Source organism: Halomicrococcus pelagicus (genome assembly GCF_050954125.1).
Genome location: NZ_JBPBWC010000026.1, coordinates 1 through 57,671, shown reverse-complemented (window position 1 = coordinate 57,671; position 57,671 = coordinate 1). Strand labels below are relative to the sequence as shown.

42 protein-coding genes and 3 pseudogenes (1 of these 45 running past the window's edge) are annotated in these 57,671 nt (G+C 61.0%); 18 read left to right on the top strand and 27 right to left on the bottom strand.

Annotated features, from left to right (window positions below; translation table 11 throughout):
- The 4 genes in view from ACRYA2_RS25060 to ACRYA2_RS25045 are tightly spaced (each overlapping or abutting the next) and all read left to right on the top strand, a layout consistent with a single transcriptional unit that may run on beyond the window.
- On the top strand, positions 1 to 354 hold the 3' end of the coding sequence (locus tag ACRYA2_RS25060; RefSeq protein ID WP_433634247.1) for an ABC transporter permease. The gene continues 663 nt to the left of window position 1, outside the view; the window shows 354 of its 1,017 coding nt (coding positions 664-1,017); its start codon lies off the left edge, out of view; its stop codon occupies positions 352 to 354.
- Positions 351 to 1,274, top strand: coding sequence for an ABC transporter permease (locus tag ACRYA2_RS25055; RefSeq protein WP_433634245.1), 924 nt, complete (start codon positions 351 to 353; stop codon positions 1,272 to 1,274). Before ACRYA2_RS25060 ends, ACRYA2_RS25055 begins: the two co-directional genes overlap by 4 nt.
- Positions 1,274 to 2,452: an ABC transporter ATP-binding protein gene (locus ACRYA2_RS25050; protein WP_433634242.1), complete on the top strand. Its 1,179-nt coding sequence runs from the start codon at positions 1,274 to 1,276 to the stop codon at positions 2,450 to 2,452. Before ACRYA2_RS25055 ends, ACRYA2_RS25050 begins: the two co-directional genes overlap by 1 nt.
- Positions 2,449 to 3,543: an ABC transporter ATP-binding protein gene (locus ACRYA2_RS25045; RefSeq protein ID WP_433634240.1), complete on the top strand. Its 1,095-nt coding sequence runs from the start codon at positions 2,449 to 2,451 to the stop codon at positions 3,541 to 3,543. The genes ACRYA2_RS25050 and ACRYA2_RS25045 overlap by 4 nt, the downstream gene beginning before the upstream one ends.
- 197 nt (positions 3,544 to 3,740) lie before the next feature.
- Here ACRYA2_RS25045 and ACRYA2_RS25040 read toward each other — a convergent pair whose 3' ends face one another.
- The 5 genes and pseudogenes from ACRYA2_RS25040 to ACRYA2_RS25020 form a co-directional block, all read right to left on the bottom strand.
- Positions 3,741 to 5,240 (bottom strand): tripartite tricarboxylate transporter permease, encoded by a 1,500-nt coding sequence (locus tag ACRYA2_RS25040; RefSeq protein WP_433634238.1) that lies wholly within the window; start codon positions 5,238 to 5,240, stop codon positions 3,741 to 3,743.
- On the bottom strand, positions 5,241 to 5,714 hold the full coding sequence (locus ACRYA2_RS25035; protein WP_433634236.1) for a tripartite tricarboxylate transporter TctB family protein: 474 nt from the start codon (positions 5,712 to 5,714) through the stop codon (positions 5,241 to 5,243).
- Positions 5,715 to 5,774: 60 nt separating this feature from the next.
- A complete protein-coding gene (locus tag ACRYA2_RS25030; protein ID WP_433634234.1) occupies positions 5,775 to 6,815 on the bottom strand; it encodes a Bug family tripartite tricarboxylate transporter substrate binding protein in 1,041 nt (346 codons plus the stop codon).
- 221 nt (positions 6,816 to 7,036) lie between these two features.
- Positions 7,037 to 7,453: a hypothetical protein gene (locus tag ACRYA2_RS25025; protein WP_433634232.1), complete on the bottom strand. Its 417-nt coding sequence runs from the start codon at positions 7,451 to 7,453 to the stop codon at positions 7,037 to 7,039.
- A gap of 69 nt (positions 7,454 to 7,522) precedes the next feature.
- Positions 7,523 to 8,233, bottom strand: a pseudogene (locus ACRYA2_RS25020) (RNA-guided endonuclease InsQ/TnpB family protein); the annotation flags it as partial.
- Between the two features lie 345 nt (positions 8,234 to 8,578).
- On the opposite strand from ACRYA2_RS25020, the gene ACRYA2_RS25015 reads away from it, so the two are divergent.
- The 5 genes from ACRYA2_RS25015 (at position 8,579) to ACRYA2_RS24995 (ending at position 13,461) form a co-directional block, all read left to right on the top strand.
- Complete coding sequence (locus ACRYA2_RS25015) at positions 8,579 to 9,592, top strand: thiamine pyrophosphate-dependent dehydrogenase E1 component subunit alpha (protein WP_433634270.1); 1,014 nt, start codon at positions 8,579 to 8,581, stop codon at positions 9,590 to 9,592.
- The gene (locus ACRYA2_RS25010; RefSeq protein ID WP_433634230.1) at positions 9,592 to 10,623 is read left to right on the top strand and encodes an alpha-ketoacid dehydrogenase subunit beta; all 1,032 of its coding nucleotides are present in this window, start codon (positions 9,592 to 9,594) and stop codon (positions 10,621 to 10,623) included. The genes ACRYA2_RS25015 and ACRYA2_RS25010 overlap by 1 nt, the downstream gene beginning before the upstream one ends.
- Positions 10,620 to 10,883: a lipoyl domain-containing protein gene (locus tag ACRYA2_RS25005; protein WP_433634227.1), complete on the top strand. Its 264-nt coding sequence runs from the start codon at positions 10,620 to 10,622 to the stop codon at positions 10,881 to 10,883. Before ACRYA2_RS25010 ends, ACRYA2_RS25005 begins: the two co-directional genes overlap by 4 nt.
- A gap of 69 nt (positions 10,884 to 10,952) precedes the next feature.
- Positions 10,953 to 11,702: a 2-oxo acid dehydrogenase subunit E2 gene (locus ACRYA2_RS25000; protein ID WP_433634225.1), complete on the top strand. Its 750-nt coding sequence runs from the start codon at positions 10,953 to 10,955 to the stop codon at positions 11,700 to 11,702.
- A 364-nt stretch (positions 11,703 to 12,066) separates the two neighbouring features.
- Positions 12,067 to 13,461 carry an orc1/cdc6 family replication initiation protein gene (locus tag ACRYA2_RS24995; protein ID WP_433634223.1) on the top strand — a complete coding sequence of 465 codons (1,395 nt, stop codon included), beginning with the start codon at positions 12,067 to 12,069 and terminating at the stop codon, positions 13,459 to 13,461.
- 1,463 nt (positions 13,462 to 14,924) lie between these two features.
- On the opposite strand, the gene fdhF is transcribed toward ACRYA2_RS24995, so the two are convergent.
- The 4 genes and pseudogenes from fdhF to ACRYA2_RS24975 form a co-directional block, all read right to left on the bottom strand.
- Positions 14,925 to 18,251 carry a formate dehydrogenase subunit alpha gene (gene fdhF, locus ACRYA2_RS24990; RefSeq protein WP_433634220.1) on the bottom strand — a complete coding sequence of 1,109 codons (3,327 nt, stop codon included), beginning with the start codon at positions 18,249 to 18,251 and terminating at the stop codon, positions 14,925 to 14,927.
- Complete coding sequence (locus ACRYA2_RS24985; RefSeq protein WP_433634217.1) at positions 18,248 to 19,771, bottom strand: NADH-ubiquinone oxidoreductase-F iron-sulfur binding region domain-containing protein; 1,524 nt, start codon at positions 19,769 to 19,771, stop codon at positions 18,248 to 18,250. The genes fdhF and ACRYA2_RS24985 overlap by 4 nt, the downstream gene beginning before the upstream one ends.
- 234 nt (positions 19,772 to 20,005) lie before the next feature.
- Positions 20,006 to 21,235 (bottom strand): annotated as a pseudogene (locus tag ACRYA2_RS24980) (RNA-guided endonuclease InsQ/TnpB family protein).
- Between the two features lie 3 nt (positions 21,236 to 21,238).
- Complete coding sequence (locus ACRYA2_RS24975; RefSeq protein WP_007543159.1) at positions 21,239 to 21,385, bottom strand: DUF2080 family transposase-associated protein; 147 nt, start codon at positions 21,383 to 21,385, stop codon at positions 21,239 to 21,241.
- A gap of 216 nt (positions 21,386 to 21,601) precedes the next feature.
- Between ACRYA2_RS24975 and ACRYA2_RS24970 the strand changes: the two genes are divergently transcribed.
- Positions 21,602 to 22,891 carry an L-lactate MFS transporter gene (locus ACRYA2_RS24970; RefSeq protein ID WP_433634213.1) on the top strand — a complete coding sequence of 430 codons (1,290 nt, stop codon included), beginning with the start codon at positions 21,602 to 21,604 and terminating at the stop codon, positions 22,889 to 22,891.
- 123 nt (positions 22,892 to 23,014) lie between these two features.
- Entirely contained in the window at positions 23,015 to 23,437 is a 423-nt protein-coding gene (locus ACRYA2_RS24965; protein WP_433634211.1) for a GlcG/HbpS family heme-binding protein, read from the top strand.
- Positions 23,438 to 23,580: 143 nt separating this feature from the next.
- Here the strand turns inward: ACRYA2_RS24965 and ACRYA2_RS24960 are convergent, their stop codons facing one another.
- From ACRYA2_RS24960 to ACRYA2_RS24950, 3 genes are all read right to left on the bottom strand, one after another.
- Positions 23,581 to 24,699, bottom strand: a complete 1,119-nt coding sequence (locus ACRYA2_RS24960; protein ID WP_433634209.1) for a CobW family GTP-binding protein — start codon at positions 24,697 to 24,699, stop codon at positions 23,581 to 23,583.
- Positions 24,700 to 24,791: 92 nt separating this feature from the next.
- A complete protein-coding gene (locus ACRYA2_RS24955; protein ID WP_433634207.1) occupies positions 24,792 to 25,085 on the bottom strand; it encodes a HalOD1 output domain-containing protein in 294 nt (97 codons plus the stop codon).
- A 286-nt stretch (positions 25,086 to 25,371) separates the two neighbouring features.
- On the bottom strand, positions 25,372 to 26,025 hold the full coding sequence (locus tag ACRYA2_RS24950; RefSeq protein WP_433634205.1) for a helix-turn-helix domain-containing protein: 654 nt from the start codon (positions 26,023 to 26,025) through the stop codon (positions 25,372 to 25,374).
- 358 nt (positions 26,026 to 26,383) lie between these two features.
- Between ACRYA2_RS24950 and rdfA the strand changes: the two genes are divergently transcribed.
- Both rdfA and ACRYA2_RS24940 read left to right on the top strand, forming a co-directional pair.
- A complete protein-coding gene (gene rdfA / locus ACRYA2_RS24945; RefSeq protein WP_433634204.1) occupies positions 26,384 to 26,989 on the top strand; it encodes a rod-determining factor RdfA in 606 nt (201 codons plus the stop codon).
- A 293-nt stretch (positions 26,990 to 27,282) separates the two neighbouring features.
- On the top strand, positions 27,283 to 29,241 hold the full coding sequence (locus ACRYA2_RS24940) for an archaea-specific SMC-related protein (protein WP_433634203.1): 1,959 nt from the start codon (positions 27,283 to 27,285) through the stop codon (positions 29,239 to 29,241).
- Between the two features lie 78 nt (positions 29,242 to 29,319).
- On the opposite strand, the gene folP is transcribed toward ACRYA2_RS24940, so the two are convergent.
- Positions 29,320 to 31,731 (bottom strand): dihydropteroate synthase, encoded by a 2,412-nt coding sequence (folP, locus tag ACRYA2_RS24935; RefSeq protein WP_433634201.1) that lies wholly within the window; start codon positions 31,729 to 31,731, stop codon positions 29,320 to 29,322.
- A 255-nt stretch (positions 31,732 to 31,986) separates the two neighbouring features.
- On the opposite strand from folP, the gene ACRYA2_RS24930 reads away from it, so the two are divergent.
- Positions 31,987 to 33,186, top strand: a complete 1,200-nt coding sequence (locus ACRYA2_RS24930) for an alanyl-tRNA editing protein (RefSeq protein ID WP_433634199.1) — start codon at positions 31,987 to 31,989, stop codon at positions 33,184 to 33,186.
- 327 nt (positions 33,187 to 33,513) lie between these two features.
- The gene (locus ACRYA2_RS24925; protein WP_433634197.1) at positions 33,514 to 34,488 is read left to right on the top strand and encodes a formyltetrahydrofolate deformylase; all 975 of its coding nucleotides are present in this window, start codon (positions 33,514 to 33,516) and stop codon (positions 34,486 to 34,488) included.
- Positions 34,489 to 34,929: 441 nt separating this feature from the next.
- Here ACRYA2_RS24925 and ACRYA2_RS24920 read toward each other — a convergent pair whose 3' ends face one another.
- Positions 34,930 to 35,310 carry a Rid family detoxifying hydrolase gene (locus tag ACRYA2_RS24920; protein ID WP_433634194.1) on the bottom strand — a complete coding sequence of 127 codons (381 nt, stop codon included), beginning with the start codon at positions 35,308 to 35,310 and terminating at the stop codon, positions 34,930 to 34,932.
- 137 nt (positions 35,311 to 35,447) lie between these two features.
- On the opposite strand from ACRYA2_RS24920, the gene ACRYA2_RS24915 reads away from it, so the two are divergent.
- Positions 35,448 to 36,698, top strand: coding sequence for a serine hydroxymethyltransferase (locus tag ACRYA2_RS24915; protein ID WP_433634192.1), 1,251 nt, complete (start codon positions 35,448 to 35,450; stop codon positions 36,696 to 36,698).
- Positions 36,699 to 36,748: 50 nt separating this feature from the next.
- On the opposite strand, the pseudogene ACRYA2_RS24910 reads toward ACRYA2_RS24915, so the two are convergent.
- From ACRYA2_RS24910 to pabB, 8 genes and pseudogenes are all read right to left on the bottom strand, one after another.
- Positions 36,749 to 36,917: pseudogene (locus tag ACRYA2_RS24910) on the bottom strand (RNA-guided endonuclease TnpB family protein); the annotation flags it as partial.
- A 161-nt stretch (positions 36,918 to 37,078) separates the two neighbouring features.
- On the bottom strand, positions 37,079 to 38,704 hold the full coding sequence (locus ACRYA2_RS24905) for a BCCT family transporter (protein ID WP_433634189.1): 1,626 nt from the start codon (positions 38,702 to 38,704) through the stop codon (positions 37,079 to 37,081).
- Between the two features lie 248 nt (positions 38,705 to 38,952).
- The gene (gene ilvA, locus ACRYA2_RS24900) at positions 38,953 to 40,212 is read right to left on the bottom strand and encodes a threonine ammonia-lyase (RefSeq protein WP_433634187.1); all 1,260 of its coding nucleotides are present in this window, start codon (positions 40,210 to 40,212) and stop codon (positions 38,953 to 38,955) included.
- A 30-nt stretch (positions 40,213 to 40,242) separates the two neighbouring features.
- Positions 40,243 to 42,795: a GcvT family protein gene (locus ACRYA2_RS24895; protein ID WP_433634185.1), complete on the bottom strand. Its 2,553-nt coding sequence runs from the start codon at positions 42,793 to 42,795 to the stop codon at positions 40,243 to 40,245.
- 231 nt (positions 42,796 to 43,026) lie between these two features.
- Positions 43,027 to 43,920: a tetrahydrofolate dehydrogenase/cyclohydrolase catalytic domain-containing protein gene (locus ACRYA2_RS24890; protein ID WP_433634183.1), complete on the bottom strand. Its 894-nt coding sequence runs from the start codon at positions 43,918 to 43,920 to the stop codon at positions 43,027 to 43,029.
- 341 nt (positions 43,921 to 44,261) lie between these two features.
- Positions 44,262 to 46,835, bottom strand: a complete 2,574-nt coding sequence (locus ACRYA2_RS24885) for a GcvT family protein (RefSeq protein WP_433634181.1) — start codon at positions 46,833 to 46,835, stop codon at positions 44,262 to 44,264.
- 217 nt (positions 46,836 to 47,052) lie between these two features.
- The gene (locus ACRYA2_RS24880; protein ID WP_433634179.1) at positions 47,053 to 47,622 is read right to left on the bottom strand and encodes an anthranilate synthase component II; all 570 of its coding nucleotides are present in this window, start codon (positions 47,620 to 47,622) and stop codon (positions 47,053 to 47,055) included.
- Entirely contained in the window at positions 47,619 to 49,136 is a 1,518-nt protein-coding gene (pabB, locus tag ACRYA2_RS24875) for an aminodeoxychorismate synthase, component I (RefSeq protein WP_433634177.1), read from the bottom strand. Before pabB ends, ACRYA2_RS24880 begins: the two co-directional genes overlap by 4 nt.
- Positions 49,137 to 49,349: 213 nt before the next feature.
- Between pabB and ACRYA2_RS24870 the strand changes: the two genes are divergently transcribed.
- On the top strand, positions 49,350 to 50,531 hold the full coding sequence (locus tag ACRYA2_RS24870; protein ID WP_433634175.1) for a DUF8073 domain-containing protein: 1,182 nt from the start codon (positions 49,350 to 49,352) through the stop codon (positions 50,529 to 50,531).
- A 248-nt stretch (positions 50,532 to 50,779) separates the two neighbouring features.
- On the opposite strand, the gene ACRYA2_RS24865 is transcribed toward ACRYA2_RS24870, so the two are convergent.
- The 3 genes from ACRYA2_RS24865 to ACRYA2_RS24855 form a co-directional block, all read right to left on the bottom strand.
- A complete protein-coding gene (locus ACRYA2_RS24865; RefSeq protein WP_433634173.1) occupies positions 50,780 to 51,139 on the bottom strand; it encodes a hypothetical protein in 360 nt (119 codons plus the stop codon).
- Positions 51,140 to 51,210: 71 nt separating this feature from the next.
- A complete protein-coding gene (locus ACRYA2_RS24860; RefSeq protein WP_433634171.1) occupies positions 51,211 to 52,344 on the bottom strand; it encodes an aromatic ring-hydroxylating oxygenase subunit alpha in 1,134 nt (377 codons plus the stop codon).
- An 82-nt stretch (positions 52,345 to 52,426) separates the two neighbouring features.
- A complete protein-coding gene (locus tag ACRYA2_RS24855; RefSeq protein ID WP_433634169.1) occupies positions 52,427 to 53,215 on the bottom strand; it encodes a hypothetical protein in 789 nt (262 codons plus the stop codon).
- Between the two features lie 237 nt (positions 53,216 to 53,452).
- Between ACRYA2_RS24855 and ACRYA2_RS24850 the strand changes: the two genes are divergently transcribed.
- The gene (locus ACRYA2_RS24850) at positions 53,453 to 55,057 is read left to right on the top strand and encodes a BCCT family transporter (protein WP_433634167.1); all 1,605 of its coding nucleotides are present in this window, start codon (positions 53,453 to 53,455) and stop codon (positions 55,055 to 55,057) included.
- 472 nt (positions 55,058 to 55,529) lie between these two features.
- On the opposite strand, the gene ACRYA2_RS24845 is transcribed toward ACRYA2_RS24850, so the two are convergent.
- Positions 55,530 to 56,687 (bottom strand): glutathione-independent formaldehyde dehydrogenase, encoded by a 1,158-nt coding sequence (locus tag ACRYA2_RS24845; protein WP_433634268.1) that lies wholly within the window; start codon positions 56,685 to 56,687, stop codon positions 55,530 to 55,532.
- A 157-nt stretch (positions 56,688 to 56,844) separates the two neighbouring features.
- Positions 56,845 to 57,270 carry an EamA family transporter gene (locus ACRYA2_RS24840; RefSeq protein ID WP_433634165.1) on the bottom strand — a complete coding sequence of 142 codons (426 nt, stop codon included), beginning with the start codon at positions 57,268 to 57,270 and terminating at the stop codon, positions 56,845 to 56,847.
- Positions 57,271 to 57,671: the final 401 nt, after the last annotated feature.

Here is a 57,671-nt window from a genome sequence, read left to right as displayed (position 1 = left end):
CGCTCAAGCTTCCTCGAGGAGTTCAACAAAGATTACATCGAGGGATTGCGGGTCCACAGCATTCCCAAGAAGTTCATCGCGTACAAGTACATCCTGAAACGGTCGTTCACGTCCACGCTGACCATTATCGGACTCGATTACGGGTTCCTCATCGGGGGGGCGTTCCTCGTCGAGATCGTCTTCGGCTGGCCAGGAATGTCGGCCTATGGCGTCAGAGCGATCCTGCAAAAGGACATCAACGCCATCGTGGGGGTGACGCTGGTCATCGGGGTCGCATTCCTCCTCGCGAACTTCCTCGTGGACGTCCTGTACGGATATCTGGACCCGCGCGTCCGCTTCAGTGAGGAACTATGACACGCACAGGCATCGATCTTCTATCGGCAGCAACGACACGCATCGAACGACTCCGAGACCGATTCGACAAGGCGGACCGTGTCGTGTACCGCTTCCGCCAGAACCCGATGTCGATCCTCGGGCTCGCGGTGATCTTCGCGTTCGTCGCCCTCGCCGTGTTCGCGCCGTACATCGCCCCGTATCCCGCGGACGCGGGCTATCAGGGGCAACCGGCCGTCCACTTCTCCCAGTCGTTCCAGCCGCCGAGTCTCGACCATCCGATGGGCACCGACCAGGTCGGCCGGGACATCCTGTCCCGCGTCATCTTCGGGACGCGCATCTCGCTGACCCTCGGCCTCGTCGTCCTCTCGATCGCGATCGCCATCGGCGTCCCTATCGGGTTGTTCGCGGGCTACCTCGGGGGACGAACTGGCCTCGTGTTGATGCGCGTAACGGATGTCTTCCTCTCGATTCCACCGCTCGTGCTGGCGCTGGCCGTCAGCGTGGCACTCCAGCCGACCTTGACGAACGCGATGATCGCGATCGCGGTCGTCTGGTGGCCGTGGTACGCACGGCTGGTGTACGGTGAGGTACTGTCGGTCCGCGAAGAGACGTTCGTCGAAGCGAGCCGCGGAATCGGCGCGAGCACCCCGCGAATCCTCTCCCGGGACATCCTCCCGAACATCCTCGCGCCGGTCACCGTGAAGTTCAGCCTCGACATGGGGTACGCGATTCTCGTCGGGTCGGCGCTGGGATTCCTCGGACTGGGTGCGCAGCCACCGACGCCGGAGTGGGGGACGATGACCGCCCAAGGTCGGGAGTTCCTCCCCGCTTACTGGTGGTACTCCACGTTCCCGGGACTGGCGATATTCCTCGCGGTCCTCGGGTTCAACTTCCTCGGCGACGGCCTCCGGGACATGTTCGACGTGGAGGTGGAATGATGGCGGACGACGCACCGTTGCTGGACGTCTCCGATCTCACCGTCCACTTCGAGACGTACGAGGGCCGCCAGCGAGTGCTCGACGCGGTCGACTTAACAGTCCACGACGGCGAGACGGTGGCGCTCGTCGGGGAAACCGGCTGCGGGAAGAGCGTCACCGCAGAGACGATCATGGGAATGTTGCCACAGCCACCCGGCGAAATCGTCGACGGGTCGGTTCGCTACGCGGGAACCGAACTCCTGAGAGACCCGGACCGCCACAATCGCGTTCGAGCCGACGAGATGAGCATGGTGTTTCAGGACCCGATGACGCACCTCAGTCCCGTGTTCACCGTCGGCTCGATGATGGCGGACGTAATCACCTATCACGGCCGGGAGGACGTCAGCTGGTGGACGCTACTCAAGGAGTATCTCGGCCGTGGGCCCGGGGCCGACGACGACGAGATTCGAGACCGCTGCGTGCAGATGCTCGAACGGCTCCAGATACCGGACGCAGAGGGAATCCTCGACAGATACCCGGTCGAACTCTCCGGCGGCATGCGCCAGCGCGTCCTGATCGCGATGGCGTTGCTCAACGACCCGCAGTTTATCATCGCCGACGAACCGACGACCGCACTCGACGTCACGGTCCAAGAGCAAATCCTAGAGTTGCTCTCCGAACGCGTCGCAAAACAAAACCTCTCGATGCTGTACATCACGCACAACCTGGGCGTCGCTCGCAAACTGGCCGACCGCATCTACGTCATGTATGCGGGGACCATCGCCGAGGCTGGCCGGACCGAAGAGCTGTTCGACGCCCCTCTGCATCCGTACACGACCGGGCTCATCGACAGCATCCCGAAGCTCACGACCTTCGACAGCGCCGGAATCCCCGGCCAGATTCCGGACTACACGGAGCCGCCGTCCGGCTGTCGGTTCCATCCGCGGTGTCCCGCGTACATGGCCGGAACGTGCGACGTCGATCCGCCCGATCGCTTCACCGTCGGGGAGAACGACCACGACGTCGCCTGCTACCTCTACGAGGACGGGATGAGCCTCGACACGGCGCTGTCGATCAGCGACACGGAGGTCGAATACGGTCGCCCGACCGAATCGGACCGCGACGACCGTCCCAACACGGACGCCGAGCCGACCGACGTCTCGCCCGAAGCGTACAGCCAGGAGGACCGGTCACGATGACTGCGAATGAGACGGCGACTGCCGGTTTTGACGAGCGCCGTGACCCGACTGACGCGCTCCTGCAGGTCCGAGCATTGAAGAAGTACTTTCACGTATCATCGGGGTGGTTCGGCGGGTCCCAGCAGCGAGTCCGGGCGGTCGACGGCGTCAGTTTCGACTTGCGGGCGGGCGAGACGTTCGCCGTCGTCGGTGAGAGCGGTTGTGGCAAGACGACGCTCGCGAAGACCGTCGCCCGGTTGTTGAATCCGACGGACGGCCGGATCGTCTTCGACGGCCGGGACATCTCCACGCTCTCCAACCGAGACCTCAAACCCGTCCGCCGAAACCTCCAGGTCGTCTATCAGGATCCGACATCGTCACTGAATCCTCGCCGACGAGTCGGCGCCATCGTCGCCGACCCGCTCAAAGTCCACGGAATCGGGTCCAAGCAGGAACGACTGGAGCGCGTCAACGATGCACTCGTCCAGGTCGATCTCCCGATCGAGTTCAAACGACGGTATCCCGGTGGCTTGTCGGGCGGTCAAAAGCAGCGCGTCGCAATCGCCCGGGCGCTCGTCCTCAATCCGAAGCTCGTGGTCCTCGACGAGCCGACGAGCGCACTCGACGTGAGCGTACAAGCGAAGGTCATCTCGCTCCTCGAAGACCTTCAGGACGAACTCGACCTGACGTACCTCGTTATCAGTCACGATCTGAGTCTCGTGAAGAACATCGCCGACCGAATCGGCGTGATGTACCTCGGCAAGTTCATGGAAATTGCCGAGAGCCAAACGTTGTTCGAGAACCCATTGAATCCCTATACGGAGCAACTTCTATCGGCGATTCCCGTCGTCGAATCCGACGAACAAGCACTCAAGCCGCGCGAGATCGACATCGAAGGCGAACCACCCGATCCCGCGAATCCGCCGAGCGGCTGTCCGTTCAACCCGCGCTGCCACAAGCGATTCGACGCCTGCGATAAGGTTCATCCCGACCTCGTGGAGGTCGCGCCGGGACACTCGGTGCGGTGTCTCCTCTATCCGGGAGACCAGCAACCGGCCGTCGACGAGTACAGCACGAAAGCCGAACGGAAGCGACTCCGAACTGATCAGTGACGATCAGTCCGATTGGGGCACTCGAACGAATTGGCTCGTAGTCCCCGAATTCTTCACCACCCCGAACCATCCCCCGGTATTGAGTGATAGCACAATTGCAAGTGTTGTTCTTATCCACGCTAGTTCATCAGCCGACGGCGTCTCGTCATCACGAGAGAGCGAAGCTCTCTCGAACGACCCCGAGGTACTCGCCCTACTCAGCCTGTAGATTCTACGCTTCGTTGCCGCCATGCCTGCACGAACGGGAAGAGCAGCGACACGACCGCGAGAATCAGTATCACGAGCGTGAGCGGTTCTGAGTAGAAGATGTCGAGCGACCCGCCTGAGAGTTTGAGGGAGCGACGCAGGTTCACCTCGGCTATCGGGCCGAGAATGAGGCCGAGCACCATGGGGGCGAGCGGGTAGTCTTCGATTCGCATCACGTAACCCAGAACGCCCGCACCGAGGGCCACCCACATGTCGAGCAAGTTCCCGCGGAGCGCGAGCGCCCCGATTAGCGAAAGCACGAGTATCGCAGGCCAGAGGTATTTCGCGGGGAAGTCGATGAGCCGTGCCCAGTAGCGCGCGCCGACGAGACCGAGGACGAGGATGACGACGTAGACTGTGAAGAACCCGACGAAGATGGCGTAGACCAGCGCGGGTTCGTCCTGAAACAGGCCCGGACCGGGACGGATTCCGTGGACCATCAGCGCGCCGATGAGGATAGCGGTCACGGAGTCGCCGGGAATACCCAGCGTCAGCGTCGGAATCAGCGCGCCGCCCGTGCTGGCGTTGTTCCCCGACTCGGCCGCCGCGACCCCGCGGATGTCGCCGTCGCCGAACGACGACTTCGCATCACCGAGCCACCGCTTCGCCTCGTTGTACGTCACGAACGAGGCGATGTCGCCGCCGGCGCCCGGAATCGCACCGATGAACGCGCCCGCGACGCTGGATCCGATGGTGACATTCCGGATGGCTGTGAGGTCCTCCCGGTCGGGAATCACGTTCGTCAACTCCTGTGAGACCTCTTCACTACCGATACCGCGCTGGTATCGGAGCAGACCCTCGCCGATACCGAACAGACCAATCATCACCGCGATGAACTGGATTCCCGAGACCAGCGGCTCGAACCCGAACGAGAACCGGGGGTACGCGAGGACCGGGTCGAGTCCGACGGTCGCCAGGAGCATCCCGATCAGGCCCGATATGAGACCCTTGACGAGCGAATCGCCGCTGACGCTGGCGATGATGGTTAGCCCGAACACTGCCAGCGCGAAGAACTCGGCGGAACCGAACTGGATTGCGACCGAGGCAATCTGGGGGGCCAGCAGGGTCAGCAGGACGACGCTGACCACGCCCCCGACGAACGACGCGACGGTGGCGACGGCTATGGCACGGCCCGCGAACCCGCGTTCGGCCAGCGGGAAGCCGTCGAAGACGGTGGCGGCTGCGCTCGGCGTGCCCGGCGTCCGGATGAGGATGGCGGGTATCGAACCCGCGTAGAGCGCCCCGCCGTAGATGCCCAGCAGGAGCATCATTCCCTCGGCCGGTTCCATCCCGAACGTGAACGAGACCAACACCGCTACGGTCATCGTCGCGGTCATGCCAGGAAGCGACCCCATCGTCATCCCGATGAGAACGCCGGCAACGATGAGGGTCAGCGCGAACGGTTGGAAGACGAGCGAGGCACCTTGAAGCAGATTTCCGACGAGGCTCATCTACACGACCCCCGATAGCGGGAGCGATGGGAGCCATCTGGCTACCGACACGAGACTTCCCTCTGGGAGCGGGATGTGTAGGAACTCACCGAATGCGTAGTGGAGCGCGAGACTGAGGCCGACGGCGAGTGCTCCCGACCGCCAGTAGCTCTCGACTCCGGAGTAGAGCGTCAACACGACCAGGAACGCCACCGTGTCGATGATGAATCCGAGAATCGGCATCAGCGCGACGTACACCACGAGGAGCACGACCGGAACCGCGAACCGTCCCGCGTCGGTCGCGGAAACGTCGTACGTTCGGTTCTCGCTCGACACGACACTCCAGACGAAGAGGACGCCTGCAAGGAGCGCGATTATCGAGACGATGAGCCGCGGGAAGAACGCCGCTCCGGGTGAGTTGCCGAATCCGCTCGGGAAGTCCCGACTGGCGACGAAGACCCCGACCGCGAGGCCGACTAACAGTACCGCTGCCACCTTGTCTGTGTGTCGTATCTGAAGAGACATTGTGAGTGGTTCGCCCCGCCGACGGGCGAGTTACGACGTAGTCGTCGTTGTCGTCGCGCCGTCCCCGCCAGACCCGAGGCCGAGCTGGTTGACGATGCCAGCGAACCGGTCGAGTTCGCTCTGCATGAACTCGCCGTACTCCTGCGGATCGCGGTATACCAACCCGAACCCGTTCTGGTTCATGAAGTTCTGGAACTCGTCGGACTCGTAGACCGACCTGTACGCGTCGTGGAGTGCCTGCACCCGCTCGTCTGGCGTTCCAGCGGGGACGCCCAGACCGCGCCACGCGCCGATGGTCACGTCGATGTCCCGCTCCTGAAGCGTCGGCACGTCGGGGAACAGGTCGCTTCGCTCCTCGCCGAAGACCGCTAGCATGTTGAGCGGGCCGTCCTGAACCTGCGGGGCGACCTCCGCCGGACTGGCAGTCGTCGCCTCGACCTCGCCGTTGACGACCGCCTGCGTCGCTGGCGCGCCGCCGTCGTAGCCGATGTGTTCGACCTCGATGCCAACCTCCTGTGCGAGCTGGGCGGCCGAGAGGTGCCAGATTGCTCCGATACCCGAGTTGGAGATGCGGATCTCGCCCGGGTTCTCCTCGGCGTAGGAGACGAATTCATCGATGGTGCTGTACGGCGCGTTCTGATGGACGGTCAGCGACGCCGGGTCGAAGTTGTACTGCATGACCGGGGCGAACGCATCGGGCGTGAGGTCGGCGATACCGAGGTGCGAGATGGTGCATATCTCGACCGTCAGCACCCCGACGGTGTGGCCGTCCGGTTCGGCGTTCGCCGCCCGCCTGAAGCCAGCACTCCCGCTTCCGCCGGTCACGTTCGAGACGAAGAACGAGGTATCCATGTGGTTCTCGGCCAGTGACGCGAGTCGCCGGCCGGTCCGGTCGGTGCCACCGCCTGCGGCCCACGGAACTATCATCTCGATGTCGCTGCTCGGGAAGTCCTGCTGTCTCGCCCCGACGTAGCCAGGTATTCCGGCGAGGCCCGCTGCGGACCCTGTACCGACTGCCTTCAAAAGAGTTCTCCGCTCTATCGTGCTCGTGTCTTTCTCTCCCCCCACCATGGCAATTGATAACTATACACAAATCAAGGTAAGACCTTTTCGTATATATACAGCTAGATTGAGGATGAATGAAAATCTATATTCATCAACCTCATCTGTCGACTAAGATTGTTAATTTCGGAAGACTGATCTACTGAATCCACTCTGTATTCAGCACGCGGTTTCAATTACTTATGGGGTGGAACAGAGTTATCGTGGGAAACAGCGGACCTCCAGCCACATCAAGGTCGTGATGGCAACCGCAGTTTGTCATCGACTTCGTAGAGATAGCCCTTCAACAGCAGCTGCTCGATATGCGCTTGCGCGTCGGCACGCGCGACGCCCTGGTCGATAAGGTGAGCAACGGCGTCCTCTCGTGTGAGGGTCTCGTCATCATCTGCTGCGTCGAGGTACTGCTCGAGGTGATCGAGCACAGCTTCCTCGCCGGAGTTGATTGGCGTCCGCGAATTCTCCATTACATAGAGCATGGGTGTCTCCGGATTTGACGATTGGGGTGCCTGACTCTGCAGCCTCCGACGGGACGACGCCGTCAGGGCAGCGGCGATGGGTACGCCGGTGACGAGCGGGATTCCGACCATGGTGGCAGTCACATCCGTCGCCCAGCGGACGTAGTCCGCACGAGTGTAGGCCGCGTTCACGTACGGGCAGATGACTCCTTGACATCCTCCCCGCGCTCAAGCGCGAGGATTCCTCCGTTGGGGGTTTGGCTACCGACCCACGGAGGCAACTTGCGGGTTTGTGCGCACTTCTTTGGGACTTTCTTGAGGGTGTGGTTTCCCCGACCAGTCATGGTCGTCCCACTCGAGTCGCACGGGCCGTGCCATCGGCCTGATTTCGCAATCGCTGTGTTCTCGAAGGAACGTCTCTGACGCCGTGAGGTCGGCGTGTCCCTCGAATCCACACGGACACGTCAGCGTATCCTCGTGGCGAATCGTCGCGTCGTGGTCGCCACACTCGGGGCACGTTTGACTCGTCCACACTTCCGACTCGGCTTCGAGATAGATGCCGTACTCCTCACAGACACACGCGAGACGATGGATGAACTTCTTGAACGCCCAGAAGTTGTGCGTCTTCTCGTTCGCCCTGACCGACCAGTGCGTTTCCAGCACGTCGGTCAAATCGCCCACGTACACCGTCGCCACACCCTCGTCGTACAGCCGTTCAACGAGGTCGCGTACCAGCGCGTTCTGTGCGTGGTCACGGCGCTTCGTCCGCTGTCGATACAGCCGTCGAATCCGTTTCGAGGAGTAGCGCCCCTCACGGAGTTTCGACTGTATGCGGGCGATTTCGTCTGTCGTCTCGCGGAACCGTCCGAACAACTCCCGACCGTCGTAGAGGTACTGGTTCCCAGTAGTCGTGGAACAGGCGACGAGATTGTTCGCGCCAACGTCGAGGGGGGCTTCTTCGGAAGCCAGTGGTAACCTGCCAGCGAGGGATGGACAGTCTTCCCTTGCGACTCGCTTGGTGACTCCACCAGCAGTTCTACGCAGCTTCTTATCCTGATTTTGTCATTATGTAGTCCAGTTCAATCAGATTGGACGGCTCCGAGTCACTCTCCGCGATGAACGTGCGCCCTCTATTCAGCACGACTCCTGAAACCCATCACCGCTTGAGGATTTCAACAAGGCCGCACTGTCCCGTGAAGGTCCGGTGCCGGAACCGAGCTACTGTTTTGGCCACCGCTCTCAGTGCCCCTAGCTATTTCTTTGTCCGTCGCGTCACTTGAACGAGCACCCATGCCATCCGGTAACGTATTACAATCGATGTACGAGGACATGGTGACGGCCCGCCGGTACGAAGAACGCCTGCAGGAAGAGTATCTCGAAGGCAAACAACCCGCGTTCGATATTTCGGCGGGACCGATTCCCGGCGAACTCCATCTCGCCGCTGGCCAGGAAGCGGCCGCCGTCGGCGTCTGCCAGCATCTGCGCGACGACGACACCGTCACGGCGCCGCATCGCCCACACCACATTGCGATTGCGAAAGGCGTCGACCTGAAACGAATGACCGCGGAGATTTTCGGCCGTGAAACAGGCCTCAGCAAGGGAAAAGGCGGCCACATGCATCTGTTCGATCCGGACGCCGGCTTTGCGTGTAGCGGCATCATCGCGGAAGGCTGCCCGCCCGCAGTCGGCGCCGGAATCGCGGCGAAGAAACGGAACACGGACAGCGTCGCCGTCGCGTTCCTCGGCGAGGGCGCGATCAGCCAGGGAGCGTTCCTCGAATCTCTCAACTTGGCGAGCGTCCACGACCTACCGGTCGTGTTCGTCATCGAAGACAACGACTGGGCGATCAGCATGCCGAAAGACCGCGTCACCGACGTTGCGAACGGCTCCCAGCGCGCCGATGGATTCGACCTGCCGGGCGTTCGCGTCGACGTCGACGATGCGGTGGCCATCCACGACGCTGCTGAAGCGGCCGTCGGTCGTGCGCGCGACCAGAACGGGCCGACACTCATGGAGGTGCAGGTACATCGCCGCATGGGCCACTTCATGGGTGACCCTGAAACCTATCGGAGCGACACGGACAAAACCGCCGCCCAGCAGCGCGATTCGATCGAGCGACTCGCCGACAGACTCCGTAGCCACGACGTCAGCGACGACACAATCGACGAGATTCGGGAGCGTGCCTACGACCGTGTCGAGGAGGCCATCGAGTGGGCGAAAGATCAGCCCGAGCCAGAGCCGGCGGACGCACATGAGGACGTGTTCTCGAATCCACCGTCGGGAGTCACGGATAGTGAACCGTCGGTCGCGGAGACGGGAGGTGACGACTGATGGCTGAACAGGAACCCATACAAACCGAGCGAACGCTGACGATGAGTCGCGCGATGGTCGAGGCGATTGCCCACGAGATGCGGGCCGACGACGATGTGTTCTACATGGGTGAGGACGTCGCCGACTACGGCGGTATCTTCGACAGTACCGACGGCCTCCTCGACGAATTCGGGTACGACCGAATAATGGACGTTCCGATCAGCGAGACGGCGTACATCGGCGCCGCCGTTGGCGCTGCCCAGGAGGGCATGCGGCCGATTGCGGAGCTCATGTTCGTCGACTTCTTCGGCGTCGGCATGGACCAAATCTACAACCAGATGGCCAAGAACACGTACATGAGCGGCGGGAGTGTGAGCGTGCCGATGGTGCTGACAACGGCCGTCGGCGGCACGTACAACGACGCCGCCCAGCACTCCCAGACGCTCTACGGCACCTTCGCTCATCTGCCCGGCATGAAGGTCGTGGTGCCGTCGACGGCATACGACGCGAAGGGTCTGATGCACAACGCCATCCGGGACGACGACCCCGTCGTCTACATGTTCCACAAGCGCTTGATGGGAATCGGCTGGATGCCAGCCCCCGACGGCCCGAAAACTCCCGTCCCCGACACCGACTACACGATCCCGTTCGGCAGCGCCGACACGAAACGCGAGGGCGCGGACGTCACTGTCGTCACGCTCGGCCTCCACGTCCATCGAGCGCTCGAGGCCGCCGAATCACTCGCCGACGACGATATCGATGTGGAGGTCATCGACCTCCGAACGCTCGTCCCGCTCGACACCGATACCGTCCGTGAGTCGGTGGCCAAGACCGGCCGGCTGGTCGTCGTCGACGAGGACTACCAGTCGTTCGGCGTGACCGGCGAAATCATCGCGAGCGTCACCGAGGAATCGCTGGACAATCTCGAGGCGGTCGAGCGTGTCGCCGTCCCGGACGTCCCACTACCCTACGCTCGACCACTCGAGAACGAAGTGATTCCGGGTGTCGAGGACATCGAAACGGCCGTCCAATCCGTGACTTCTGACTCATGAGTGCGGAGTCTGACCGGGTCGAAGTCAACACCGAGGACGTGTGGCCTGACGATGCCGAGGCAAACGAAGGCGTGGTCGTCAACTGGTTCGTGAGCGAAGGCGGCCACGTCGACGCAGGCGACGACCTCTGTGAATACCAGGTCGAGAAGGTGAGCGTCGACGTGCCAGCACCAGCGAGCGGCACCGTCGACGAGATTGTGCTCGGAGAAGACGACGAATTCGAACGCGGGGAAACACTCGCCTGGATACAGCCCGACTAACACCGCCACTCACACCGCTGTATCGCTCGTTCGCGAGACTACTGCCAGACCCACACCACACTACACCAGATGCCCCCTACGGATGCAGACACTGACGAATCGACGCCGACTAGTTCCGGTGAGGCGACGCGAACCGTCCGCGAGGAGCGGTCACTCGGCCCGATGCGACAGACTATCGCCGACCGACTACAGGAGAGCTATCAGGATGCGGTCCACGTCACGGTGAGTCGCGAGGTCGACGCCGAAGCGCTCATGCGTGCGACCGAGACGGCAGCAGACCGACTTGACGTCGACGTCTCCGTGCTCGACATCATTCTGTGTACGCTCTCCGAAACGCTCGCCGACCATCCAGGATTCAACGCGACGTTCGATGACGGCATCCACCGTCTCTACGAGGAACAGAACATCGGCGTGGCTGTCGATATCGATGCCGGACTGGTGACGCCCGTCCTCGCCGATGTCGGCGCGAAATCGCTTGCCGACCTCGCCACCGAACGTCGACAGATTACTGAGGCCGTCGAGAACGGCGAGTACACGATGCGTGATCTTCGCGGTGGCACGTTCACCATCACGAACCTCGGCGTACTCGACGTCGACTCGTTCACGCCCATCATCAACCCGCCCGAAATCGCGATTCTCGGCGTGAACCGGATACGCAAGCGCGCACGGCCAGGAAAGAATGGGGTTGAATTCCGGCGACAGCTGAACTTTGATCTCAGCTTCGACCATCGCGTCGTTGACGGCGCTGACGCCGCCCGATTCCTCGCGACTCTCGCCGACCACGTCACGGACGCCGACGCGTTCACTCCCGAGGGATAGTTACAAGACTCGTTAACAGCATTGTAAGCTACACCTCCGCGTCGTGGGCGCATCCACCCCTACCAGGTCGGGATTAGCGAGCGAGATCTCGATGTGTTTACCGCCGATGCCCATCACGTTCCGTGAGAGCGTCCGCACCTCCTTGTTAGGATTTGTCTCTTCTCGCTAGAGTTGATTCATCCCAGCGTGTACTTTGTTCGGACGGGAGTCGATTCCGTTAGTTTTGACATCCCCAGGTTGTACTTCGGATGCGGTTTCTCCCCTCTCTCTTTCATTCGCGATTAGAGATGGTTTCGGCCAGTTTTTCGGATGGATAGACTTCGACATAGGTAGTTTTTTATCCTTTGTTTTGGTTGGTATGTACATGCCAGGCGATGACACAGCGCCTCCCGACGATGCTCTCTCTGATATCCCGGAGGACACCGCAGCAGATTCGCCAGTAGACGATGACTCCGGACAACAAACCATTCGTGAACTCCTCGAAGAAGACTCTGGAGGCTCCGTCTTCGTAAACCGGAATCTTGTCGAACCCGACACCATCATCAACGAAGAGCGCATCGTCGGCCGGGACGACCAGCTGCAGGCCGTCGTCGCCTATCTCAAACCTGCCCTTCGCGACGAACGCCCGCCCAACATGCTCCTCTACGGGCCAGCCGGAACGGGGAAATCGCTCATCATCAAAGCCGTCTGCGAGCAAATCGTCGAACTCTGTGAATCCCAGAATATCAACTTCGGCGTCGTCAGTCTCAACTGCCAGCCGATTACGACGCTCGACCGTGCAGTCTACAAACTCGTGGAGAACATCGCGAAAGACGTCGGCGTCGACACCGGCGTTCCAGCGACAGGGGTTTCGACCGAGCAAAAGTACGACCGGCTCTACGAACTCGTCAACACGCATTACGATTCGGTCATCTTCATCCTCGACGAGATCGACCTCCTCGTCGGTCGCGAAGACGAGCCCGCGTACTCGAAGCTGCTCTATCAGCTGTCGCGGGCGGGGAAAACGGACACCATCGAGGGGACTGTGTCCGTCGCTGCCCTGACGAACGATCCCAAGTTCATGGAGAACGTCGACGGCCGGTCGGAGAGTTCGTTCAACCCCGAAGACATCCCGTTCTCCGACTATGACGCGAACCAACTCCGTGAAATCCTCGAACATCGCCGTGACGCCTTCCGCGATGGCGCTCTCAGTGACGACGTCATCCCTCTCGTCGCAGCTTTCGCTGCCCAGAGCCACGGCGACGCTCGCAAAGGCATCGATCTCTTCCGGAAAGCTGGCGATCTCGCTGACCGACAAAACGACGACGTCGTCACGGAATCACACGTCCGAGATTCGCAGGACGAAGTCGATAAAGACCGGATGCTGACCCAGATAGAAGGACTCTCCACGCAAAAGAAAATCTCACTGTACGCAACGGCGGCCGTCGCTGTCCACACCGATCATGCCACCACGTCCGTCCCCAGTCCCGTTGGATATCAGGTCTACAAGTGGATCACCGAACTGCTGGATGCCGACCAGATGACGCGTGAAACCTACATCAAGTATGTCAAGGAACTCAACACGTACGGCATCGTGGACGCTGAGCGGAAAAGCCGCGGGCGGGGACAAGGGATGTACATGGAGTTCTCTTTCTCCGACAACCCTCGTCCGATTCTCGATTTGCTCGCAGAGGACTCCCGTCTGTCGGCAATCGCCAGCGAAACGGACCACCTGAAAACAATTGCAAAAACGAAGATGCAGCAATTCAAGGGGTCGTAATCGCCCGAGTGCGAGCCCCTGATACCCCTGCATCGAAGTGTAACCGACAAACTCTGCCAGCGCCAGCATCGGTTCTCTTATCGGTACTCACCCCAGTGTCGAAGTGTATCTGCTGTCGAGCAAGCGTGGTGGCGAAAATCAGGTTCGCTACTCACACGCTCCAGTAGAGCGTTTTCTCCGGCTTTCCAACCCCTCCATCGAAGTGTAACCAAGGGCGAAGCGACCCCTGCATCGAAGTGTACATTCACCAAGTCCGTTCGGTAAGATAGTGTGCCTACGAGCCGACCCCTGTATCGAAGTGTATATGCTCTCCTCACCCCTTACAAGGAGGGAGCATTCGATGGAACGTGGCTCGACGGTCAGGAGGATCTAGGAGGAATTACTCTCCAGCTATTCGGCTACCGAAGATGATGTGCAACCCCGTCATCGAAGTGTAAATTAGGGCGCACCGCGATGCCTGCATGCACTTTTTGACCACACCATCCCCGTCATCGAAGTGTAACTAGGTACTCGTCCAGTAGTTGTAATACGTTCTGTTCTTGCTTTCAATAGCCATCGTGGGGATATGCCACACCAAATCACCCCTCACCCCGTCATCGAAGTGTAACACCTCTCGTTCAACCTCGAACACAGCTTCCACACAGCTGAACGCCTAAGACCCTCACACTCCGGAATGATTACTCTAGCTGCAATAGAGGTAGCTTCGCGAAAGCCGTGGTCGGCCTCGACTTGCGAGCACAGAGTCAAACATTCTGTGAGAATACGGCGTGCTGACTCGTTGTTTGACGCCGGCAGACCGTATCTTTCGTCTCTCTTTTCCCGCGGGCGTCCTCATTCATCTCGTTTTCCTTTTGCTCGATCTGTCGATCGTAGCCGGAGAGAGGGACAAATCCGCCTCTCGTTATGCTGTAACAACGTCGGCCATTGGTCCGCTCCCCTCCCCCCATCATCGAAGTGTAACTCTCCCCTGGAAGGCCGAGAGCACCAACGCGCCGATATCTCTCCCACTACTCCCCTCTAATTCCATCGGATAACTTAGTTTGCGGATATTGTTTTAGAGTTATGGACTTATAGGTTTCGGTTATAAAGTTAATCGTGTAGTAAACAGCTTCTGATCGCTTGTACCTCATCGTCGGTTACTGCCTCCTCACCTCCAATCAGACCGAGATTTCGTGGCACGTCCGTTTGTGGTGTTACACTTCGAAGATGGGGGGAGAGGGTGGAAGAAAGATGAGTTCGTGATTTGTTCTGGCAGATACCTACCGCTCACACCCACTCCTAAAGGGGTGGGCTTTCGCTAGGTCTGTATCACACGGTGATTCTCTAGCGAGGGTGAACCGCCTCGGGGTCACGTGGTTCAAGACGCCGACGGCGTCTCGTCATCACGAGAGAGCTTCGCTCTCTCGAACGACCCCAAGGCAATCGGCCTGCTCCGCGTGTAGACTACCGTGGTACTACCCGCGTTATCGCTGTCGATGACCGTCGTTGCTACCTCCGACGTCGGGCGTTTTGAGCACGGTGGCGTTGGTTTCAGGACCGAGTGACTCGACGCGGACACTGGAGACCTTGAATTCGGGGATACCGGCCTGCGGGTCGAATGTTTCCTGCGTGAGTTTGTTGACGGCGCCGGCGGCGAAGTGCATCGGGATGAACAGCGTCCCCTCGCCGACGCGGTCGGTCACCTGTGCTTTGACGACGATGTCGCCCCGGCGGGATTCGACACGGACGTACTCGTCATCGGAAACGCTGAGCCGGTCAGCCGTTCGAGGATGTATCTCGACGAAGCTCTCGCCGACGTGGCCCATGAGTCCTTCGACGCGACGTGTGAGCTGTCCAGTGTGCCAGTGGTAGAGGACGCGTCCGGAGGTGAGCGTGAGCGGGTACTCCTCGTCGGGAACTTCGCCGGGACGGCCGCCGTCCGCCGGGATGAAGCGAGCGAGGCCGTCGTCGAAGTTGAAGTTCCCGTCCTCATAGTCGTAGAGATACGGCGTACCGGGGTGGTCTTCGTCCCAGCAGGGCCACTGGAGGCCGTGCTCCTCGCCTTCTTCGAGCCGGTCGTAGCTCACGCCGCCGTAGATCGGGGCGAGATCGCTGATCTCGTCCATGACCTCCCGCGGGTGGTCGTAGCCCCAGTCGTACCCGAGGCGACTCGCCAGCTCCTGGGTTATCTGCCAGTCTTGACGTGCGCTTCCCGGCGGGTCGGCGGTCGGTCGAACGCGCTGAACGCGGCGTTCCGTGTTGGTGAACGTGCCGTGTTTCTCCGGCGAGGTCGCTGCGGGAAGTATCACGTCGGCGTGTTCCGCCGTCTCGGTCATGAAGATGTCCTGGACGACGAGGAAATCCAATGTCCGCAGGGCTTCCCCGGCGTGCTGGACGTCAGGCTCGGAGAGCGCAGGGTTCTCGCCGACGATGTACATCCCTCGGAGGTTGCCTTCGTGGACCTCGCTGAACATCTCCGGCACCTTGAGACCGGGTTCTTCGGGCGGGCGTTCGCCCCACGCGTCCGCGAACTTCTTCTGGACGTCTTCGTCGGACGGGTCCTGGTAGCCGGGCAGACTTCCGGGGAGCGTTCCCATGTCGCCGCCACCGCCCTGGACGTTGTTCTGCCCGCGGAATGGGGAGAGACCGGCGCCCGGCTTACCGACTTGGCCCAGCGTGAGCGCGAGATTCGCGAGCGCGAGAATGTTCTGGGTGCCGTGGCTGGACTGGGTCATTCCCATCGCCCAGCCAAAGACGACGTTCTCCGCCTCGGCCAGCGTCTCTGCAGCAGCGCGGAGTTCGTCCGCCGGTACGCCGGCCAGCTCTTGGACCTTTTCCGGCGTGTATGGCTGGACCTTCTCTTTGAGCGCCTCGAAACGCTTGGTGTTGCGCTCGATGAACGCCTCGTCGTGGAGGTCGTGTTCGATGACGTATCGAATCAGGCCGTTGATCCAGGCGACGTCGTAACCTGGCTCGGTCCGGGTGTACTGGTCGGCGTGTTCGGCGATACCGACCTTGCGCGGGTCGAACACCACCAGATCGGCGCCGTCGCGGACGTTTTGTTTGATACGTGTCGCCAGCACTGGATGCGATTCGGTCGTGTTCGACCCGGTGATGAGGTAGGCATCGGCCTCCCCGATGTCTTCGTTGATGCGGTTGGTCATGGCGCCGTAGCCCAGCGTCTGCTGGAGTGCGGCCACCGTCGAAGAGTGACACAGGCGAGCGCAGTTGTCGACGTTCTTCGTCCCCAGCACCTGGCGGGCGAACTTCTGGACGAGGTAGGCTTCTTCGTTGCTCCCCTTCGATGAGGCGAGGCAACTGACTGCGTCGACACCGTGTTCGTCCTGGATTCGGTCCAGGTTCTCGGCGACGTAGTCGAGGGCCGTGTCCCAACTCACCGTCTCGAACTCGCCGTCGTCGTTGCGAACGAGCGGCTGCGTGAGACGTTCGTCGCTGTTGGAGAATTCGTGACCGAACTTGCCCTTCACACAGGTCGAGAAGTTGTTGGCGGGTGCCGTGTCGGGGTCGGCGACCGGTTGGACGCCGAGCGCGTCGCCGTCCTTGCCCCACATCTCGAAGCGACAGCCGACCGCGCAGAACCCGCAGGTGGTCTCTTCGGTGTCGACGTTGTCGAGTCGATGGCTGCTGACGGCGTCGGCGACGTCGAAGAGGCGTCCTTCGGACAGCGTTTTCGTCGCGACGTTCTCGGCGGTGTGCTCGCCGAACAGCATCGCCTTCCGGCCGTACTCGCTAGCGAGGTCCGCTGCGCGCTTTTTCGCTCCGGTCATGAACCGAGCGACGCCTGCCACGTCGCCCGAATCGGCGGTCGTGTCCGCGTCGACACCGACGGTGCCACCAGGGTCGGGCGAGCGGTTCGGGGCGGCCGTGTCGTCCAGCGTCTCCGCGTCGTCGCTCTCGATGACCGTGCCGACGGAATTCCGTTGAGAGAAGCCAGGTAGCGGAAGCGTCCCGGCGCCGCCGATACCTTTCTCGGTGAGTGCACCGGTCGGGCAGACGGTAGCACAGTGCCCACAGGAGACGCATTCCGAGTCGGCCATGGTCTCGGCGTCGGACTGGAATCCGATGCGGGTGTCCTCGCCGTGCCCCTCCATGCGGAGGACGCCCTCGACCTGGACGTCGTTGCAGCTCTCGACGCACCGGTTGCAGAGGATACACTTGTTGCGATCTATCTGGATGAACGACGAGGTATCGTCGATGGGTTCGTACTCGTCGCGGTCGTCGAACACGCCGTAGCGCGGGTGGTCGACACCTTCGCTGATCGCTGTGTCTTGAAGTTCACAGCGACCATTGCCGTTACATGTCGTACACCGGAGGTTGTGGTTCGAGAGCACGAGGTCGAGGTTGACGCTGCGACTCTCCTCGGCGTCGGGTGTGTCGGTCTCGACCGTCAGTCCGTCCTCGGCCGGGAACGAACAGGACGGAACCAGACCGTGTCGTTCCGTCTCGACCATACAGGTACGGCACTCGCTGCGCGGTCCGATTTCGTCGCTCCCGTCCCCGTCTCGGTCGTAGTAACACAATGCGGGAACGTCAGCGTCTTTCTCGACGCCATCGGCGCCCGGTTCGACGGTCACCGTGGCGTCGTCGACGGCCTGCATCGCGTCGATGATGGTCGACCCCGGCGGTACCGAGACCGGCGTTCCGTTGACGGTCAGCGTCGTTGGCGTCTCGCTGTCCGTTCCCGCCTCGGAATCGTTCGCTGTACCGGTCTCGAACTCCGCCGTGACCGACGTCTGGTGCTGTGGATCGTCGAGATCTGGAACTCCTGGAAGTGGGTCGTCAGTACTCATAGGTTTTCGGAACAGGTGCCACTTGGACAGCGGCTATCGACGTGTGCTTGGAACTCCGGTTCGAACTCCTCTATCGCGGTCAGCGCCGGACGCGGTGCATGCGCTCCGATTCGGCAATTACTCGAACGTCGCATCACCCGACCGAGTTCGCGAATCTTGTCTGTCTCGAACGAGCCCTGGTAGATATCGCGCAACAGATCGGTGAGCTGTCGAGTCCCCTCTCGGCCGGGGACACATCGGCCGCTGTTCTCCGTCGACGCGAAGTGGGCTCGCTCGCCTACGGTCGAAACCGCACAACGCTCGTCGTTCAACAGTTCGACGACGCCCTCCGTCCCGAGCGTTGCCGCGTCGAGGGACCCGGCGGTCGCCGTGATGTCCAAACTGCGGGTGATTCCGCCGAGAACGCCGCCGACGCACGCCATCTTGAAATCCCCGTCCATATCGACGGCGTCCCGAGCAACGGCGAGACTGTCGCTGGATGCTAGCTCGATGGTCGCGGGAGCGGCCACGTCGCCGGTTACGGTCACGAGTCGGGTGCCGGGATCGGCAGCGTCTGAGTCGTACGCGTCTGGGTCGCGGAGCGCGTACTGTACCTGGGCGACCGTCCGCGGCGTGTGGACGACCGTCGGGCGTCCGTAGAGTCCGTACGTCGCAGGTGTCGGTGGCTGACGGCGCGGTTCGATTCGGTCTGCTCCTTCCATCGATTCGAGTGCGGCCGTCGGCGCACCGGCGCGATACTCGTCGGGGCCGACGACGAGCTGGGGGACGACCGGCAGTTTCCCTTCGGCTGCCTCGACGGCGCGGCGGACGCGCCGCTGGAGTCCGGTGTCGGTCTCGTTCAGGTAGATAACCGCGTCCGTGGCACCGATGTACTCGGCGATAGCTGCCATCCCGTCGAGGACGGACATCGGCGCGCCGGCGAGCAACGTCCGGTCCGTCCGCGATGGGTCGTCGGCGTCGTTGGCGTTGACGACGACGACGGGTTCACCGTCTGTCTGGCGCGCTTGCTTCCACGCGTCGGCGGCGGGTTCGTCGGCGGTGGCGTCACCTCTCCCGCGGCCGAGTAGTCCGAGGTCCGCGATGTCGCCGGCGTCTCGTTCGGGCGAGACAAGCGCGTACTCGTTCGGGTCGAGCGGGTCGACCCATCCGCAGGGACCGAGAACGCGGCGTCGACCGACCGCCAACGGACCGTCCGGTGGAACCGGCAGCGATGTCACCCCTGGAGCGTGTTCGACGATAGCATCCGCGCGGTCGGTCGGAAGCCCGTTCGCTTCTACGTCGGCTGCGAGGTCACGAACCGTCGACGGGCGAGGGGATGCAAAGAAGGCGGTCTCGCCCCCGTCAGTCGCGATGACGAGCGGTTCGAGTTCTCCGATTCCAGTCGTTCCTGTCCGTACGACGGGAATCGAATCGGTGGCATCGCGAGCAGCGTCGAGTACCCTGTTTCCCCGGTCAGCTGTCACGTCCACCGTGACGCGGATGACCGGCGAACGGCCGACGGTTCCCCTGTCGTTTGACATCGGCACACACCACGTAGTCGGATGGTAAAAAACCACTCCAAACATCGAACTGTAAAATTAAATAACAAACTAAAAATATTGCATAGCCAATCGGTAATCGATCGTACGGTTATCGGACGGCTTGACGGACAGGGGGTCCTCGGCCGTGCCCAGAGTGACGACTATCCCACAGTTTGTTCTATTGCTGACATACGATACGAGCCGGATCGTTTAGAACTGGTGAGCTACCCCACCCTACTTCCTCACGGCTGTCGCCGTTCGCTCGTTGAGGGTGGGGCTTCCTGTTTCCACGACGCGCTTTGCAGATACAGGTGTATCCACAGGGAGCGCAGTCTCCACAGGCGTTGATTCGGAGTATCCCACTCCTACGTCTTCGAGACCGCGAGAAAGGATGTTCCACGCCGCATTCGCATCTCTATCCGCTTCAAATCCACACGACGGACACGAGTGTTCACGAATCCACAACGGCTTGTCCGTCTTGACACCGCAGGATGCACATTCCTTCGTCGTGTCCTTCGGGTCAACCGCGACGAAGTGTGTTCCCTCACGCTCGCACTTGTATTCGAGCATTCTGAGGAACGTCCCCCACGCCGAACCTGCGCGATTTCGTGAGTTACCGGGGAGTTCGACCAATCTTTTCGCGTCTAAGTCCTCGACGGCCACCAAGTCGTACTCGCGGGCGTAGTAGTTCGATAACTTGTGGAGGAAGTCTCGCCGCTTTCGCTTCAGATCTGCGTAGCGTTCGGCCACGACCTTCCGCTGCTTCTCCCAATTTTCGGAACCGTGTTTCTTCCGTGAGAGGTCGCGTTGAGCGCGTTCGAGCCGGTCACGTTCTTCGCCGAAGTCGGGACTCCCGATGGCATATCCATCGGTGTCGTGTGCGTACTTGAGAATCCCCACGTCGATGCCAACGACCTGCTCCGGCGTCTCAGGTTTCTCGGGAGTGTCTTTGTCCACGTCGATGCCGAACGTGGCGTACCACTCGCCCGTTGGTTCCCGTTTGACCGTGACCTGTTTGATACTCGCGTCCTCGGGGATGGCTCGGTGAAGGTGAATCGGAATCTCACCGATTTTGCTCAACGACAAGGCAGGCCGACCACTCGTATTCTTGAGTTTGAAGCCGGACTGGTTGTAGGTGAGCGACCGATAATCCCGAGGTCATTTCCATTTGAGCATACCCACGGCACGTCCGTTCTCCTTCTGTGCTTTGAGCGTGGAGAGATTGTCGTAGACACGCTTGACCACCATCTGGAGGACTTTCGAGTGAATGTCTCCGAGGTCGTCCCACCACGTTTTGAGGTCGGGTAGTTGTCCCTGCACCTCGTAGCGGGCAGGGATGTCGTCAGACTCGTTGAGCAGGTAGAGGACGTGGTTGTACAGTTGCCTACAAGTATCGACGTGGTGGCGGAGTTCCTCGCGGAGGGCCTCCGGTGGGTTGAGTCGATACTTGTAGTTGTACTGCATGGTCTACTCGTCTGAATCGGGTTCGGAAACGCGTACGACTTTCACATCGGCTCCGCGCCAGCGTTTGGGAACGATGACGTGGGCGCTATTGCCTGACGGTTTTGCAGTCCCGTCAAGGACTTCCTCGCCTTCGATTTCAAACCTATCCATCACTGATGGATAGACATAAAGGAAGCGATGGGCCTGTGGGTCGGGTGTCGTAGGTGTTTGAGAAATATGCGGCGCTGTATCTCCTCCCTATTGCGCTACTCGGTTGCTTCGCTCCCTGCGTTGCTCCTTGAGGAAGGGGACTTAGCGCCTAAGTCCAGTTAAAATTCTCTACCACTGGTCAAAATTTTTAACTTGGCAGTTTCCATTTGATAGACTGTGACGAACACCCAGACGGAGAAAAATCGATGGCTAATAGCACTGTCGGCGGTACTAATCCACCTGTCGATCGGATCTGTGTACGCGTACAGCGTGTACCAGAACCCGCTGCGTGACTCATTGGGGTGGGAAATCTCGGACGTGACGATGGCGTTCACCGTCGCGATAGTCTTCCTCGCCATCTCTGCCGCATTCCTCGGACGGTACGTCGAGAAGCACGGACCGCGGTTGTCCGGACTCGCGGCGGCCGCGCTGTTCGGTCTCGGTACCGTCGGTGCCGGCATGGCCGTCGAGGTGGGCAGCTATCCCATGTTCATCGGTACGTACGGCGTCCTCAGCGGCATCGGAATCGGTCTCGGATACATCGCTCCCATCTCGACCCTCGTCGAGTGGTTCCCCGACCGGCGAGGAATGGCCACCGGACTCGCCGTGATGGGCTTCGGCGCCGGCGCGCTGATAACCGGCCCCGTCGCGAATACAATCATGCAGTACGCCGGCATCTCGACGGCGTTTTTCGCCTTGGGCGTCGGGTATACGCTCCTGATGGTCGCTGGCGCGAGCTATCTGAAGAAGCCTCCGGAAGGCTGGGTACCCGAGGGGATGGACGAGAGCGAGATCGACGACGCCACCAAGGGCGTGACCGTCAGCACCGACCTCGAACAGCTCACCGCCAGGGAGGCGCTCAAGACGCCGCGGTACTATCTGGTGTGGCTGATGTTGTTCATCAACATCTCGGCCGGCATCATGCTGCTGTCGGTGGCGTCACCGATGACTCAGGCTATCACCGGCGCTAACGCGGCCACCGCCGCCTCCATTGTCGGCGTCATCGGCGTGTTCAACGGCGGCGGTCGCATCGCCTGGGCCAGCGCCTCCGACTACCTCGGGCGAACGACCACCTACGGCGTGTTCTTCGCCATCCAGATCGCCGCGTTCCTCCTCATGCCCCGCATAACCAACGTCTTGCTGTTCGCGTCCCTCCTGTTCCTCATCATCACCTGTTACGGGGGCGGCTTCGCCTGCCTGCCGGCGTACCTCGGAGACCTGTTCGGAACGAAAGAGCTCGGCGCGATTCACGGCTACACGTTGACCGCGTGGGGGCTCGCTGGCGTCGCCGGCCCGATGCTGGTCGCACGAATCGTCGAGGCGACCGGAAGCTACGAGACGTCGTTCTACATCGTCAGCGTCGCACTCGTCGTCGGACTGCTCTGTACGGTGCTCTTGCGCCGTCGGATCAACAGCGTCAAACAGTCCCAGGGGAGCACACATACGTCGCCGACCACGTCCGACTAAAGTCGGAGTGCCGACCACTCGGTGGCATCGTCTCTCGACGAACGCCGGTCGCTCGTCAAGTATAAATGCCTTGTATATATTTGGCCGGACGTTTTCCCCCGTCGTGGTCTTGCTGAAAGATGGATGGTTCAGACGATTTCGCTCGAGACTGCGAAGGATGTTATCGACGCGGCTGAACGGAAAGCACAGGAGATAGAGAACCCGATGGTGATAACGGTTGCCAACTCGGAGGGGAACCTCATCGCCCAGCATCGCATGGACGACGCCTGGCTCGCATCGGTCAACATCTCCCGGAACAAGGCCTACACCTCGGCGGCCCTGGAGATGGCGACCGACGAACTGGCAGGGCCGTCGCAACCAGGCGAGTCGCTGTACGGACTGCAGACCACTGACGACGACCGCATCGTGGTCTTCGGCGGCGGATATCCGCTGACGAGGGACGGCGAAGTCGTCGGCGCGATCGGCGTCAGCGGAGGGCAGGTCGATCAGGACATGGAGGTCGCCCAGGCCGGCGTTGAGGCGTTCGAGGAAACCGCTGCCCAATAGCTAGCCGACCCCGGTCGCTTTTTTCGGACCGTGAGAGAACGGCAGGAGCGATCCTGCTTATTCACCGTACTCTGTTCGCGTTGATGGAGAAGCGGACGTCCCAAGCACCTGTACAGCGGGCCGACCCGCATCGACGAACTCCTCTACCGTGGGAAGGGGTCGTCATGCCACGTCTTCTGGCGTTCTTCGTCCGCTACCAGACAGTCGTCCAACTCGGCCGCCAGCCGGTCCGGGTCGAGGGACCGACCGATGAGCACGAGACGAGTCGCCGGTTCGTCGTCCCCCCATTCGCCGATGGGGCCGGCCTGGACCGACGGACCGGCTTGGTTGACCCCGAGGACTTCGTCGGGGCGGCTCGCCACCCACGTGAATCCCTTGGCGCGGATCAGGTCTCCGTCCCAGTCGTCAAGCCAAGCGTCGAACCGTCCGGGATGGAACGGCCGGTCGCGCTCGTAGACCGTTGACTCGACACCGTGAACTTCGGCTGCCGAAGCACCATCGTGGTCGTGGTCGTCGCCTTCGCTCCCGTCCGCGAGCGCGCGCTTCCAGCCCGGCGCACGCTTGGTGTCTTCGAAATCGAACCGGTCCGTGTCGAGGACGACTTCGGAATCGACCTCGGCGTAGGTCGTCCGGTGGATGGTCGCTCTGGGTTGGAGTTCCCGGAGCACGGTCTCGATCCTTTCTACGTCGTCGTCGGGCACCATATCGCACTTGTTGAGCAGGAGGACGTCACAGAACTCGATCTGGTCGATCATGACGTCAGTCAGGGGTCGTTCGGGATCTGGTACGGCATCTGGGAGCCCTTCGTCGGGGTCGAACGCTTTCCAGAATCCGTAGGCGTCGACGACCGAGACCATCGTGTCCAAATCGTACTGGTCCGACGAACTGGCGCTCTCCTGGGTCAGGGCTCGGGCTACCGGAAGGGGTTCTGAGATTCCGGACGTTTCGACCACGAGATGGTCGAATTCTCGCTCGCGGGCCAATCGACCCGATTCCTCGACGAGGTCGTCTTGTAGCTGACAGCAGATACATCCGTTCGAGAGGTCGATCACTCCTTCGTCGGTCCTCCGTTCGATGAGCGATGCGTCGACGTTCACCTCGCCCATATCGTTGACGATGACGGCGATCCGCCGCCCCCCGGGGTTTCGGAGCAATCGATTGACGAGTGTCGTCTTGCCGGCTCCGAGAGGGCCGCTCACGACGGTGATCGGAGTTGGCTGCGAGGGCGATACTGACTCGGTCGTCTTCGCGTTCTGTGACATAGGGAGGACGTCTATCAAGCAGCTCAGTTAGATATTTCCAGTTCGGAATCGGCTCTGCGGATACGCGTTCGAAGCGAGTGGTACTCCTTCGATTACTTTCTCTTGAGTAATATCTGTCCGCTACTCTGGACGAGCACCGTGTAGCCGTAGTAGGAGAACGTTACGCACCCTGCCATCGTCGCGTCGTCGTCAGTCCCCTCGAACAATGTATCTAATGCAGCCGGATTGATACTGTCGCTCAGGGGCGGAAGCTCGTCCTGGTCCTCGTTTTCGTACGCCGCGACTGCTTCGACAATTTGGTCGCTCATCCATCCTTCGTCGTTCCATTCGTGGTGGAGGTGATGGGTCGACTGTTTGGCGGTGGCACCCGTGGTACTACTACTCATATACCGTTAATCGAGATTTAGCTGCATGACCATTAATGTGGAATATGACCGGTGTTTAAGTACGCGGACGTAACTTGAGTCGTAATCGAGGCGATGTCTTCGCGTTTCGACTTTCGATATCGGTGAGCCGGTCGCGGAGGGCCGAGATTTCGGATGACAATTATTCGCAAATTGCCAGGCTCTTCAGGAATGGTCGCCGGGTATTTCCCCCGGCTCCGGAGAATCTTCGCCTCAAACAGGTCGTCAGAACTCAATCTCCCGCCGAACGTGAGTAACGGGAAACACGTCACTCCTCGTCGTTGATCAGCGTGGCCGAAACTAAGTTCCGCATCCCTCGCCGCAGACGACCGCCCATTGCCGTAGAGGAGACGTCGATCTCTTCGGCAATATCGCTGAGGGACTTCTCGCGCGGTTCGCTGAAGTAACCGCTCTTGTACGCTACCTTGAGCGCTTCCTGTTGTTCGTCAGTCAATCCGAACGAGATGTCGGTTCCTTCGCTTCTTTTTTCGTGTATCTCTATCAAGCTACAGTCGATTCCCCTTTCTTCCGCAAACTCCCAGACGGAGTGGAGCTCTTCTCGGCTCGGCAACTGTATCTGGACGAGCCATCCCCTGTCTTTGGTCTTTGCGTCCAGCATAAAACCGTTGACACTGGTCAGAGCGGGACTCAGTAACAGCGTATCGTCAGCGTGTCCAATATAGTATATGTGGATGCCGGAATTGCTGTCTATGAGCTCGTAATCAGTCACCGTGTGGTCCGAGTCGAGCCCGTTCTCAAGCGCTTCGTTATCATCGCATTCGATCACGAACGGGAACGTATCCGACTCTGGATCTGTCGTCGCTTGGTGAACTACTCTGATAGTTACATCTTCGATATCGCGCAGCGTGGGGACAAGAGCGAGGTTCTCGTGTTCTATGTACGCTTTGGCTGTTATCGTCATCTTCCTCCTATTAGGTCTCCACTTCTCTCACCTTCTTATCGCGTGTTCTGTCAGTCTGATATCGTCGTTCAGGACCTCATTCAACCGGTCTCTATTATCGCAATAGTTCTACGGGGAGATATAAGTAACTGTGCCACCGGAGCGTTCGACCCACACGAGATGTAAATCGTTCTCGTCAGAACCGCTTCAGCGCAGCAACGCTCGCTCGACCGGAGTGGTCGTCCGTTAGGAGACTGCTTCACAGAACTTGCGAGGTTGATGCCGCGGGGTTCGACCTCGAAGCGATTCCCGACGGGCACGCGACCGTCCCACCGACACATCGGAAAAAACGTCCCGCTTCGAGTCCTACGGATGACCAATGACCGGCGATGGTGATCGGGCGTGCAAGATCGATCGCGTCTCTGAGAAGCGAAACCTCGATAGTATCGACGAACAGCTGCAGGAGCGACGCGAGGACTCCGGGGCGAGCCTTCGAGACCTCGAAGAGTACTTCAATCAGCGGGTTCTCGAGGCCGCAATGCGCGATGGTGACGTCGAGGTCGTAGACGGAGACGCAGAGCACACGTTTCGTCTTCTCACCGCGGACACCGTGAGTTCGGGCACGGAGATAGAGGTGAGAGACCGGCTCAGACGAGCAGGGGTGGACCCGGAGGCGGTTATCGACGACTTCGTCAGCTATCAGACCGTCCGAACTCACCTCCGAGAATGTCTAAATGTCGATACATCTAATGACTCGGAGTTGACGCCTACAGACGCGAAAAACACCGTTTTTAAACTAATGTCTCGGACGGAGCTCATCACCGAGCGAACCATCGACCGACTCCGTTCTGCCGGCGGCCTGACGATCGGTGACGTGGACGTGACGTTGAGTCTCCGGGTGGCCTGCACCGAGTGCGGGGAAGAGTACCCCTTCTCTCGGTTAGTCGACCGGGGCGGTTGTCGGTGCGACTCATCTCGCAATTGAGTTCGTCGTTCCCATCTGCGACGCTACATCGCCGAGTTGTTAGAGTACCCCTAACACTAACTCTCCAGTAGGAAGGCTGCTCACGGACCTCGACACGCTCGCCAGGGAACTAAGCGTGGTGACCCGAGGGAAACGGCGAGAGGGGATACGTGCAGTGTGTCTCGTGTTCGCGGTGTTTGCTACGCATCTCTGGGAAATCAACGACTGAGGAATCGGACGCAAGATTAAATATTGCCGAGGAATGAACTTTCCAATAGTGGAAAACGCCGCCCCATACCGATACAGCTCCTACTATGCTCGACGAACGTGCTAATTCAACCGCTCGGCCTCCGAGCGACCTCGGTGACCTCACTATCGAAATTCGCAATATCGGTGGAATATCCGAGGCAGAGGTATCGTTTACCCCGGGAGTCTCGCTCCTGTCGGGAAAAAACGCGTCGAACAAGTCCTCTTTTCTGCGCGCACTCGCTGCCGTCCTCGGAGGACCGGACCCGCAACTGAAGAGCGATGCCAGAGAAGGATTCGTTCGTCTCGAAACCGCCGACGCCGAATATCACGTCGAACTAACTGCACGAGACGGCGGACAAGTCGTCAGCGACGCGAACAGGTTTTCCGATCTGGAGGAGCTCTGTGAACTGTTCGTAGCACTTGACGAGACGAACCCAGTTCGGCAGGCCGTCATCAACGACGGTGATCTCTACGAGCTTCTGATGAAGCCGGTCGACACGGAGGCAATCGAAACAGAGATCAGCCACCTGAAGTCCCGAAAAGACGACATCGACGGCCGTCTCGACGAGTTAAGTCGGAAGGAAGATCGGCTTCCCACGCTTCGGACACGGGCCAACGATCTACGACGAGAGATAGAAGCGGTGGAGGAGTCGCTCGACGCGAAACGCAAGGCCATAGCGGAGAGGGAGTCGGACGCCTCGCCGGACGACGAGGAGGGGGTGCTAGACGAGCTCAGACAGAAACGCGGTGAGCGGGAGACCGTTCGGAATCGGATTCAGACGCAGTCCGAGGCGCTGTCTTCGCTCCGGGACGAGCTTGAAGAGATTTCGGAGCAGACGATGGAGCTCCGGCCGTCCGAAGGGATGCGTGACATCGACGCAATCGAGACAGAAATCGAGCAACTTCACCACCAGAAACAGCAGCTGTCGACCACGATCAACGCGCTCAGCCCGATCGTAGAGATGAACGCACAGTTGTTGGACGACGAGGACGACATCCCCGAAGAGATGAAGTCCAACGACATTGTCAGCGAACTGGACCCCTCGTCCAGAACGGTCACGTGCTGGACGTGCGGGAACACCGTCGAGCGGTCGGAGATAACCGAGCAGGTCCGGGTCGTCCAGGAGATTTTGGAGGAAAAACGCGACCATCGCGGAGCCCTCACCGACCAGATTAGCGCCCTCAAGGACGAGAAACGCCGAATAGAGCAGCAGCGCGACGAACGCGAACGGCTCTCGGAACGGAAACGCTCCATCGAAGCAGAGATCGAACGCCGGGAAGAGCGACTCGAGGAACTCGAAGGTGAACGGTCGTCGCTCACAGACGATATCGAAAACCTGCAGTCGAAGGCCGAGGAAGCCGATGACGGGGACGAGGAGCTACTCGAACTACACAGCGAAGTGAGCAGCCTCGAATACGAACGCGGACAGCTGGAGAACGAGCTCGAGGACATCGAAGCGGAGATCGAAGAGATCGAGTCCGCCATCGCCGAGCGCGACGATCTCGAGGCCGAGCGCGAGTCCGTCACCACACGGCTTCGAGAGCAGCGCGACCGGATCGAAACCATCGAACGAGACCTCGTTACGGCGTTCAACGAATCGATGCAGCAGGTGATAGACCGATTGGCGTACGAGAACGTCGAGCGCGTGTGGATCGAGCGCCTCACCGGCGCGGATGGGAAGACACACTCTCGTACCGACTTCGAACTGCACGTCGTCCGGTCGACCGACGACGGGGCAGCCTACGAAGATACGATCGACACGCTGAGCAAAAGCGAACGCGAAGTCGTCAGCCTCGTCGTCGCGCTCGCAGGATATCTCGCGCACGAGGTGGCGACGGAGATTCCGATAGTAGTCGTTGACGCCGTCGAGATGCTCGACGCCGACCGCATCCGTGGGCTCCTGACGCATTTCGAGCAACACGCTGACTACGTCGTCGCAGCAGTTCTGCCAGCAGAAGCCGGCGAACTCGACGATACGTACCCCTGCATTCGCACGTCATCGTCGTTCACAGCCGAAACCTAACCGCGAACCCGCGACAGAACTGCGACTCGCCCACTCGTTCCCCCGCTCGTAACGCTGCTACGCGTCCGCCAGCGTCACCTACCTGCTCGCTTCGTTCGTTTCTCGAACGGCACGGACTGCGGCGGCGTTTGCGGCGACGTCGTGGACCCGGACGATGTCCGCTCCCCGTTCGGCCGCCATCGTGGTGACGGCAACCGTCGGCTGGAGTCGGTCGCTGGCATCGCGTTCGATGCGTTCGAACATCGACTTTCGGGAGTGTCCGACCATAATTGGACAGCCGAGAGCGCGTAGCTCCTCCAACCTGTCGACCAGCTCGAAGCACTCGTCGGTGGACTTTCCGAACCCGAGACCGGGATCGACGATTATCTGGTCGCGGTCGAGGCCAGCCCGTTCGGCCAGTAGCACCCGTTCGCCGAGTTCGTGGACGACGTCCTCAACGACGTCGTCGTACGTGACCGAGTGGTCCGGGTCGACGGGCGTGTCGACGCTGTGCATCACGACGACCGGCGCGTCGTGGTCGGCGGCGACGAACCGCATGTCCGGATCTGCCAGGCCGGACACGTCGTTGATTATATCCGCGCCCGCTTCGAGGGCGGCGTCTGCGACGGCCGCCTTCCTGGTGTCGACCGATATCGGGATGTCTGCGTCGGAGATGCGTTCAATGACTGGGACGACGCGTTCGATTTCCTCGTCGACGGTGACCGGATCGGCTCCCGGCCGGGTGCTCTCCCCGCCGACGTCGACGATGTCTGCGCCCGTGGAGATCATTTCGCGGGCTCGCCGCACGGCGTCGTCGGATCGGTCGTACCTGCCACCGTCGTAGAAACTGTCCGGGGTGACGTTCAGGATGCCCATTATCGCTGTGTCGGCGTCCCAGGGGTACTGGTCGGCTCCGTCGTCGTCGGTGACGTCGTGGAGTTGGTGCGTGATGTACGAGAGGCCCGGCTCGCAGTCTTCTATCGTGTCGACCAGCCGTTCGTACTGGGCGACGGTTCCGGAGAGTACGACCGATACGTGTCGGCTGGTCGCGTCTATCTCGGAGATGAGACACGTACCGCCGATCGATTGCATCGTTTGCTTCAGGCGTTCAGCCTGCTCCTTTCGTAGGTGCGTTTTGAAGGTCCGGGAGACGGTGTCCCTGGCGACGCGTTCGGCGAAGTTGCCCGGGACGTGCACGTCTGAGAGCATCGACCGCGCGGCGGCGGGCGTGTCCGTCCGTTTGGGAATCTGGTGCTGTGTCCACCGGTCGCGCGCTTCGGCGACGACGTACAGCGAGCCGGTGATGAGGACGCAGTCGTCGTCGCTGGCGGAGTTGAGCGCTCGTTCGACCGAGTCGAGGACGGCGCTGTCCGAATCGGCGTGCGTCGTTCGTTCGTCGAACGCCCCTGCGAGCGTCTCGGGCGATGCGGCCCGGTCCACGTTCGGTCGGCAGAGGTGAAGCACGTCCAGGTCGGGAAGTGCCGCGGCCATCTCGACGTGGTCTTTCTCCTTCATCGCGCCGAATACGAGGTGGATATCGTCGAACTCGTATCGGTCGACGAGGTCGGCGAGCGTCGCGCACGCGGCCGGGTTGTGAGCGCCGTCGAGTATCACGAGCGGGTCGGTCGACATGACCTCGAACCGACCGGGCCAATGTGCTCTCCGAAGTCCGCGTTCGATAGTCGAGGTCTCGACGTCCGCTGTTTGCCGGGCGAGCGTCGCTGCAATTCCGGCGTTCGTTGCCTGATGCTGGCCGATCAGAGGGAGATTCGTCGTGACGTCCCAGTCCGGACCCGATATCGAGACGGACGTTTCGACTGGTGACGTCATGTCGCCCTCCCAGGAGAGTACGTCGGCCTCGCACTCGCCGACGGTGACGACCTCTGTTTCGGTCTGGATAGCATCGAGCGCCCGGTCGTCTGCTCCCGTCACGAGCGGTCTCTCCGCTGGCGTGACCTGAGCCTTGTCGTACGCTATCTCCTCGATGCTCTCGCCGAGGATTCCAGTGTGTTCCAGGCTCACGCTCGTAACGGCACTGGCGACCGGGTTCACGACGCTCGTGGCGTCGTACTGGCCTCCGATGCCGACTTCGAGGACCGCGACGTCGACGTCTTTAGTCCCGAAATATCGTAGTGCGAGAACGGTTAGCACTTCGAAGTACGTCGGAGCGTCCCCGCTGGCACGAAGACGTGAGACGCACGGCTTAATCTCCTCGACGAACGAGCAAACGCGTGCTTTCGGTATCTTGCGACCGTTGATGCGGATTCGTTCGCGAAAGTCGTTCAGGTCCGGCGATGTGTACAATCCTACGTCAAGGTCTGCGCTCCGGAGCACGCACTCGAGCATTCGGGCAGTGCTACCTTTTCCGTTCGATCCCGCTATCTGGACGTAGTCGACACCCTCGTGTGGACTTTCGAGCGTGGACAACATCCTTGCGGTCGTTTCTGTCCCCAGCTTCGGGCGAGAGCGGTCCAGACTCTCAAGATAGTTGACCGCCTCGTGGTATTCCATACCAGACTTCCACGCCGATATCGCCATTAATGTACCGTCCGTTCGTCGGTTCAAAACCCAATCTCCCGTGATCGCCGCGTTACGGCGTGGCTGTGACTCTCGTTCGCAAACGTTCTCGCCACCCACCCCACATCGTGTAAGCAATATTTAATGTCGAGCGAGAAAGCGTGCTCCCGACGAGTCCTTGGAGGAAACACAGTCCTGGATCCGTACACACCGCACCGTTTATTGCGGCGTGTTCCGACAACCTCGGGCATGAGCACCGACGCGAAGAACAACCTATCAGCTGTGGAACCGTACGTGATGGAGTTCGAAGCGACGGTCGAGTCCATCGACGGCCGTGCAATCGCGCTCGAGCAAACGTACTTCTATCCGGAAGGCGGCGGACAACCTGCCGACCGCGGGACGCTGAACGGTGCCGAAGTCACCGACGTCCAGAAGCAAGAGGGGGAGACGCGCCACGTCCTCGGTACCGAACCCGAGTTCGGAGTCGGAGACACCGTCACGGCCCGCATCGACGACGAATTCAGGACGTACTGCATGCGAGCGCACACGGCGAGCCACTTGGTGTATGGAGCGGGACGACAACTGTTCGACGACCACGGCTACGGCGGATTCGACATCGGACCGAAGAAGACCCGTCTGGACTTCGAAACCGATCGCGATCCGAACGACGTGGACACGCTCACGGTCGAGCGGATGGTCAACGAAGTCGTGTGGGACGGGCGCGCGGTCGACTGGCGAGACGTCGACATCGACCGCGCACGCGAACGAGACGATGTGGTCTTCAACTTGTCAGACGACACCGAGCGGTCCGACACGGTTAGAATCGTCGAAATCGACGACTGGGACATCGCAGCGTGTGGCGGTACGCACGTCAGAAACACCAGCGAGATCGGACCGATAACGGTGCTGGACATCTCGAACCCCGGCGCCGACCTTCTTCGGATCGAGTACACCGTCGGGCCCGCCGCCGTACAGAGGCAGATCGACACCCGTCGAAACGCAGAACGGGCGTCGGATATCCTGGACACGAGCGTCGATGGTCTCCCCGAGCGCGCCACCAGTCTGGTCCAAGAGAACTCGTCACTCGAGGAACAGGTGGACCGACTGCACGAACGGCTGCTCGAAGGGCGTCTCGAGAGCCTCGTCGAGGACTCCGTCTCGAAGAACGGCGAAGACTGGATCGTCGGCGAAGTCGAGAGCGTCGGCCCGAACGACGTTGCCGACCACGTCAGACGCCTCGCGGGGGACGCTGGGGACGTGGTCGCTCTCACCGGCGTCGACGGGAGTTCGTTCATCGTCGTCGGAACGACGGGTTCCACGGACGCCAGCGACGTCGTGGATGACGTTACGTCGAAGTTCGGGGGTGGCGGAGGGGGCGGTTCGACCTTCGCTCAGGGTGGAGGTCTCGACGAACCGCCCCAGGCTGTCGTCGAGTATCTCCGCGAGTAGTCGGTATCAATCTCATCTCGGACGGCGCTCGAACGGCCGAGACGGTCACCCTCGTTCGGAACCCGCTGCTCTATCTACCGTACCTCACCCAAAACGTCAACAAGATTATCTAAATTGGGAGGGCAAAACACATCGTATACAGCTGATTTCAGGAGGAACAAGGTTGATTACTGCAGGAACGGAAGCGGCGTTCGTGATGAATCTCGCAGAGAGCGAGCCGTCCGTTTCGACGGACTACGAACCAGTACGTGCACAGACAACGGCTCTCGGACCGCAGCGACAGGAGGCGTGTCCCACGAACGACGGCGCCGACCGGAGGCCGATAGTATGACCGACGGAATGACCGAGATAACGGTCGTCGGCGACGACGACGTGGATATCGTCGTCGAGATGACTGCCTTCCTTTTCGAGCGCGACGTCGACATCACGGGACTCGACCAGGCCGCGCAGGAAGAGACCGTCAGAACGACCGTACAGGTCGACACGTCGGAGATGGCCACCAGCCGGGAAACGCTCCGAGAAGACCTCGACGACCTCGGTGACGAACTCGGGGTCAACGTACAGGTGCGGTTCCCGGCCGACCGCGAGACCCAGTCCATCGCCGTGCTCGTTACGAAAGAGAGCCACTGCCTCGAAGCCCTGTTAGAGGCCTGGGTCGATGGCGACCTCGGGGCGGACATCGAGGTCATCATCGGCAACCACGACGACCTCCAGCCGCTCGCGGCGAAGTACGACGTGCCTTTCCACGACATCGGCGACGAGAACGGGACTCCCGACGAGGGGAGATTGCTCGACCTGCTCGACGACCACGATATCGATCTCATCGCACTGGCCCGCTACATACGTATTCTCTCTCCGGAAGTCGTCTTCCGCTACGAGAGTCGCATCATCAACGTCCATCCGAGCCTTCTACCGGCGTTCCCCGGTGCGTCGGCGTACAGTCAGGCCGTCGAAGAGGGCGTCCGCATCGCCGGCGTCACCGCCCACTACGTGACCACGGACCTCGACCAAGGTCCCATCATCACCCAGCGGGCATTCAACGTTCCCGACGGCGCTACGAAGACGGACCTCCAGGAACGGGGTCAGCCGCTCGAAGCCGAGGCCCTCACCGAGGCCATCAAACTCCACATCGACGACGAAATCACTGTCCGCCGCGGCCAGACCACGCTCCGCAACCCGGAGGAGACCGACGCCCAGCTCGGCGCTCCCGAGGAACTCGACCGACAGACTCCCGATCGTCCGATCGACGTCGACGAGTTCGTCGTCGGCGACCTGGACGAGACGGTCAGTGCAGACGACTGATTCGCGATACTGCCCCCGACCCGCCGTCAGTTCCTACTACAAAGCGACGGGAGCGGAATCGTCGCCTATTCACGTTCTTCTGTGTCGACAGGAAGACAGTTCCGGCCGGATGCGTTTCTCTGCCGCGACGGACGAGCGACCGTGCGGAGCGAGGGCATCGTCGACGGGAGAAGCGAGCCGATTCGCATAACAGTGATATCAGCGTGAATCAACTAGTGCCGGAGCCGACTCACCGGGGGGGACCCGTCGACCGCGGATCTGCCAGAGGGGGACGGACGGTCGTTGGAGCGCGTACGGTACTCACTGTGCACGCGGACGAGTTCCGCCGCCGAAAACGTAGCCGCGATGTCCGACCGAACGTCGGGCTCCCGCCGTTCGACGGACTGTCTGAGCGAGCGCTGCGGACGGGGTCCGGTAGTCGGCGGAGGCCGAGTCCCGACGTTACTCGGTTACCGCCACTGCCTCTATCTCGACCGCCGCGCCTTTGGGCACTCGACCGACCTCGACCGCGCTTCTCGCTGGCGGCTCCTCCTCGAAGAACTCGCTGTAGGCCTCGTTGAAATCCTCGAAGTCGTCGATGTCGTCGAGGAACACGGTCATCTTGAGTACGTCGCTCATCGACGCTCCCTCCGATTCGAGTATCGCCCGGACGTTTTCGAGCGACTGCCGGGTCTGTTCGTCGACGGAGGCGTTATCACGGAGTTCCCCACCGGCCGTCAGCGGGAGCTGGCCGGCAGTGAAAATCAGGTCGCCGTTCGTCGTCGCTTGACTGTACGCTCCGACTGCTGCAGGGGCGTCGTCGGTGTTGACGATGCGTTTCACACCAGGCGATACCGGTCCCGATGTCTTAAATCTCGGTTCCGATGCGACTCACTCTGCATCGTATCGATATCGCTACCTATTGAGTTCCCGTGGCGACTGCACGCAAGATATTTACTGTCGATACTCCACATCCAGATATGGCGTTCGAGCAGTCGCTAGACCAGATAGACCCGGCTACGTCCGAGGCGATCGATCACGAACGCGAGCGTCAGGAATCGACCCTCGGGATGATCGCGTCCGAAAACCACGTATCGAAAGCCGTGCTCGAAGCACAGGGGAGTGTACTGACGAACAAGTACGCCGAAGGATACCCCGACAATCGGTACTACGGCGGATGCCAGTACGTCGATACCCCCGAGGAACTCGCCATCGAACGCGCGAAGGCGCTGTTTGGTGCCGACCACGTCAACGTCCAACCTCACAGCGGTACGCAGGCGAACATGGGAGTGTATTTCTCCGTACTCGAACCTGGCGATAAGATACTCTCGCTGTCTCTGTCGCACGGCGGCCACCTCTCGCACGGCCACGACGTCAACTTCTCGGGACAACTTTACGACGTCCAGCAGTACGAGGTCGATCCGGAGACTGGGTACATCGACTACGACGCCCTGCACGAACAGGCCGAGGAGTTCGATCCGGCCCTCGTCGTGAGCGGGTCCTCCGCCTACCCGCGCGAGTTCGAGTACGAACAGATCGGCGAGATAGCGGACGCAGTCGGGGCGTACCACCTCGCGGACATCGCTCACGTGACGGGGCTCATCGCGGCCGGCGTCCACGCGTCGCCGATGGACCACGCGGAGTTCGTCACTGGCAGCACGCACAAGACGATTCGCGCCGGTCGTGGCGGGATGATCCTCTGCGACGAGGAGTACGCCGACGACGTCGACTCTGCAGTGTTCCCCGGCGCACAGGGCGGCCCGTTGATGCACAACGTCGCCGGCAAAGCTGCGGGATTCGCCGAGGCGCAAACGAGCGAGTTCGAGTCCTACGCCGAACAGATGGTGACGAACGCGAAGACGCTCGCCGACGTGTTCACGGACCGTGGCCTCTCGCTGGTCAGCGGCGGAACCGACAAACACCTTCTGCTCGTCGATCTCCGCGAGTCCCACCCCGACATCACCGGAAAGGAAGCCGAGACGCTGCTCTCCGACGTCGGCATCATCGTCAACAAGAACACCGTACCGGGCGAGACGCGCTCGCCGATGGTTACGAGCGGCATCCGGGTCGGGACGCCTGCGCTCACCACGCGCGGACTCGAAGAAGCGGAAATAGAAACGGTCGGCGAGCTCATCGCTGACGTGCTCGACAACCCCGACGACGGCGACGTTCACGACCGGGTCGCCTCGACGGTCGACCAAATTTGCGATAATTTCCCGGTTTACGAGTGACATCCTCCCCGCCCTGAAGGGCGAGGATTCCCGCGTTGGGATATTCTGGTTTACGACGTGACCTGTTCTCGCGGTGCGAAGCATCCGCTCTCGGAATCGAACAGGTACGTCGATGGCTGTGCCAACCGGCCGTTACTCCTGTTTCACCGACAAACTCGATGAACTCGGAGATACTTTCTGCCGACTGTTCTCAGCACCGTTCACATCCGCGTTCGCCGTCGTTCTGACGACTGCGAGTCAATCGGGGTGGACGGTACCTACGAGCCTTCGTCGTCTCGCGCCTGACGGTGCGAGGGACGAACGGCTTGCAGTCAGCAGCGGACGGAGAGAAGGGGGACCGATTCGCGCGCAGCTCCAGGGAACTCGTCCTCGGTTGTACGTCAGTCGTCGTTCGTACTTTCGGCGTGAATCTCCTGGCTTTCTATCTGTGCCGTGGAGCTGATCGTGTCCTCCTGTTGTTCGGATTCGAAAAACACCGGGCAGATATCGCCACACGTCCTGCTCATCGAGAAGATAGCGATGAGCGTGATGAGGGCGAACGGACCGCCGGTGATGATGGACGCGGCCTGTAAGGCGTCGACTCCGCCGACGACCATCAGCAGCGACGCAAGAGCTCCGACCAGTGCGCCCCAGATGACGCGGTTGATCGTCGACGGTTCGAGTTCCCCACCGGTCGTGAGCATGCCGAGTGCCAGCGTCGAGGAGTCCGCAGAGGTGACGAAGAACGTCGTAATCAACACCAGGAACAAGGCGTTCAGTATCGTGCCGAACGGCAGCGCCTCGAACAACGGATATCCAGACCCGGCGACGCCGTACTCGCTAATGACGCCCAGGATGTCAGCCTGACCGGTATTCTGTAGCTTGATAGCGGTACTGCCCATGATTCCGAACCACGGAATCGTTATCGCGGTGGACGCCAGTACACCGGTGGTGACGACCTGACGGATGGTCCGACCGCGCGAAACGCGAGCAATGAACAGTCCGACGAACGGCGTCCACGAGAACCACCAGGCCCAGTAGAATATCGTCCAGCTGCCGACCCAGTTCGTGTCGTTAGCCGCGTTCGTGTAGAAGCTCATCGCGACGAACTGGTTGACGTACTTACCGACTGCTTCCGTCGTGTTCGTCATGATGAACACCGTCGGTCCAAGGATGAACGCCAGCACCATGACGAGCCCGAACAGGGCCAGATTGAACTGTGAGACGCGACGGATTCCCTTTTCGATGCCCAGTGCTACGGACAGCGTGAACGCGACTGTCAGTCCGGTGATGACGAGGACCGTTCCTGTATCGCCTAGGGTGATACCGGTGGTGTACTCGATACCGGTCAAGAACTGGCTGCCGACGAATCCGAGCGTGGTCGCGATGCCGCCGAGCGTCGCGAACACGGCCATGACGTCGATCAGTTTCGCCCATTTGCTATCGAGATTGTCGACACCGACGATCGGCGCAAGCACCGTCGAGACGCGCATCGGTGCGTCCCGTCGGTACGCGTAGAACGCGATTGGGAGTGACATGATGGCGTACGCGGACCACGCCGATATCCCCCAGTGGAAGAAGCTGTACTGTATCCCGCCGATGGCGGCCGCCGAGGTCTGTGATTGAGCGCTGATGAACGGGGGGACGGTGTCGTAGTGGAAGATCGCCTCGGCCGGTCCCCAGAAGACGATGCCCGCGGCGATGCCCGCCGAGTACAACATCGCGAAGTACGACAGGAAACTGTACTTTGGCTCTTCGTCCTCTTTGCCGAGTTTGATGTTGCCCCACGGACCGAACACCAGGAACAGCGCGAACGCCACGACGATGAACATCGCGATGAGGTATATCCAGCCGACGTTTTGCCAGAGGAACGCGTTCACGTCGGAAACTGCGCTCCCGGCCAGGTTGGGCATCGTGGCAAAAGAGATGACGGCGGCCAGCGCTACGACGAAGCCGACGACGAAGACGGGAGTGTCGAGTTCGTTGACGAACTGGGTCACGTATCCGTCTGATTCCGATTGTGCCATCGGTCTTTACCTCTTTCTTGCTCCGTCGAGACGGCCGCCTGTGGTCAGTGTCCGCGCCGTCGCGCCGACGCTCGTGCCGTGGTCGCGAGCGGTCGGTCGCTTGGCCTTTATTGTGCTATGGGTGAGCATGGCATTTCCACCTATTCAGGGTATGCTCAGTATCACCTATAAAGACCCGGAAATGAGACATAGATTACACCATAAGATTCCGTCTATCCGGGTGAAAGAAGCCGTTCACGGCGTCAGCACTACGATGTACTGACCGGCGTGCGTTCGCGGTTGATGTCTTCCACAACGTATCCGTTTGCTTCAATAGCGTCGATAATCGACGCCGCGTGTTCTGCACCGCTCGTCTCGACCTGAAACACGAGATACGCCTCGCCGACGTTCAGGTCCTCCACCGAGCGGTCGTGGCGGACTGTGCGGATGTTCGCTCCGTGGTCGGCGATAACGCCGGATATCTCCTCCATCTTTCCGGGCGCGTCGTTTATTTTGACGCGGAGTCGCAGGAGCTGTTCACGGTCGGTGAGGGCGTGAATCAGAACCGTCTGGAGCATCGTCATGTCGAGGTTTCCGCCGCCGAGCAAGGGCATCACCGTCTCGCCGCGCACGTCGAGCTCGTCGCTCAGAATCGCCGCGACCGACGCTGCACCGGCACCTTCGACGACCTGCTTTGCCCGTTCGAGCAGCAGGAGAATCGCGTTCGCGATCTCGGAGTCGGCGACGGTGACCACCTCGTCGACGTGCTCCTCGATGAGATTCAGCGTCAGGTCGGAGATGCCACCGGTCGCGATACCGTCGGCAATCGTGTCGACCTCGTTCAGCGTCACCGGAATTCCCTTGTCGAGACTTTCGTGGACGGTGGCGGCGCCGTCAGCCTGAACACCGACGACTCGCGTCTCGGGCGAGAGATGATCGATGGCCGTCGAAATACCGCTGACGAGCCCGCCGCCGCCGATGGGCACGACGACGGTGTCGACGTCGGGACAGTCCTCGTACATCTCGACGCCCAGCGTGCCCTGTCCGGCGACGATGTGCGGATCGTCGTAGGCGTGCACGAACTCGGCGTCGCTCTCTGCTGCCCGAGACTGGGCGTGATTCATCGCGTCCTGGAAGTCCTGTCCGACCAGTTCGACGGTGGCCCCGTACCCGCGGGTCGCGTCTATCTTCGCCTGCGGTGCGTTCTTCGGCATGACGATCGTCGAGTCCGCACCGCACTTGGTGGCCGCCAGCGCCACGCCTTGCGCGTGGTTCCCAGCGCTCGCGGCGACGAACTCGTCGACGCCCTCGTCGACGGCTCGGGCGATTTTGTTGTACGCCCCGCGCGTTTTGAAGGACCCGGTCCACTGAAGATGCTCCATCTTCAGGTACACATCGCCGCCGACCATCTCGCCGAGCGAGGTGCTTCGTTCGACCGGCGTCCGTTTGACGATCGTGTCGTCGTCCAGTCTGTCGTGTGCCTGTTCGATGTCGGCGTACCGAACTCGTGGTTCTCTACAGTCACTCATGTTCAAAACGTGATTGTCAGCGCTGTGGTCTCACCGCAGTATCTTGTCCCGCCCGGGGTCGAACAGCGGTTCGTCGCTCACCGTAGCGTCGTACGTCTCGCCCTCACACTGGATCTGTACCGACGTTCCGGCGTCCGCGTACTCGCTCGGCAGGTACGTGTAGGCGATCGACTCTCCGACCGAGTAGCCGTAGCCGCCCGCCTGGACGTAGCCACGAGCGTCGCCGTCGGCGAAGACCGGGCGACCGCTCAGCATGATGTCGGTCGAGTCGTCGAGCGTCAGACAGGCCACCTGATTGTCGATACCCGTTTCCTTGGCTTCGGCGAGCGCTTCCTTTCCGATGAAGTTCGTGTCCAAATCGACGGCGAACGGGAGGCCAGCTTCGAGTGGGTTGACGTCCGTGTCGATGTCGGTCCCCCACAGCCGGAATCCCTTTTCGAGACGCATCGATTCGAGAGCGCCGTCGCCGATCGGTCTGACGTCGAGGTCGCTACCGGCCTCCCACAGCGTCTCCCAGAGCTTCCGACCGTACTCCGCGGGCGCCCACAGCTCCCAGCCGAGTTCGCCGACGTAGGAGACGCGCATCGCTATCGCCGGTACGTCGCCGACGAAGATGCGCTTGCAGCCGAAGTACGGGAAGCCGTCGTTGGAAACGTCGGCATCGGTGACGCGCTGGAGCAATAACCGGGATTTCGGCCCCCACAACCCGACGGTACACTTCGCCGACTCCTCGACGGTGACCGAGACGGTGTCGGGAGCGTGACGTTCGATCCACGATCCGTGGATGCCGGGCGAGTTGCCACCGCCGGTCGTCACCATGTACTCGTCCTCGCCGAGACGAGCCACGGTCAGGTCAGCGAGTACGTTGCCACCCTCGTTCAGCATCGTGGTGTAGCGAACCCGGCCGACGCCGACGTCCATGTCGTTGCTACAGATCCGCTGGAGGAACGCTCCGGCGTCCTCCCCCTCTATCATGATCGAACTAAACGACGTCATGTCGTACATCGAGACGCTCTCTCGGGTGTGAAGATGTTCGGCGCCCTCGATGGGGGAGCGGTTGATGTCCTGCCAGCCTTCTTGCTCTGGAATCTGGTCCTCGTACTTCGAGACCAGGTCCTCGTTGGAGCCGAACCACTGTGCTGTCTCCCACCCGCCGCTCTGGTAGAACTCCGCGTCGAGTTCCGCCTGCTGCTGGTGGAAGGGGCTCTCTCGCAGTCCCCGGTGTTCGCTGGGCTGGAAGCGAGGCTCGACGATGCTGTACACCTGCTGGTACCGCAAACCGCCACGGTCCATGAAGTACTGCTTGTTGCCGGCGTGGGGTTCGAACCGGGCGACGTGAATCGAGCCCGTGTCCACGGGTCCCGAGGGCAGCCGTGGGACTCCGTTCTCCATCCACTCCGCGAGAATCCTGCCGTAGCCGCCCGAGTGCGTCCACCAGATCGCCAGTCCAGTCCACAGTCCGTCTATCTGTGGCGTCTCCCCGACGACGGGCATTCCGTCCGGTGTGTAGACGAAGATACCGTTCTCGGTGACGCGGAAGTCCTTGTCCTGCGTGGCGGGGAGGAGTTCGTCGAACGCCTGCTTGGCCGACTTCTCCCTGTTCGGGTGCGTGGGCTTCGTCCAGTGTTTCTCCGTGAAGCTGTGAACCGACGCCTGGCTCTCGTCGCTGTTTTTCCCCATCTCGTCCGGGTCGACCACCAGCGGTTCGTGGTTGTACGACCCGAGCCCGTACCCGTCACCGTGGGTTCGGAAGTACAGCGAGTGGTCCTGGTCGCGACCGACGGGTCGGTCCGGTGCTTGCGCCATGAACTCCGTGATATTCCGATCGCCGGGCACATCGAGACCGGCCGTAGCATCGCCAGGTGTCGAGTCGCCTCCCTGCAGTTCCTCCATCGGCTCAGTGACGACGTACTGGTGCTCGACGGGAGCGATCGGGAGGTCGAGTCCGACCATCTGTCCGGTCTGATACGCCCAGTTGTTCGTCGCGAGGACGCACCGGTCACACTCGATTCGCCCGCGATTCGTCTCCACTGCCTGTATTTCGCCGCCGGAGACCTCGATATCCGTCACCTCGGTGTGTCCGTAGAAGTCGGCCGACGACTGCTCGATGTACCACTGGAGGGCATCAGTGCCGGATACCCGGCCGTCGGTCGGGGAGTAGTACCCACCGAGAATCTCGTCTTCGTCGAGGAGCGGGAGATGCTCTGTGACTTCCTCCGGTTCGAGCAGTTGTGGCTCCGGTAACCCGTACGACGTCGCCCACTCGACGCGACGTTGGAGGAAATCCATTCGCTCCTCGGATCGGGCGACTTCGATACCGCCGACTTCGTCGTACACACCGGCGTCTTTCAGTAGCCGGCTCGTGTAGTGCGCCGTTTTCGTCTGGATTTTCGACGGCGACGTCTGGAACATGATTCCCGGCGCGTGCGTCGACGACCCTCCGGTGACCGGGAGTGGCCCCTGGTCAAGGGCGACGACGTCGTCTGCGCCGAGTTCGGTCAAGTGGTACGCGACGCTACAACCGACAGCACCCGCGCCGATGACGACCGTCTCGGCGCGCCCTGGAACGCTATCCGTGCTCATATAACACACCTCAATCGTCCGGTCCGTCTCATAAGTGCAACGGTCTTTTTAAACGAAACGACGGAAACGCCGTTCAGAGGAGGGTAGTAGCCGAAAATCCACTAATCATATGCTCCCTTACACACGAACCACAAGATGACACTCTTGAGTCACGTTCCGTTGCACGAAGGCGAGGAGAAAGCCTACGACTGAAGTCGTGGGAGTAGTCACGGTCGTCAGAGCCGAACGCGGTCAGGGGAGAGTGACGTCGACACCAGTTTGCAGGCCCGCCGCCTTGACCGTGTTATACAGCAGCATCGCTATCGTCAGCGGGCCGACGCCGCCGGGAACGGGCGTGATGGCCGAGGCTTTCTGCTTGGCCGACTCGAACTCGACGTCGCCGACGATCTCGTACCCTCTCTCGTTGTCTGCGTCGACGCGGCTGACGCCCACGTCCACGACGACGGTGTCTTCCGACAGCATCGTTCCGTCAACGAGTTCTGGCACGCCGGCTGCCGCGATGACGACGTCCGCGTTCTTCGTCTTCTCCGCGAGGTCCGTCGTCCGGGAGTGACAAACGGTGACCGTCGCGTTGCCCATCGGGGCCTTCTGGATGAGGAGGTTCATCATCGGCTTCCCAACGATATCGGACCGGCCGACGACGATGACGTCTTTCCCCTCCGTCTCGACGTCCGTCGCAGCGAGTAGCTTCTGGACTCCGTGGGGCGTACACGGCTTGAATCGAGGATTTCCTGCCACGAGTCTGCCGACGTTTTCCGGATGGAACCCGTCGACGTCCTTCATCGGGTCGATTCGTTCGAGAACGGCCTGCTCGTCGACGTGGTCCGGGACTGGCATCTGTACGAGAATCCCGTGAACGCCCGGATTCTCGTTCAATGCATCGATTCGGTCCATCAGTACGTCCGACGACGTATCCGGGTCGATTTCGTGGTGATAGCTCTCGATCCCGATCTCGTCACAGGCCTGCTGTTTCATCGAAACGTACGTCTCGCTCGCACCGTCGTCGCTCATCAGGACCGTCGCCAGTCCGGGCGTAACACCCTGCTGTTCGAGCGTATCGACGCGTCCTTCCAGTTCGTTCCTGATTCGATTTCCGACTTCGTTTCCGTCGATAATTCGAGTCATGTTCTGAAAGTCGAGTACAGTTCCGCGAGCCCGGGAGCTGTAGTCGAGTGTCGGCCCATCGTGCCACTGACGAGCAGTTGCTCGTCGAGTTACAGCCGTTGCTCGGCCACAGTCGACAGCTGGCGCTGTTCCCGCTCGCAGCGTCGCAATTGGTAACGTTTCACGGTGGACTAATTAATCTAGGGTGTTCAACCACAGCGGGACGAGAGCGATACAGCCTGCTCCGCCAGTGCGACGTCCCAAACGAAGGCGGCGATACGTTTGAGGCCGCGCCGTCGGTTCTCCCGGCCGGGTTCGGAACGTCGATGCAGCGGCGTGTACCGAGAGGAGAGCTTCTTCGCTCAGGACACCAGCGGCTCTTCTCGCACGGTCGCCGCGTACCGGTCGCCTTCGTACAGAATCTCTACCTTCGTGCCAGGCTCGGCGTATTCCGGTGGGAGATACGTGTACGCGACACAGGCACCAACGCTGTATCCGTACTCCGCGCTGTGGAGATATCCGATGGTCTCGTCGCCATCGAGCACCGGTCGATGGGCCAGCACTGTCGCGTCCTCATCGTTGAGGGTCAGGCAGGCGACCTTGTGCTCGATGTTATCGCCGTTGGCCGCCGCAGCGACGGCTGGCTTACCGATGAAGTCAGTGTCGAGATCGACGGCCCAACCGAGTCCTGCCTCGTAGGGATTGTGTTCCGTATGGAGGTCTTCTCCCCACAGCCGGAATCCTTTCTCGATACGGAGCGCGTCGAGCGCCCCGTTACCGTACGGCCGAATGTCGTACTCCTCGCCGGCCTCCATGACGTGCTCCCAGAGCTGTTCGCCGTACTCGGAGGGGGTGTACAGTTCCCAGCCGAGCTCGCCCGCGTAGGACACGCGAAGCGCCGTGACGGGTACGTTCTTGACGAAAAACTGCTGGCTCGTGAAGAACGGGAACGCCTCATCCGAGAGGTCGACGTCGGTCACCTTCGAAAGCACCTTCCGGGCGTTCGGACCGGTACAAACCATCGCTGCGAGGCTGGAAGTGACGTCGTTGACGACCACGTCATCGGGCGACTGCTCGCGTACCCACGCAACGTGATTGTTCCCGACTTCACGTCCGGTCGTCAACAGGAGATAGCGGTCGTCGTCGGTCCGTGTGACGGTAATGTCCGCACGGACGCCGCCCCCCTCGTTGCACATCAGGGTGTAACGAACGTCGCCCACGTCAATGTCCATGTCGTTCGTACAGAGGTACTGGATGAACTCGCCGGCGTCGCTCCCGACGACCTCCATCTTGTTGAAGGAGGTCATATCGTGGAGGCCGACGTTGTTGCGGACGTTCAGTGTCTCCGCACCCTCGATTGGCGACCAGTACTTACCCTCCCAGCCGTCTCGCTCGGGAATCTGGTCGCCGTACTCGGCCAACAGATCGGCGTTGGATTCGTACCACTGTGGCTCCTCCCAGCCGGCCTCGGCCCACAGTTCGGCGTCGAGGTCCTCGTGAGCGTGGTACATCGGTGTACGCCGGATATCGCGCTGCTTGTCCGTCCACACCCATTTGGGATGAACGATGTTGTAGACGATACGGTACTCTTCGCCGCCGATGTCACGGGCGAAGTCCCAGCTTCCCTCGTGGGCGTCGAACCTGTTGACGTTCGCGTGCGAGAGGTCGATGCGCTCGTCGTCCAACCGTGGAACGCCAGTCTCCATCCACTCGGCGAGAGCCTTCGCTGCCCCGCCGGCGTGAGTAACCCAGATGCCTGCAGCGACCCAGAGTCCGTCGTACCCCTGAACAGGCCCCATTGCGGGCAGGCCGTTCGGCGTCTCGGCGAACATCCCGTTGTACTTGTGTTCGAGCTCCGCACCCTCGGTAGCGGGCAGGAGTTCGTCGCTAGCTTGCCGGGGGGACTTGTCCGGCCGGTCGGGATGGGTCGCGTTGTTCATGTGGTAGTCCGTGAACTCGTGGACCGATCCCTGCTCGCCGTCCGGATCGTTGCCGCCGAGGTCCTCCGGGTCGGGGACGATTGGCTCGTGGTTGTACGAACCGATTCCGTAGGCGTCACCGTGGGTCCTGAAGTACAGCGCGTTATCCTGGTCGCGCAGAATCGGACGGTCAGGTCCGACGAGGAGGCGTTTTGCTTTCTCGCCGGAGACGTTCTGGTAATTTTCGAACAGCGGATGGTCGGTGATGTCCGATGCGTTGTCAGCTAGTTCGTCGAGCGACTCGGTCATCGTGTACTGGTGTTCGACCGGCGTCACCGGGAGGTGGACGTCCAACTTCTCGCCTAGCTGTCGCGCCCAGATATTCGTCGCAATCACGACTTCGTTGCACTCGACCGTCCCGTTCTCGGTGACTACGGTCTGGACCTCATCACGGTCCGTATCGACGTCTTCTATTCGGGTGTGGGGAACGAACTTCGCGCCGTTGTCCATCGCTTTCCGGGCCAGCGCGTCGCAGGCGACGACGCCGGAGACCTGTCCGTCGGTCGGCGAGTAGTATCCGCCTTTGATAACGTCGCTGTTAACGAGTGGTAGCTTCTCCTCGACTTCTTCGGGTGAGAGAATCTGTGGATCCGGAATTCCCCAGGATTTCCCCCATTCGACGCGCCGCTGCAGGTAGTCCATCCGTTCGTCGGTTCGGGCGACTTCTATCCCTCCGACCTCATTGTACGCCTGCGCTCCGTCTTGGCCTTCGAGATCCGAGTAGAGGTTCCGACTGTAGCGTGCGAACTTGGAGAGAATCTTCGGTTCGTCCGTCTGGAACATGATTCCCGGGGCGTGCGTCGACGACCCGCCGGTCGTCGGCATCGGTCCCTGGTCGACGACGACCACGTCGTCTCTCCCGAGCTCCGTCAGCTGGTACGCGACGTTACATCCGACGATGCCGGCACCCACGATAACCGTGTCTGCTTCTCTCGGCAGACTCTGGTCCGCGTTCATAGATAACGATGGGTAATCCAGGGTGGGTACAAATATAATTATCGCCGAGCGCTCTCATACAATCAAAACATACGGAATAAAACACGTCGAGTTTCCCGTCCTCGCCTACGTCGGAGGTCTGGACAGACCAGTGACGGTGGCCGGCCCGAACGACGAGAAATAACAGTGATATCACTGTGAAGGAAGACAGTCAGCGAGTCGTCTCGCAACGGTCCACTCAACGAGCAATCGACGAACAGAAGTTCTCGACCATCTGCTCGCCTGCATCGGTGAGGATACTCTCGGGATGAAACTGTACGCCAACGTGTGGGCGTTCCGTGTGCCGGACGCCCATGACGATTCCACGCTCGTCGTCAGTTCTCGCGGACTCCACGAGACACGGTGGCAGCGACCCTCGGTCGACCGTGAGCGAGTGATACCGCCCCACCTCGAACGGCTCGAGGAGGCCGGCGTATAATCCGGCACCGTCGTGGCGTACCTCGGACGGTTTCCCGTGGACGACGTCGGGCGCGTGACCGACTGAAGCGCCGTGGGCGGCGCACAGTGCCTGATGACCGAGACACACGCCCAACGCGGGGTATTCCGTCTTCGCGAACACGGGAACCGACACGCCCGCTTCCCGGGGTGTACCCGGCCCGGGTGAAACGACGATACCGTCCGGGTCGAGTCTCCGGATCGTCTCGACGTCGACTTCGTCGTTTCGCCGGACGTCGACGGAGGCGAACTCGCCGACGTACTGGACGAGGTTGTACACGAACGAGTCATAGTTGTCGATTACCAGTATCATCGTGCGTCTCCTCTCGCGTTCGACGACGTTTCGACGGCGAACGCGGCCCGTTCACCGAGTGCTTCGTCGACAGCAGTGACGAGCGCCCGCGCTTTGTCCAGCGTTTCGTCGTACTCACGGTCTGGGTCGGAGTCGTCTACGATTCCCGCGCCCACGCGAATGTGGTACTCGTCCTGGTATCGAACGAGCGTTCTAATGATGATGTTGAGCGTTGCTCGGTCGTCGAACCCGAACACACCGATGCTGCCGGTGTACGGTCCCCGTCGGGTCGACTCGACTTCGTCGATGATCTCCATCGTCCGGGGTTTCGGTGCGCCGGTAATCGTTCCTCCCGGAAACATCGCCGCGACTGCGTCGGCAAGTGTCGTATCATCCCGTCGCGTTCCGCGTACGAGAGAAACCAGATGCATGACCTCCGAGTAGCGATCCACGCGCCTGTACTCCTCGACGTCGACAGATCCGTACTCGCTTACTTTGCCGAGGTCGTTACGTTCGAGATCGACGAGCATGGCGTGTTCGGCGTGTTCTTTCTCGTCGTCGCGGAGGTCCTCCTCTAGGGATCGATCCTCCTCGGCCGTGTCGCCCCGTGGACGAGTTCCGGCAATCGGTTCCGTGGTGAGGTCGTCTCCCTGGACTTCGAGCAGGAGTTCGGGGCTGGCACTCACGAGGTCGACGCCCGGAAACTCCAGCAATCCAGAGTAGGGCGCGGGGTTCACACGTCGAACGGCATCGAACACGTCGATAGGGTGGGCTGCGGCGGGCGCGACCAGCCTGTGGGAGACGTTCGCCTGGAACGTATCGCCGTCACGAACGTACCCTTTGACGGCGCGGACGCGGTCCGCGAACGCCTCTCTGCTGCACTCGCTTTCGAACGTAGCACGGTTCGTCGTTGTCGGCGGAGCGTACGCTTCCTCGGTTCCGTCCGCTGCGATTCGTGCGAGAGCGCGAGCGTTCTCCCGGCCTCGCTCGTACGCAGCAGCGGGGTCGTCGACGCGCGGACACGCCGTGACGTGTAGCGTGACCGATTCTGCGTCTCGGGGCTCTCGCCACGCGGCGACGCGATCGAAAACGCCGAGTTGCAGACGCGGTAGCGCTCGCTCGTTCTCGGTCGCGTCCGGCAGATCCTCGAGTTCTCGGGCGATATCGTAGGACAACCACCCGAACGCGCCGCAGGGGTACGGAACCGTACAGTCCCCGCGGACCAACTGCTCGCGGTCGAGCAAGGCGTCGATGGCGGCTAGCGACGGACTCGGCTCGTCTCGGGACGTGTTGTCGGCGGTGACGTGAATCCGTTCGATCGGGGAGAGGCCGAAGTACCCCCATCCGGACTGGCCGCCGGTCGTCTCCAGGTAGAACCCCTCTCCGCCGTCGCGAGCGCGACGGTACGCTGTGAACGGATCGGAAACGGTGACGCGAACCTCGACCGGGACCCGCGCCCTGGCCGGTGCGGCCCTGGCGGTCGCGAGAAACGACGCTCTGTCCGTAACGACGTTCGGTTCGTTCAGGTCGCTCATGTGCGTGTCGCCTCCACGGGAGACTCGACTGTGTCCCGAAGTGGTGTACGGAGAGAGGGAGAAGGGGATGAAAAAAGTTGGGCCGGGCGCTGGTACAGGGCATCTCGCTGTCGCGCGGGACTCGCGTCCGCAGAAGGGGGTATTTGAATATGTGGATGATTCATGATGTACCTATATCCTCTCCAAGGGGCTGGGTGGAAGCAGATAGTTACCATGGGAATCAGCACCTCGTTTGATAGACTATCTCAAGCACTCGAGTGCTACGAATCGGCGCACGCTGAGATACAGCGCGTAGAGGCGGCCCGCCCCGACGAGTCCGAGTCAAACGAGGAGCTGCGCGCGACCGTCGATATCGCCGTTCCGTTGTGTTCGGCACTAAGCGGCGAAGCGGCGGACGACCCGTCTCCGACGATGGCGCGGATTCAGGATGACGGTGGACTGCAGGTCGATTTTCCAGCGTCGGCGCTTCCGACGGCGGACCGAATCGACGACGACCGAGTGTCAGTCGAAGGCGAGAGCGCTCGCGTCGAAGACGGGACGATTCTCGTAACGTCCGTGGTGTCCGTCGCCGCAGATGACCGGACGAGACGACCACGGACCGCAGAGAGAGGAGCGACGCAGCGAAACGAGGGCGGTGACCCCACGGCATCGGACGAGCGAACGGACGTCGTCGAAGAACCGGCGGACGAACGAACGGAGGACGTCCACCGTGAGTCCGGACGGGACACCGCCATCGAGGAGCGGACGGAGCAGGAGCGCGAGGTGGAGATTGCGCGAAACGAGGAGCTCCCGCCGTACGAAGATACCGAATACCTGCGAAAAATCTACGAATCCTGCGACACGTTCGTCGAGATGGCCGACGTCATCAAGATGGACGTGGCGGCAGAGACGGTGCGGCGCTACATGACCGAAGCGGACGTACACGAACCGAGTTCCTACGACACCGTCTCCAGTTCCGACGACGAGGACGTCGCCCCACCGGAGCGAGACGATCGCGACGACTCGTTGTCGCCGGACGAGAACGCCGCAGAAGCGACGGAGACGGGCTCCGAATCGTCCCCCGTTGACCGACGGCCGGATGAAACGGCGGCAGGGATGGAGATGGGCGTAGACGACCCTGTCGAGGATATCGCCAACCGGCCGGTCGTCGCCGACGGGATCGGACTCCCGGACGGGCTGACTGTTCAACAACTGGCCGACGCGGTCGAATCTTCGCGAACGCTACACGAGGTCAAGCGCAAACTGGACATCGAACGGGACCAGGCGCAGCAACTGCTGGAGCGCCTGAACCTGCTGGACCTCGTCGTCGCTCGACTGTCGGAGCGGGGCAACCGTAGAATCTCGCGGGCCGAAATCGCCGATCGTATCCGCCAGAGCGTCACGGATACGCCGTGAACCGATTCGAGGTCAAGTCTCGAGGCGCTCGGCCTGTCTCACCCGTAGACGCGGGTCGAGGCGGCCCATCTCGTGTGCACCGATAGTTTGGAGCGTTTGGCCCGCTATTGCTGCGTTCGTACTGTGCAGTCTCGTCGTCGCAGTTCGTCGCTCGTCGGAGTCCGCGTTTCGCACGGGTTCGGTCCTGAACCAGGAACTGTCGAGCCCCGGCCGAAATGCGTGAAAACGAGAGCGAAACGCGCCGAACGTCAGACCACGGCGAGGTGGTCGTCCTGTGGTTCGTACAGTCCGCCGTCCATCCGTCGTTCGTGGATTTCGTCTAGGGTCGCTGCGAGCGACAGACCGCGATCGCTCATCACCGCCGCGACGACGCCGATGGGGACGCCGTTTCGGTACTGCTCCTGCAGTTGTCTGATGACTGGTTCGATCTCGTCACCGTCGATGTCGTCCACGAAGCTCGTTTCCGCCTGCTCTATCTCGACGTCGTGGCCGGTGACGCTGCTGTGCCTCCGATACATTTCTACGATTTCGTTCGGAGTGTCGGTCTCCATCTGGACGTCACACTCCGGGCAAGAAACGGCGTAGAATGCCTGTGTTTGGTGGGTCATGATTGGTGTGATTCGTGTGAAAACGATGCCTGCGTTTCTGGGGAAGACTGTGGAGTCGTTCTATCGCGCTACTACGAATTGTACGCTTCCTGTGCGAGCTGGTGGAACCGGTGGACGGTGTGTTCGTTTGGCCCGAGCTGTGCCTGTGCGAGCGCGCCAGTCTTCAGGCCCTGCCACTGGCGCTCGACCAGTTCGAAGTCCTCCTCTTGGAGCTGCCGACTCGTCCGGATGAACTCCTCGTCCTCTTCGGAGAGGTCGGCGTCCTTGAAGTAGTAGTCGGCGATGAGTTGGAAGCGTCCCTTGTCGATGGGGTCGATGATGTAGGTACCGTAGCCGTCGGCGGTCCCGTACATGTTGACCGTGAAGTTCGGCCAGAAGTAGTAGAACTGGGCCTCGTGCTCGTCGTGAATCCGCATCTCGTCGTCGACGTCCTCTTTGTGGGTGTAATGAAGTATCCAGTGGTAGTCGTTGACCTCGAGTTCCGACTCGGCGAGCTGGAGACCCTTGACCCAGTCTTGGTGGTTCGCCTGGCAGTGGTCGCACTCGGAGTAGTTGCTGCTGAACACCTTCCAGTTGCACTCGACTTCCGAGACGATCCGGCGAGCGTGTTCGTACTCGCTGAGCGGTAACGCTTCGAGGTCCTCCTTCATCGACCCAGCCTGCTCTTCGAGCGGCATCGGGTCGTCGTCCAAGTTGACGAAGATGAACGGGCCGATGGTGTCGACGTGGACGTCGTTCAATCCGTTCTCCTTGGAATCGAACTCGTGCACCTCCTCGTCTTCGAGATCCGGGTTGAGAGTGGCCTCCTCGAAGCTCTTCGGCGTGCTCTGGAGGTTACCGTCGAGGTCGTACGTCCAGAGATGATACGGGCACTTGATGCGCTTCGCGTTCCCGGGATCGGTCATCGGCGTGTCCTCGACCATTTTCGACCCGCGGTGCGCGCAGACGTTGTCAAACGCCTTGACGTCGCCGTCGTGGTCCCGGACGATGATCAGTTGCCGTCCGCCGACCGTCCGAGTGAAGAACTCCCCGGGCTCCGAGATGCAGTTCGAGTGACCGGCGTAAATCCAGTACTGCCCGAACACCTTCTCTTTCTCCATCTCGAAGACGTCGGGGTCGGTGAAGTATTCGGCTGGCAGCGCGTTCGGTTTGTCCGTTATGTCCGCACTCACGGATTGGACTTCAGACTTATCCCACTGTGACATACACTCACAACCAACGCCCACTACACAAAAACGGTTCACCATTCATATTTAACATTCATATAAGATACCCCCTAGAGGGCGGTCACTCGTCGCGAGCTCCGTCACCCGACCATCTGTTCTCGTCGTCGACCGGTGCGACGGCGCGAGCCAGCTGCTCGTCCGTGTAGTCACGACTCTCCAGCTTCATACTCCGGAGTCGCCACCGGCGACTCAGTTCCGGTTCCTGTTCGGGGCCGACCCGGGCTCCGTGAGTCCTGAAGAAGGCGCCGCCGCGGCCGCGCTTCTTTCCCTCGTACGTGTGCTGGTCGAACGCGACGTCGTACTTCCCGCCCGGTTCGAGGTCGTCGGCCGGGTGGTCGAAGCGCGGTTCCCGACCCTCCTCGCGTGCGGTGGCCCGTTCGGTTGAGAGTTCGTCGAAGTAATCGTCCGCGTGTGCAGACTCGCGCGAGGAGGGCGCCCTGGCCGCTGCCAGCGCGGCGTGCACCGCACACAGTCGCCCCCGCCAGGAGTCCTCCGACCAGCGCTCGCGCGCCAGTTCCTCGTAGCGACTGATCGTGAGCGCCACTTCGTGACCGGCGCGCAGGTCCTCGACGACGTACAGGTTGACTCGATCCCAGAAGTTCCACGCGTAGCCCGACCGCACGAGTTCCCAGGCGGCCCACGCTGCGGTCTCCTCGTCCGAACGTCTGACCGCCTTCTGGAGCAGACTGGAGACGGCATACCGGTTCGCCCCGGACTTCGTCTCGTTCTCGCCGCGTTCGTCGCCGAAGTCGTTCGTCGCCGCGTCCTCCTCGTCGCCTCCCTCGTTGGTCGTGTCATTGGTCCGCAACTCCCCGTCGGATCCGAACGTGGCCTGTTTTCGGTCGTCCATACGGACCTCTCGCGTCTAACGAGTGAAATAGATAGGCAAATCGAGCGTCGACGAGGGTACGAATACCGGCGACCGACATAGCAGCGACGGCTGTCACCATCGCAACCGGCCGTCGTCGCCGTCATCCGCGAATCACTCAAGAAGCCAGGCCTGACGTTGCCTCCCTCACCCCGACTCTTAAAGGGACTGTATATGCCCCACCAACGTTCACCAGTGGTACGTGTGAGTAAAGGGCATATGCGAGTCGGGAAAACCGTCGAGGGTTTCCTCGAAGAGTTAGATACCGGTGTGTTCACCGTTGGATTCGGCGTATCACTAATCGCGATCGTCGTCTTCTTCCTCAATCCCGAAGCGTCGGCGAAAGCGATGGGAGCGGTCAACGAGTACCTCTGGACCGAATTCATGTGGGTGTACGTGTTCTCGATGTTCCTCATGGTCGCGTTCTCGCTGTGGTTGATGCTCGGACCCTGGGGCGATATCAAACTCGGCGGGCCGGACGAATCGCCGGAGTTCAGCACCTCCGCGTTCTTCTCCATGATGTTCTCGGCGGGCATCGCCGCGGGCATCGTCTTCTGGGGACCGGCCGAGGCCATCTTCCACTACGACACCGTCCCCCCGCTCGTCGGTGCGGAATCGCAGTCCCAGTCTGCTGCAGTTGGTGCAATCCAGTACACGCTGTTTCACTGGGGAATTTCGTACTGGGTCCCGTACCTCGTCATCGCACTTCCGATCGCGTTCTACGCACACCGGCGGGACGCACCGATGCGCGTTTCGACGCTGCTCGCGCCGTTCCTCGGAATCGATAATCTAGATAACGCACTGGCGAAAGTCGTCGACATCCTGGCCGTGTTCGCGACCATCGGCGGCATCGCGACCACGCTCGGATTCGTCGGCAGCCAGTTCCTGTCTGGCCTCGAATACAACTACGGCGTGACTCTCGGCGACGGCGGCACCATCCTCGTTATCACGGGAATGACCATCGGATTCACTATCTCGGTCGTCCTCGGCGTCAAGCGAGGTATCCGGAAGATTTCGCTGTTCAACATGTACACCTTCGCGCTGCTGTGTCTCGCGACGTTTCTGCTCGGACCGACGAACTACATCATGAACACCGGGCTACAAGCCGTCGGCAAGTACATGAACGAGTTCCTCTGGATGAGCCTCTATACGAACGCCACGGGTACCGGCGAATGGGTCGGTAACTGGACGGTATTTTACTGGGCGTGGGTGTTCTCGTGGGCACCGTTTGGCGGGTTGTTCGTTGCGCGCATCTCCCGTGGCAGAACCATCCGTCAGGTAACCGCTACGGCCTTGGTCGGTGCGACCGTCGCCACAGTACCGTGGTTTCTGACCATGGGCGGGACAGCCATCTATCTCGAACGCACCGGCGCAGCGCCGATGCTACAGGCGATCTCGAACCAGGGCGTTGCCGTCTCTGGTTTCCCACTGTTCGCCAATCTACCGTTGGGTTCGCTGCTGTCACTGGTATTCATGCTACTCGTGATGACGTTCTTCGTCACCTCCGCGGACTCCTCGACGCTGGCACTCGGCATGCTCACGACCGGCGGCAAAGAGCACCCCTCCACCGTCAACCGCGTCCTCTGGGGCGGGCTGATGGGCGGTTTAGCGTCGCTACTCATCGTCGGTGGGGGTATCGATGCGCTGCGCTCCTCCGCCATTATCACCGGCGGTCCGTTCGCCGTCATCGGCGTCGTCGCCATCGTCGGTATGTGCCTCGAGTTCCAGCGCCTCAGGCCAGTACTAGAGACGGACGCCGACCAACCCTCGACCGCGAGTGGTGATCGGTCGTCGATGGTAACCGCGAACGCAGACGACGATTGAAGCCGCCGTAGCGACTGTCTTCGGCTCGTTCGACGATCACCATTTGGGGTCCTCTCTCCAGCTACGTCGACTCCAATCGCGATTTGCCAGAAACAAGGACAGCGAACCATGCGGTTCGAGACGCCTCCCGCGTCCCGGATTCCGACCGACCCGAGGAGTCTACTCCTTTTTGTAAACCTCTTCACGGAGGTCCGACCACGGTTCGTGGAACCCGTGGGTAGCGTCGCTCGAGCCGATAGCCGTCTGGTAGACGTCGTCGTACTCCAAGAGCGCTGTCCAACCATCGTGGAAATTAAAGCTACAATACTGGCACATATAACAACGTACCATAGTGACGGTCATAACCGTTCGGGTCGATTGAGATTGGTTGCCGGAAACACCCGAGAACGAGGCGGTAGGACCCCTGTGTCTGTTCGAATCGATTGGTACGGAAGTACCTGGAGAAACCCTCACCTTCAGGGCGGAGAGGATGTCACGGCTCCAGGAGTACCTTGGTGACGCCTTCCTCGCGATTATCGAATCGCTCGTACATCTCCGGAGCCTCCTCCAGATCGACGCGGTGAGAGACGATCCAGCTCGGGTCGGCACGCCCTTCGATGATGAGGTCTCGAAGTTCCCGGTTGTACTCCTTGACGTTACACTGGCCGGTTCCGAGTCGCTGCCCCTTCTCGAACAGGAGGCCGAAGTCTATGCCGAGCCGTCCCTGTGCGGCGGACTCGTCCGGAGCGCCGGGGTCCTCCGGGACGTACAGGCCAGGAACTCCGAGTTCGCCGGTCGGCCTGACCGTCCGGATGAGATTGTTGAGGACGATGGCCGGATTCTCGCGGGCCGGGTCGTAGGCGTCGTCGGCTTCCTTGTCGGGGTCGACGGCTTGATAGCCGACAGCGTCGACACCTTTGTCGACACCGCCGCCGTGTATGTCCTTGATTTGTTCGACCGGATCTGCCTCCTCGAAGTCGATTGGCGTGGCGTCACAGTGCTCTTCCGCGAGGTCGAGACGGCTTTCGACGCGGTCGACGACGTAGATTTCGGAGGCCCCCCGTATTTTAGCACTGTAGGCAGCCATCAGGCCGACAGGGCCTGCTCCGTAGATGGCGACCGAATCGCCGGGTTCGAAATTCGCTAGTTCGAGTCCGTGCCATCCGGTCGGGAAGATGTCCGCCAGGAGTGCAAACGCGTCTTCGTGTTCGTCACCGGGCGGGAGTTTCAGGGCGTTGAAATCCGCGTACGGAATTCGGAGCTTCTCGGCTTGCCCGCCCTGGTAGGGGCCCATCGCAACGTACCCGTAGGCGCCGCCCGCGAATCCCGGGTTGACGTTCGTACAGAATCCGGTGTACCCCTCCTCGCAGTTTTCACAGAACCCACAGGCGACGTTGAACGGTGCGACGACGCGGTCGCCCTCCTCTAGGGTGGAGACGGCTTCGCCGACTTCTTTGACTGTCCCCATGTTCTCGTGGCCGAAGACGATGCCCGGTTCTGCGTTCGTCCGGCCTTCGTACATGTGGAGATCCGACCCACAGATTGCTGTCGTCGTGATGTCTATGACCACGTCGTTCGGATGTTCGATCTCCGGTTCTTCGACTTCTTCGACCCCGACGTCGTGGGGGCCTTGATAAACAACGGCGTTCATTCCCATGTGGAAACAACCCACTTACCAGTGCCCTTCCTTGCCACTTATCGCTTTGGACGAAACATAAAATATTTAAAATAATATATTTATATATATATGTATAAAATGCGCGATATAGTCAGTACCGACTCACGTGCGACCATCAAATTAAGCCAATCTATCGAGTGATTAATACGATACTGAGGCCTGCGAACGCGATTCCAGTAACTTTCGTTATCGTAACATCGTCTCCGAGAACGACCATACCGATGATGGCCGCTACGACGAAATACATGGCACCGAGAGTAGAGACCAATGTCGTTGACCCTCGGGAGAATCCGATGTACATCGAAATAAGGCCGGTTGCAGTGAACAGTCCAGCCGCCCCAGCAAGCAGCCCTCCTCTCGCAGTAACGGCGAGCGATGCATCTGAAACAACGATAAATCCAAGTGCTAGAAGACCCGCTACGAGATACGAGATCGCGGCAGCAGTCCTCGGATCAATGGACTCCGACGCAGCGTTGCCTAAGATTATCCAAATCCCCCATGACGTCATTGTAATCAAGCCGAACAAAATCCCTGAATCCATTTCAGTAAGCCCCATCAGTGAGAACCTCGCATCGCTATTTAAAGAAAACCCATGCTCATTATGACTGGTGTTTAAACACTCGCTGCTAAAGCATGAGTGTGCATTGGGCATTCATATACCGGATATGTTGACATGCGTGCGGAACCCGGAAATTCTTGCAGGATAGTTTTCATATACGTTTGCCACAGGTTCAGGAATACCATCGGAATCCGATAGGTGTTGTCTCGTTACGGTCGTACTTTAACTGAGCAGCTGATTCGCGGCGTCATTGGCTAATTGACATCCTCCTCCGCGTGAACGTGGAGGAATCCTGAGCGTTGGATATTTCAGGTTTTTAATCCCACCGAACCCCGGCACGGTGAGAATCTGTGAGGGGTTCACGGACGGTGGCAGGTGGGGCTACTGGGAGTGCCAAG

Bases quoted from the DNA above. Each gene is read 5' to 3' on its own strand.
- ACRYA2_RS25055 (WP_433634245.1), top strand. From the start codon at position 351: ATGACACGCACAGGCATCGATCTTCTATCGGCAGCAACGACACGCATC.
- ACRYA2_RS25050 (WP_433634242.1), top strand. From the start codon at position 1,274: ATGGCGGACGACGCACCGTTGCTGGACGTCTCCGATCTCACCGTCCAC.
- ACRYA2_RS25045 (WP_433634240.1), top strand. From the start codon at position 2,449: ATGACTGCGAATGAGACGGCGACTGCCGGTTTTGACGAGCGCCGTGAC.
- ACRYA2_RS25040 (WP_433634238.1), bottom strand. From the start codon at position 5,240: ATGAGCCTCGTCGGAAATCTGCTTCAAGGTGCCTCGCTCGTCTTCCAA.
- ACRYA2_RS25030 (WP_433634234.1), bottom strand. From the start codon at position 6,815: ATGGTGGGGGGAGAGAAAGACACGAGCACGATAGAGCGGAGAACTCTT.
- ACRYA2_RS25015 (WP_433634270.1), top strand. From the start codon at position 8,579: ATGTACGAGGACATGGTGACGGCCCGCCGGTACGAAGAACGCCTGCAG.
- ACRYA2_RS25010 (WP_433634230.1), top strand. From the start codon at position 9,592: ATGGCTGAACAGGAACCCATACAAACCGAGCGAACGCTGACGATGAGT.
- ACRYA2_RS25005 (WP_433634227.1), top strand. From the start codon at position 10,620: ATGAGTGCGGAGTCTGACCGGGTCGAAGTCAACACCGAGGACGTGTGG.
- ACRYA2_RS25000 (WP_433634225.1), top strand. From the start codon at position 10,953: ATGCCCCCTACGGATGCAGACACTGACGAATCGACGCCGACTAGTTCC.
- ACRYA2_RS24995 (WP_433634223.1), top strand. From the start codon at position 12,067: ATGCCAGGCGATGACACAGCGCCTCCCGACGATGCTCTCTCTGATATC.
- fdhF (WP_433634220.1), bottom strand. From the start codon at position 18,251: ATGAGTACTGACGACCCACTTCCAGGAGTTCCAGATCTCGACGATCCA.
- ACRYA2_RS24985 (WP_433634217.1), bottom strand. From the start codon at position 19,771: ATGTCAAACGACAGGGGAACCGTCGGCCGTTCGCCGGTCATCCGCGTC.
- ACRYA2_RS24975 (WP_007543159.1), bottom strand. From the start codon at position 21,385: ATGGATAGGTTTGAAATCGAAGGCGAGGAAGTCCTTGACGGGACTGCA.
- ACRYA2_RS24965 (WP_433634211.1), top strand. From the start codon at position 23,015: ATGGTTCAGACGATTTCGCTCGAGACTGCGAAGGATGTTATCGACGCG.
- ACRYA2_RS24960 (WP_433634209.1), bottom strand. From the start codon at position 24,699: ATGTCACAGAACGCGAAGACGACCGAGTCAGTATCGCCCTCGCAGCCA.
- ACRYA2_RS24955 (WP_433634207.1), bottom strand. From the start codon at position 25,085: ATGAGTAGTAGTACCACGGGTGCCACCGCCAAACAGTCGACCCATCAC.
- ACRYA2_RS24950 (WP_433634205.1), bottom strand. From the start codon at position 26,025: ATGACGATAACAGCCAAAGCGTACATAGAACACGAGAACCTCGCTCTT.
- rdfA (WP_433634204.1), top strand. From the start codon at position 26,384: ATGACCGGCGATGGTGATCGGGCGTGCAAGATCGATCGCGTCTCTGAG.
- ACRYA2_RS24940 (WP_433634203.1), top strand. From the start codon at position 27,283: ATGCTCGACGAACGTGCTAATTCAACCGCTCGGCCTCCGAGCGACCTC.
- folP (WP_433634201.1), bottom strand. From the start codon at position 31,731: ATGGAATACCACGAGGCGGTCAACTATCTTGAGAGTCTGGACCGCTCT.
- ACRYA2_RS24930 (WP_433634199.1), top strand. From the start codon at position 31,987: ATGAGCACCGACGCGAAGAACAACCTATCAGCTGTGGAACCGTACGTG.
- ACRYA2_RS24925 (WP_433634197.1), top strand. From the start codon at position 33,514: ATGACCGACGGAATGACCGAGATAACGGTCGTCGGCGACGACGACGTG.
- ACRYA2_RS24915 (WP_433634192.1), top strand. From the start codon at position 35,448: ATGGCGTTCGAGCAGTCGCTAGACCAGATAGACCCGGCTACGTCCGAG.
- ACRYA2_RS24905 (WP_433634189.1), bottom strand. From the start codon at position 38,704: ATGGCACAATCGGAATCAGACGGATACGTGACCCAGTTCGTCAACGAA.
- ilvA (WP_433634187.1), bottom strand. From the start codon at position 40,212: ATGAGTGACTGTAGAGAACCACGAGTTCGGTACGCCGACATCGAACAG.
- ACRYA2_RS24895 (WP_433634185.1), bottom strand. From the start codon at position 42,795: ATGAGCACGGATAGCGTTCCAGGGCGCGCCGAGACGGTCGTCATCGGC.
- ACRYA2_RS24890 (WP_433634183.1), bottom strand. From the start codon at position 43,920: ATGACTCGAATTATCGACGGAAACGAAGTCGGAAATCGAATCAGGAAC.
- ACRYA2_RS24885 (WP_433634181.1), bottom strand. From the start codon at position 46,835: ATGAACGCGGACCAGAGTCTGCCGAGAGAAGCAGACACGGTTATCGTG.
- ACRYA2_RS24880 (WP_433634179.1), bottom strand. From the start codon at position 47,622: ATGATACTGGTAATCGACAACTATGACTCGTTCGTGTACAACCTCGTC.
- pabB (WP_433634177.1), bottom strand. From the start codon at position 49,136: ATGAGCGACCTGAACGAACCGAACGTCGTTACGGACAGAGCGTCGTTT.
- ACRYA2_RS24870 (WP_433634175.1), top strand. From the start codon at position 49,350: ATGGGAATCAGCACCTCGTTTGATAGACTATCTCAAGCACTCGAGTGC.
- ACRYA2_RS24865 (WP_433634173.1), bottom strand. From the start codon at position 51,139: ATGACCCACCAAACACAGGCATTCTACGCCGTTTCTTGCCCGGAGTGT.
- ACRYA2_RS24860 (WP_433634171.1), bottom strand. From the start codon at position 52,344: ATGTCACAGTGGGATAAGTCTGAAGTCCAATCCGTGAGTGCGGACATA.
- ACRYA2_RS24855 (WP_433634169.1), bottom strand. From the start codon at position 53,215: ATGGACGACCGAAAACAGGCCACGTTCGGATCCGACGGGGAGTTGCGG.
- ACRYA2_RS24850 (WP_433634167.1), top strand. From the start codon at position 53,453: ATGCGAGTCGGGAAAACCGTCGAGGGTTTCCTCGAAGAGTTAGATACC.
- ACRYA2_RS24845 (WP_433634268.1), bottom strand. From the start codon at position 56,687: ATGAACGCCGTTGTTTATCAAGGCCCCCACGACGTCGGGGTCGAAGAA.
- ACRYA2_RS24840 (WP_433634165.1), bottom strand. From the start codon at position 57,270: ATGGGGCTTACTGAAATGGATTCAGGGATTTTGTTCGGCTTGATTACA.